This is a genomic window from Butyricicoccus sp. AM78-15b2TA, from assembly GCF_027665985.1.
Classification (GTDB): Bacteria; Bacillota; Clostridia; order Oscillospirales; family Butyricicoccaceae; genus Agathobaculum; species Agathobaculum butyriciproducens.
Genome location: NZ_JAQEHY010000002.1, coordinates 288,358 through 346,028, shown reverse-complemented (window position 1 = coordinate 346,028; position 57,671 = coordinate 288,358). Strand labels below are relative to the sequence as shown.

Sequence of the window (57,671 nt, the reverse complement as noted above, 5' to 3'; positions counted from 1 at the left end):
TTACCGTCTGGCGAACGACCGGATCGAGACCGTCGAACGTCTCATCGCAGAATAAGTAGTCCGTGCCGCTGCATACGCCGCAGATGACCGAAACCTGCTTTTTCATGCCCTTGGAGAACGTCCGCAGCTTGCGGTTTTCGTCCAGACCGAAGCCGTTCATCAGCTTGCGGTAGCGCGCTTCATCGAATTTGCTGTAAAAGCGCTTGTAGTAGTTTTTCATTTCCTTCGGCGTGCTGTTCGGGAAAAAGAACTGCTCATCCGAGATAAAGAAAAACCGTTCCTTCATCGCAATGTTCTCGAAAATATCCTTGCCGTCGATCTGCACCGTGCCCTCGTCCGGCTGCAGGATGCCTGCCAGCATGCGCAGGAACGTGGACTTGCCTGCGCCGTTCGAGCCGATCAGGCCGTAGACCGAACCGTCCTTCACTTCCGCGCAGATGTGATCGACCGCCGTGATGTCCTCAAACCGCTTGGTCGCGTTGGTTGCCGTAATCATGTTCCGCTCTCTCCTTTCCTCTCTACCCAGCCGCGCATCTGTTCCTCGGTCGCCCCGAGCGAACGCGCCTGACCGGCCAGTGCGGTAATCTGCTCACCCAGTTCGTTAAGCCTCTGGGAACGCAGCGCCGCTGTATTGTCCGATATAAAATTTCCCCGTCCTTTTGCGGCGTAGATCACACCGCGGCGTTCCAGCTCTCCGTAAGCGCGCTGTATTGTGTTCGGGTTGATCGACAGTTCCATCGCAAGCTGCCGTACACTGGGCAGCTGGGTGTCCGCCGGCAGTGCCCCACGCAGAGCCAGTCCCTCAATGCCGTCCACCACCTGTTCATAGATGGGTCGGGCATCCCGATAGTCGATTTTAATCACCTGACGCGCCTCCTTTCCTTTTGTTGATTTGAGAGTGTATCAACTGTACTGTGTGTTTTAGTACAGTTAGATAATAACACGAACCAGACGGTATGTCAAGCATAATTTGTAGTTAGGCGTTAACGTGATAGATGGCCTTACCGTAGAGTGTGCCGAGGTCGTGCCCCATAGCACCCTACAATTATATTCCTGCCATCCGAAAACTTTCCGAACATTTTTTGCATTCGTGCAAAAGAAAAAGGGCGCACAATGTGCGCCCTGCGGAGAACCATCCCTTCACGGTCATTCTCCATTTTCCATTTTCAATTCTCCATTATTTCCATTTCCACTCGCGGACTTCCGGCATATCCTCACCGTACTCGTTGATATACTGCTGATGCTGCACCAGCTTATCGCTCATCTTCTGGTAGAGGTACGCGCCGCGGTTGCCAAGCTGCGGCAGGCGCAGCAGAACGTCCTTGACGAGGTGGAAGCGGTCGATATCATTCTGCACGCGCATATCGAACGGCGTGGTGATGGTGCCCTCCTCCCTGTAGCCGCGAACGTGCAGGTTGCGGTTATGACGGCGGTAGGTCAGCTCATGAACGAGCGTCGGGTAGCCGTGGAAGGCGAAGATAATCGGCTTATCCTTGGTGAACAGCATGTCGTACTCGGCATCGGACAGGCCGTGCGGATGCTCCCGCTCGGGCTGCAGCTTCATCAGGTCAACCACGTTGACAACGCGAACCTTGAGTTCGGGCAGCTCTTCCCGCAGGATGGATACGGCAGCCAGCGTTTCGAGCGTCGGCGTCTCGCCGCAGCACGCCATAACAACGTCCGGCTCTGCGCCCTGATCGTTGGACGCCCACTCCCAGATACCGATGCCCTGGGTGCAGTGCTGCACAGCCTGCTCCATGGTCAGCCACTGCGGACGCGGATGCTTGGATGCCACGATGACGTTGACATAGTTGCGGCTCTTGATGCAGTGATCGAAGCAGCTGAGCAGGCAGTTTGCATCGGGCGGCAGGTACAGACGGACAACATCCGCCTTTTTGTTGGCGATGTGGTCAAGGAAACCCGGATCCTGATGGGTAAAGCCGTTGTGGTCCTGCTGCCATACGTTGGAAGCCAGAATCAGGTTGAGCGACGCGATCGGCTGACGCCACGGCAGGCCGTTGCAGACCTTGAGCCACTTGGCGTGCTGTGCCGCCATCGAGTCGATAATGCGGATGAACGCCTCATAGCTTGCGAAAAAGCCGTGACGGCCGGTCAGCAGATAGCCCTCAAGCCAACCCTCGCACATGTGCTCGGACAGCATGCCGTCCATCACGCGGCCGCTTGCGGACAGGAATTCGTCGGTGTCCAGACGCTCGGCGTTCCACTCGCGGTCGGTGACCTCGAAAATGTGGCTCAGGCGGTTGGACATGGTCTCGTCCGGGCCGAATACGCGGAAGTTGCGGCTGTCCATGTTCAGCTTGATGACATCGCGGACATAAGCGCCAAGCTCGATCATATCCTGACCCTCAACACTGCCCGGAGCCGGAACATTCAGTCCGTAATCACGGAAATCCGGCAGGCGCAGCTGGTGCATGAGCAGACCGCCGTTGGCGTGCGGGTTTGCGCCGATGCGGTGCTCGCCGGTCGGCGCCAGCGCCTTGAGTTCGGGAATCAGCTTGCCGTTTTCGTCGAACAGCTCCTCCGGATGGTAGCTGCGCAGCCACTGCTCGAGCATGGGCAGGTGCTCCGGGCTGTCCATCATCAGCGGCACCTGATGCGCGCGGAAGCTGCCCTCGATCTGCTTGCCGTCCACGTTCTTCGGGCCGGTCCAGCCCTTCGGGGTGCGCAGCACGATCATCGGGTAGATCGGACGGGTCGTGTCGCCGGTCTCGCGCGCATGCTTGCGGATGGCGAGGATTTCCTCGGTTACGGTATCGAGCGTGTCCGCCAGTGCGCGGTGTACCTTCATCGGCTCATCGCCCTCGACGAAATACGGCTTCCAGCCGCAGCCCTCGAGCATTTTGCGCAGTTCCTCCTCCGGAATGCGCGAAAGCAGGGTCGGGTTGGAGATTTTGTAGCCGTTCAAGTGCAGGATCGGCAGAACAACGCCGTCCGTCACCGGATTGAGGAACTTGTTGCCGTGCCACGAGGTTGCCAGCGGGCCGGTCTCCGCCTCGCCGTCACCGACAACTACGGTTGCGATCAGATCGGGGTTATCCAGCACCGCACCAAAGCCGTGCGCCAGAGAATAACCCAGTTCACCGCCCTCGTGGATGGAGCCGGGGGTCTCCGGTGCAACATGGCTGGCAATGCCGCCCGGGAACGAGAACTGCTTGAACAGGCGCTTCATGCCCTCGGTGTCCTCGCTGATGTTCGGGTAAACCTCGCTGTAGGTGCCCTCGAGATAGGTGTTCGCCACAAAGAAGTTGCCGCCGTGACCCGGACCGGACAGCAGGATCATATCCAGATTATACTGCTTGATGATACGGTTCAGGTGAACGTAAATCAGATTCTGACCGGGCACCGTGCCCCAGTGGCCGACGATCTTCTTCTTGATATGCTCAGGCTTCAGCGGCTCCTTGAGCAGCGGGTTATCGAGCAGGTAAAGCTGACCGGCTGCAAGATAATTTGCCGCCCGCCAGTATGCATCCATTTTGTTCAGCATTTCGTCGTTGATGTGTGCTGCCATAGCGTAATGCTTCCTTTCTGCGATTGACTGTATGCGTGGTTTTATTATTCTATCCGTTTTAAGGCAAATAATGCGATAAAACATCCACCTGTTTTTTCATTCCTTATCACGCTGAGATAATAGCACATCGTTATTTATTTGTCAATATTACATTTGTCATTGATTCAGGCAGGAGTGAGGAGGCAGGCGTAATTGAAAATGGAGAGCGGAAAACGAATGTGATGGTTTACGTTCACTTTCAATTCTCCATCCTCCATTATTCCGCAAAAAAGAACAGCGTCCCGCTCTATCCAAGCGGAACGCTGTAATTTCATTGCATTTTTATCAAATTTGAGAAGTAAACACCTTATAGCCATCATCGGTGAGGGTGTCGATGAGGCGCTTGGCGTGGTCAACGCCGCCGACCTCACAGACGACATGGATAATCGCCTCGCCGATCTCGAGGTCCGTCTGTACGCGGTCATGCTGGAACAGGATGATATTGGCATTCTGCTGTGCAACGATGTGCGAGAAATGCTCGAGTGCGCCCGGAGCATCCGGCATGAGCACAGAGAACTTCAGCTGACGGCAGCGGGTGATCAGGCCCTTTTCCACAATCTTGTGAATAAAGGATACGTCGATATTGCCGCCGGACAGCACGCATACGACCTTTTTGCCCTTTACATCCACCTTGTTGTTGAGCACAGCCGCGAGCGGAGCCGCACCCGAGGTCTCAACGACCTGCTTGCAGCGCTCGAGCAGCAGCAGAACAGCGGAAGCAATCTCGTCATCGGAAACCGTGACAATGCGGTCCACATACTTCTTGATATACTCAAAGGTCTTTTCGCCCGGGGTCTTTACGGCGATACCGTCAGCGATGGTGTGCACGGTATCGGACGGAGTGCGCTCGCCGGTGCGGAACGAATTTGCGATCGCCGGTGCGCCCTCAGCCTGTACGCCGATGATCTGGATGCGCGGGTTGATCTGCTTTGCGCAGGCAGCCACGCCGGAGATCAGTCCGCCGCCGCCGGCCGGAACGAAGATCATGTCAACGCCCGGCAGGTCGCGCAGGATTTCCAGCGCGATGGTGCCCTGACCCGCCATAACATCCTCATCGTCAAACGGGTGGATGAACTCTGCGCCGGTCTCCTCGCAGATCTCGCACGCCTTGGCATAGGCTTCATCGTAAATGTTGCCCGCCAGAACAACCTCGGCACCGTAGCCCTGGGTTGCGGAAACCTTGGCGATCGGCGCGGAACGCGGCATAACGATGGTGGATTTTACACCGGCAGCGGTTGCCGCAAAGGCAACGCCCTGTGCATGGTTGCCCGCAGAGGACGCAACAACAGCGTGCAGGTCGCCCTCAGCGAAGCGCTTCATAATCTTATTGTAAGCACCGCGCACCTTAAACGAGCCGGTCTTCTGCTGGTTTTCGTACTTCAGATAAACCTCTGCGCCGGTCATGGCGGAGAAGGTGCAGGACGTAGACAGCGGAATGTTGTGGATGACGTTTTTCAGTCGGTCCGCAGCTGCCTCGAAATCTTTTAATTCTAACATTGAGCATCTTCCTCGTTTTTGCAAGATAGATTTATAATATCACTTTCCGTTTTTGATTGCAAGATATCCGGGCACATTACCTTACATTATTATAGCATTCTGTTCAATATGTACAAAGAATCCGCATTCCCCGCGGTGTGTGTGCATTGTGAGAAAGCGGCCGCATCGTGTACTCATTTCGCACCGGTATCCTGCAGGGTGCGGCAAGGTGAATTGCGGCAAAGCCGCAAGAGAAGGTGCCCTGGGGTACGACTCGGCCACCGTTTCTATCCGTTCTGTACAATCTACCCCGTAGGGGCGCACACTGTGCGCCCGCACAACGCCATATCGAACGGTTCCCAGCCGTTCCTTGCGCAGACTCCGGTCGCGCTGCGGGCGAACACTGTTCGCCCCTACGGTTACGCATCTGCAGATGGTTTACGGACGGTGCGCCGAGTCGTCCCCCCAGGGCACCTTCATCGTAATATTGAAACGGAGAAACAAGGTAAACCAATATCCGCTCCTGCCTCCACGCACTCTTCACTCTTTTTATTGCCTTTATCGTCAGGATTTGCTATACTAATATAAGATTATTGTGGGAGGAACTGCAATGGACGAGCAAACCCGTGGATTCCGCAGTGCCATCTTCGGCGGCTTTAACCGCGAGGACGTACTGCATTACATAGAAGAAACCGACACGAAATACTACACCGAGACCGCCGAGCTGCGCTCTCAGCTGACCGAGGCTCAGTCCGCGATGAACGAACTGCGCACGCAGAACGAGGCGCTTACCGCGAAGAACGCCGAGCTGCTCGAGCGGCTCGGCGAAATGACGCTGGATACCGATAAGATCCGCGCACAGCTTGACCAGATCGAAAGCGGTTTTTCCCTGCAGGCGACCGAGATCGAGGCGCAGAACGCCCGTGCGGCGCAGCTTGCGGCGGAAAACGACCGGCTGACCTCGGAGAACGCCAAGCTGTCGGCCAAATGCGGTGAATACGATGCGACCAGAGAGAAGATCGCCGAGATGGAGCTTTCCGCGTACCGGCGCGCCAAGCAGATCGAGGAGGACGCCAAGGTAGAGCTGCAGAAGCTGCGCCGCAAGTCGATGGAGACCATCGAGCAGGTGCGCCGCCAGCTGGATGCCACCAAGGAGAACTACCGCACCGTGCTGGCACGCAACCAGCAGGAATCCGCCGAGATGGCCCGCAAGGCCGGTGAAGTGCTCGGCGAAATCGACAAGATCAGCGCATCGCTCGGCAAAAAGGACGGCGAGGCGCCCCATCCCGAGCCGGACAAGGCAAAAAACGGACTGCGTGAGGTTCTGAACAATCTGCGCCCGAAAACGGAGGAATAAGCATGGCACACTATGATTTGAAAACCGAACAGCTCAAGGAAATGGCGCCGAAGCTGCGTGCGGGCGACACCGTAACGCTGACCGGCACGGTCTACACCGCGCGCGACGCCGCACACAAAAAGATCGTTGCCGCGATGGACGCAGGCGACAAGCTGCCGTTCGACCTCGACGGCGCAGCGATCTACTACGCCGGACCGACCCCCGCAAAGCCGGGTCAGGTCATCGGCTCGGTCGGCCCGACCACCTCCGGCCGTATGGACCCGTTCGCACCGCGTCTGCTCGATGCAGGTCTTGCCTGCATGATCGGCAAGGGCGTGCGCAATCAGGGCGTGCAGGACGCAATGGCGCGCAACGGCGCGGTTTATATGGTAGCCATCGGCGGCGCAGGCGCGGCGAAGGCGGCATCCATTAAGAATGTCGAGGTCATCGCGTATGACGAGCTGGGCTGTGAGTCGGTCAAGCGTCTCACCGTGGAGAATTTCTCCGCCATCGTCTCGCAGGATTCGGTCGGCGGCAACCTCTACACCGAGGGCGTTGCGAAGTATAAGAAGGATTGAGCCAAAAGGCGGACGGTTGTCCGCCTTTTTTCTTTACCGTTTGCAAGATAGGAGTTAGGAGTTGTTCTTGTGATTTACCTATACCGTAGGGCGGGGTGCCCTACGGAAAACGTTCATCGTCACCCACTCCTACCTCCTAACTCCTACCTCCTAACTATTTGGGTCTGTATCTCACCAGAATATAGTCTTCCCCAAGGGTTTCAATGCACCCCCACGGAATAACGCAGTCATTTTTGGAGAACAGCCCGGCAATGCCGCTTTGCGCGGGCACAACGAGTGCGGTAATCTGTCCACAGACCGGATCGAACAGCAGATCGCTCACCTCGCCCATCCGTGCTCCGTCGCACAGATTGATCACCTCACGGCAGTGCAGCTCGGAAAATCGCATGGTATTCTGCATTTAATCCTCTCCTAACGCGCGGTGCAGGAAACTTTCCGTGCTCTGCCCTGCCGGACGGTTGAACCGCCCCAGTTCAAACAGGCAGTCCGGATTGCGTGTAACGGTATTAACGCGCTCTTCACACCCGAGCGTACACCGGAAGCCCATGCTTTTGAGCAGCGTTTCGCTCTCTTTGGAGCACGCACCGAACGGATAGGTGTAGCAGGTCGGCGCGGGCAGTCCGGCGTCCGTGATGAGCGTCTGCGTCTGCTCGGTGTCCTCGCGGAGCAGGGCCTCATAGCGCGTTTCGTCCTCGCCTCTCCGGCGCAGACAGCCGCGGCGTTCGCCGTACTCGTGCAGGTTCCACGAATGATTCTGCACCTCAAACACATCCTGCATTTCGCGCAGGCGGTCAAGCCGCAAATGCGACCAGTAGGCGTTTTCCTCTCCGTTGTCGGTGAAAAGCGCGGTCTGGCTGCCGATGATGGACACAACCGCCTTCATTCCGCGCTGTTTGAGCAGCGGATAGGCATAAATGTAGTTGTTGTAGTAGCCGTCATCGAAGGTGATCATCACCGGCTTCTCCGGCAGGTCTGCGCCGTCCTGTACATACGCCAGCAGATCGCTTACCGTTATGGCGGTATACCCCTTCACCTGCAAGGTGTCCAAATCGGCCGCCAAAACCGCCGGCGAGATAACATATTTGCCCTGCCGTGCGCTGTCCTTGAGAATGCTGTGATACATTAGAATCGGTACGCGCACGCTGTCCTCCCCGAATACCGGCTGCACCGTGTCGGCACGCTGAAGCAGTCCAAGCGCAAAGCATAAAACCAAAACCGTGCATACCGCCTGAAACGCGGTGTGACGAAAACCCAATCGCAAAGAAATCCCCTCCTGTCATAATTTATGCAGCGAAAAAAGATTTCAGCACCCTGCGGTATGCATTTCATGCACTGCCAACCCCGGAGAAACGCCGTAAACCGTATCGTTCATTCTGCATTCTCCATTTTCCATCCTCAATTTTCAACTTTCCTCTTGACATCCCTCCTCCTTTGGTGTAAACTATCATAGCATGAATTCACACATCCCGTGATGAAAGCGGTCGGTGACGGGACGCTCGTTCTGTTGCCGCTGTCAGATGATCAGGGATGGAGGAAAAACCAAGGAGGAAAAACAAAATGGCAGTAATTTCTATGAAGCAGCTGCTGGAGGCCGGCGTACACTTCGGCCATCAGACCCGTCGTTGGAACCCGAAAATGGCTACCTACATCTTCACCGAGCGCAATGGTATCTACATCATTGACCTCCAGAAGACTGTAAAGAAGCTCGAGGAAGCATACTTCTTCGTACGCGATATGGCAGCTTCCGGCAAGTCCATCCTGTTTGTCGGCACCAAGAAGCAGGCACAGGACGCAATCAAGGAAGAGGCTGAGCGCTGCGGTCAGTTCTACGTTAACGCACGTTGGCTGGGCGGCATGCTGACCAACTTCAAGACCATGCGTACCCGTATCGCTCGTCTGAACCAGCTGCAGAAGATGCAGGCTGACGGCACCTTCGATCTGCTCCCGAAGAAGGAAGTTATCAAGCTCCAGCTCGAGATCGCTAAGCTCGAGAAGTACCTCGGCGGCGTTAAGGAAATGAAGGAGCTTCCGGGCGCTCTGTTCGTAGTTGACTCCCGCAAGGAGAAGAACGCGATCGCAGAAGCACGCAAGCTGGGCATTCCGATCGTTGCAATCGTTGATACCAACTGCGATCCGGACGAGATCGACTACGTTATCCCGGGCAACGACGACGCTATCCGCGCTATCAAGCTGATCTCCCAGACCATGGCTAACGCTGTTCTGGAAGGCAAGCAGGGCGAGCAGCTCGAGGTTGAGGCTAAGGCTGACGCAAAGGCTGAGTAATTCATAACTCAATATAACATTCAGTGAGTTGTTCGTAGGGCGCGACGACCCGGCGCGCCGGTGTTCGTTGTGCCCTACGTTTTTTTCATCGTAAAATCATAAATTGGAGGAATAATAAAATGGCTTTTACCGCTGCTGACGTAAAGAAGCTCCGCGAAATGACCAGCGTAGGCATGATGGACTGCAAGAAGGCACTAACCGAGGCCGACGGCGACTTCGACAAGGCTATCGAGCTGCTCCGTGAGAAGGGCCTGGCTAAGGCTGCCAAGAAGGCAGACCGCATCGCTGCTGAGGGTCTGGTCAAGGCTACCGTATGTGATGAGTGCGGCGTAGGCGCAATCATCGAGGTAAACTCCGAGACCGACTTCGTTGCTAAGAACGCTGACTTCCAGCAGTTCGTTTCCGACGTTGCTAACGTTGTTATCAAGGACGCTCCGGCTGACGTTGAGGCTCTCAAGGCTTGCAAGATGGGCGAAGGCACCGTTCAGGACGCTCTGCAGGAGAAGGTTCTGACCATCGGCGAGAACCTGCAGATCCGTCGTTTCGAGCGTTTCGACGACTCCACCGTTAACGTTGCTTACAACCACATGGGCGGCGTAATCGGCGTTCTGGTTGGTCTGGAAGTTTCCGAGGGTCTGAAGGACAACGCTGCTGTTAAGGAGCTGGGCAAGGACATCGGCATGCAGGCTGCTGCTATGAACCCGTCCTTCCTGGACAAGTCCGACGTTGACGAGGCTACCCTCGCAAAGGAGAAGGAGATCCTCCTGATCCAGGCTCTCGAGGAGAACAAGACCGCTGCTAAGCCGAAGCCGGAGCAGATCATCCACAAGATGGTAGACGGCCGTATCGGCAAGTACTACGAGGAGAACTGCCTCCTGCAGCAGGCTTTCGTTAAGGAGAACAAGGTTTCCGTTGAGGCTCACATCAAGGCTGTTGCCAAGGAGCTGGGCGGCGAGATCAAGCTCGTAAAGTGCGTTCGTTTCGAGAAGGGCGAGGGCATCGAGAAGAAGGTTGACGACTTCGCAGCAGAAGTTGCTTCCATGGCTAAGTAATCTCGTTACCAAAACGATAGATCAAGGACTTCCGGTTTTACCGGAGGTCCTTTTTATTTTCAGAAAGCAATTTAGAAAATCTCTTTTCGTCAGTCAGGGGCAGGTCAGTCAGAATCATTCTCCATTCTCCATTCTCCATTCTCAATTTTGTTTCTGCTCTGCTGTTCTCTGCTATGCTCTTCTCTGCTCTTCTGTTCTGTCCTCTGCTCTTCTCTGCTCTGTGTACTTTCTGGACGAGAAATACCGTTTTCCGGACGAGAAATCGCGTTTTCCGGGCGAGAAAAAACGATGGGCATGGGAATAAGCCCTGTTGATGCGGAATGACAGGGCTGTGGCTCGGTTTGCGTTCTCATCCATCCTGAGGATTGTGATAAAAATTGACCACGAATGGTCAACTCCGGGAATATTTTTCGGTGTGCACAATCTTTTCCGTAGGGTGTGCCACGGTGAATTGCGGCAAATCCGCAAGAGAAGGTGCCCTGAGGTACGACCTCGGCACACCATTTGTAAATTCATCTGCACCGGCTGAACCGTAGGGGCGAACATTGTTCGCCCACATCCCGTATGATTTTGCGCTGCCTTGGCGCATACTGTGCGCCCCTACGAGGTAACATCGCAAACGACAATAAATCGTTCCAAATAGCCTGTGCAGGTTGATTTCGCTATCGGATAACCTGTTCTTCCCTTCTGATCGGGCGCGTGCCTGCCGTGATTGGCTGATGCAGTCCCATAACCGCACTGCTACACGCGTGCCGACCCGTCCGGTGGTGGATTCGCTTCCGTTGCGACGGAAGCCACGGTGGTTGAAACGTGCCACAGGCACGTTTCTAAGAGCCGGCGCTCCGTTTAAGGCGCGTGCCTAACTTGAGCGTCTGGTGCAGTCCCCTAACCGCACTGCTACACGCGTGCCGACCCGTCCGGTGGTGGATTCGCTTTCACTGCGGTGAAAGCCACGGTGGTTGAAACGTGCCACAGGCACGTTTCTAAGAGCCACCTTTCGAATCCACAACCACCTTCCGCCAAAACAGAAAAAGGACATTCCTTTTGGAATGTCCTTCTGTTTTGGTGGAAGGTGGTGGATTCGAACCACCGAAGTCATAGACGACAGATTTACAGTCTGTTCCCTTTGGCCACTCGGGAAACCTTCCATATTCAATTACCAGCTTGATTGGAGCTGGTGGACGGACTTGAACCCCCGACCTGCTGATTACAAATCAGCTGCTCTACCAACTGAGCTACACCAGCATTTCATCAAGTCGTCTTGTCTCAGCGACTTGTTTAGTATACCTCACGCCGGTGTATTTGTCAATAGGTTTATCCGAAATTATTGCATTTTATTTTTCCGGTCGATCGAATCCGACACCTGCTGCAGAACAGTCAGCAGTGCGCTCGACAAATCCGGATAACGCCGTGCAATCTCGCTCGGGGCGAGCGGCATCCGTCGGATATTCTCCTGCGTCAAACCGCAGCCTTCCTCGCCGTTGGCCGCCAGACGGATTTTCAGCTCATGCTCCTTCATGCGGGCATCGCACAGGTACTCGAAGCGATCCTGCGGCGCGCGGAACACCGCATCCACCCCGGCCGGGTCAGCCATGTAGAGATAGCGGTATACCTTGTAGATTGCAACCGCGAAATACGACTCGATCTCGTGCGAAAGCTGCTTGCTCTCGAGTGATTCAGCAACCTGCAGCAGCAGGGCTGCCGCCTGCACGATCCGGCTATGCTCCGTCTCGGTGTCCGTGCCCTCCATGCGCTCGGCAGGCACAGCAGAGCCGTCACGCGCCATCGAACGGCCGAGCAGGTAGTCACAGGACACACCGTAATAATCCGCCGCACGCACGACAAAAGACAGACCGGGTTCACGCAGTCCGTTCTCGTAGTGGCTGAGAAGCGCCTGCGAAACGCCGAGGTCGCCCGCTGCCGCTCTTTGACTTATTTTCTTTTCCCGTCGCAGAAGCGCAAGCGTGCGCGAAAAATCACTCATTCCAACATTCTCCGTCTGCGTTGTGCCGCAGAAGGCACAACTATAAAATATATATTTATATTATACTCGCTGTATTACCGTTTGTAAAGTACAGAAAACAGTCATATTCGACGCATTTCGACAGGCTCACTTTGTATTTTTGGCACTTTTCCCTGCATTTTGTTGTCCTGTTTCCGATCGGTAACTACATATTGGGGATTGTGTAATCCGACGGCTGTTAGAAAAATTCGTCAGGCTTCGCCGGGCGGTTGCGCTTGACGCAGGAGCGGGTGCATTTTATAATAAAATAGAGTAGTATCGCAGATTTCACCTGTTATCCTGCACCGATTGACCGGGGCACGCGAACTGCGTTAGCGTGTTCGCCCCTGACGGGCGGGAGTTTTTTCAGCACCGGCTGAGCGGGGTACTCGAACTGCGTCAGCGTGTTCGCCCCTAACGGGCGGAAGTTTTTCGCTGAACCTCAGCGAGGGGATTCGCCGTCTGCGGACGGCGGGAGCGGCGCGGCGCCCGCCGCGGGGGGGCAAAAAGGAAGGGACACCTACGGTTTCCCTTCCTCTTTGAACTCCTACCTTTCCCTTGCTTCCTAATCTGGCGCAGATTTCCTATATGTGACCGCTTCGAAAATGGGGTACGGCAGAGGATTTTTTCTTCCGTATCTTTCACAGCCTGTTCGCAGTGTCAGATAGCGTACTGCTACACAGGCGGTTTAGTCAACGCAGGCGCAACATACCCGTGTTGCGCAACTCTTTAACACGTTATACCGCACGGCACCTGCGAATTAAGCGTTTGGTGCAAGTTATCCTGCGTAGGCCCTGTCTATCATAACGCGCTCACGAATTGCGCGACACGGGTATGTCGCGCCCTGCGTAGAGTAGCTGTTCTGTGTAGCAGAACGGTATCCGACACTGCGAATACGCGGATACATGAGCGCACGCAGTGCGTCTCTGCGGAAGAAAAACTCCTCTGCCGTTCCCCCTATTCACAGCGGTCACATGTCGGCAATCTGCGCCGTGCCCTCTAAGGAAATGGGTGATTCTCAAGAGGGTAGAAACCTTGGTGTCTACCCTCTTGTGCGCCTGCCGCGTAGGCAAGAACCGTTCGCCTCGAAGGCGAAAAACCATCGTTTATCAAAAGATTATATCATGATAAAGGAGTCCTAACCTTGACCATCGAAGAAATCCTCAAGCTGCGGCAGGAAGCCGGCGGCTTAAACAAACTGATGCACATGCACGTTGTGACGCTCGACAAGGACGGCGGCGCAACCGTAGAACTCGACCTGACCCCCGAGCTGCTCAATCCGCTCGGCATGGCGCACGGCGGCACGATCTTCACGCTGTGCGATATTGCGGCAGGCTCTGCGGCAGCGTCTCAGGGCACGGTGGCCGTCACGCTCGACAGCACCATCCACTACTACCGTCCGGGTCGCTGCGGCAAAAAGCTGACCGCTGTGGCGTACGAGCGCAAGCGCGGCCGCAAGGTGTCGGTCTACATGGTCGAGGTGCACGACGACGAGGGCAAGCACATTGCCGACGCAACCTTCACCATGTTCTACACCGGCGCTACGCTGGATGACATGAAATATTGAGCGGGGTAAGCAAGGCCATCGTGCAGCCGCTGCTGAGCTGGTATGACGCCGGGCACCGCGACCTGCCGTGGCGGTCTGAGCCTGCTCCCTATCGCGTCTGGGTGAGCGAGATCATGCTGCAGCAGACGCGCGTGGAGGCCGTGCGCGGCTATTTTTCCCGCTGGATGAACGCGCTGCCCGATATTCCCGCTCTCGCGGCGGCGGACGAGGCTGTTTACACCAAGCTCTGGGAGGGGCTCGGCTACTACAGCCGCGTGCGCAACCTGCACCGAGCAGCGGTCCTGCTGTGCGAAGAATACGGCGGCGAACTGCCTGCTGATTACGACAGGCTGCTTGCTCTGCCCGGCGTTGGCGAGTACACGGCAGGCGCGGTGGCGTCTATCGCGTTCGGACTGCCCGTTCCGGCGGTGGACGGCAATGTTCTGCGTGTGGCGGTGCGGCTGGATAACGATTTCACGCCGATCACGGACGCAAAATTCAAAAAGCAGACGCGCGAACGGTTCGCCGCACTCATGCCGTCCGACCGTCCCGGCGACCTCAACCAGTCGCTGATGGAGCTCGGTGCAACCGTCTGTCTGCCGAACGGCGCACCGCGCTGTGACGACTGCCCGATTCAGCATCTCTGCGAGGGCTTTCACCGCGGGAACGCGGCTGTGCTGCCGCTCCGAGCCGCAAAAAAGGCGCGGAGAGTGGAAAACCGCACCGTGCTTGTTGTGCGCTGCGGCGAACTGGTCGGTCTGCGGCAGCGACCGAAAAAGGGTCTGCTTGCCGGTCTGTGGGAGCTGCCCTCGCTGGACGGTCATCTCTCGCCGGACGAGCTGCGCGCGGCGCTCACCGAAATGGGATGGAGCGTGCGAAAGCTGCTCTCTCTGCGGCCTGCCAAGCATATTTTCACCCATGTGGAGTGGCACATGAACGGCGTGTATGTCGAACTGGACGCACCTGCACCCGCTCTCACCTTTGTCACACCTGCCGAGCTGCGCGACGCTTATGCGCTGCCGAGCGCGTTCCGCAGCTTTGTTTCCGTACTGGAGGACTGATCCATGCAACTGCAAACCATCGTTCACACCATTCCGCCGCTGTACGACAGCGAGTCGCGCGTGCTGCTGCTCGGCTCGATTCCAAGCCCGAAATCCCGCGAGGTCGGGTTCTTTTACGGCCACCCGCAGAACCGGTTCTGGCGCGTGCTGGCGGCTGTGCTTGGCGAGGAGGTGCCGGTCTCCATCGAGGACAAGCGCGCGATGTGCCTGCGGCATCATGTGGCGCTGTGGGACACCATCGCCAAATGCGATATTGCGGGCGCGTCCGACACGTCTATCCGCAACGCCGAGCCGAACGACATAGGCCGCCTGCTCCGCGAGAGCAAAATTACGCGCATTTTTGCCACCGGCGGCAAGTCGGCGCAGCTGTACCGCAGGCTGATCGAGCCGAAAACCGGCGTTCCCATCACGCAGCTGCCCTCCACCAGTCCGGCGAACGCCGCATGGTCGCTCGAACGGCTGATAGAAGCGTACCGCGTTATTCTTTGATTCGAGGTGTATTTTTTACGAGTAAAGAGTTATTTCCCAATGCCGCACTCAAAAAGCTGATTCTGCCGCTCGTTATCGAGCAGGTGCTCGCCATCACGGTCGGTCTGGCCGACACGATGATGGTCTCCTCGGTCGGTGAAGCGGCGGTTTCCGGCGTATCGCTGGTCGATATGCTCAACGTACTCATCATCAACATCTTTTCCGCACTGGCGACCGGCGGCGCTGTCGTGGTTGCGCAGCTGCTCGGTGCGAGAAAGAACGACCGTGCGTGCGATGCCTCCAAGCAGCTGTACTTAGTCGTCACGGTCATTGCGCTGATCATCTCGACGCTCGTCATGCTGTTCCGCGCACCGCTGCTGCGCCTGCTGTTTGGCACGATCGAGAATGACGTCATGCAGAGCGCGCTCACCTACCTGACGGTCAGCGTGTTCTCCTACCCTGTTCTCGCGATCTACAACGCCGGTGCGGCGCTGTTCCGCGCACAAGGCAACTCGCGTATCTCCATGCTGATTGCGGGACTGATCAACATCGTCAACCTCATCGGCAACTCGCTGTTCATTTTCGTGTTCAAGTGGGGCGTTGGAGGCGCAGCGCTTTCGTCCGTGCTGTCGCGCGGCACGGCGGCTGTCGCTATCACGATTCTGCTGCTGAACCCCGAGCACACGGTCTCTCTGCGGCGCGGACAGCGGTTTCGACCGGATAAGGAGCTGATCCGCCGCATTCTGCAGATTGGTGTGCCGAACGGTCTGGAAAACAGCCTGTTTCAGCTTGGCCGCGTGCTCGTCGTGAGCATGATTTCGCTGTTCGGCACGACGCAGATTACCGCGAATGCGCTTGCGAACAATCTGGACGCCGTAGCCGTCATTCCGGGTCAGGCGATGAGCCTGGCGATGATAACCGTTATCGGGCAGTGCATCGGCTCGGGCGATGAGCCGCAGACACGCCGCATGGCGAAAAAGCTGATGATGATCACCTACGCCGTTACCGCGAGCACCTGCCTTGTCACGATTGCGTGCACGCCGCTCATTCTCAAGATTTACAGCGTGTCCGCAGAGGCGCTTGCGCTTGGCATGACGCTGATTATGATTCACAACGGCTGCGCGATCTTCCTGTGGCCGACCTCGTTTGCCATGCCGAATATCCTGCGTGCGGCAAATGACGTAAGGTATCCGATGGTATGCTCGATTATCTCCATGCTGGGATTGCGGCTTGTCGCGGGATATATTCTCGCGGTGCACTTCGGCATGGGCGCAATCGGCATCTGGATTGCCATGATCGGTGACTGGCTGTGCCGGTCGATCTGCTTCTTCCTGCGGCTCAAAAGCGGGAAATGGCTGAGGTATGCACCGGGATTACGGGTTGCCGCCGGACAAAAATAATGCACCGGCTTCTGTGCAAAATCCCTTTGCAAACCGTGAATATCTGTTAATATATAGATATAAGCCGTAAACTCCCCGAGGTAAAAAATACCGTTATGACTGAGGAGGGAAATCATATGACACCTAAACAGAGATGGTATTGTTTCTGGGTGATAATCGTAGTAACTGTCCTTTTAACGGCGGGCTTTGTATGGATTGCCATTCATAACCCGCAGGCGTCATTTGAGGACTTGCTTTACGCTCTTTGGAAAGGTATTGTAAACTTTGTCAGCGGATAACTGAATAACAGTGCCCCGGCTCTGTCGCTTGACAAAACCGGGGCACTGCGTTATAATTGTATCAACAACGATGGCTCTCTGGCAAGAGCGGTCGTTCCTAAAAAACTTGGTTAATTGAGGAAACGCCGCTCCTTTTCAGGGGCGGTTATCTTCTATGTTTCAGACATAGACTGATGATAGCAACGATCAGAAGACCGAACTGGAACAGATCGGAATAAGTGACCATGTCATCACCTCCCTTATGTTGGGAGGAACAACCTGTTTCACATCGTTGTTGACATTCTGAGTATAGCATATATTGCAATACCTTGTCAATCAACCGCCTTTTGCGGCGGTTTTTGTTTTATCTGCATACAAAAAGGCGAACCCTACGGTTCGCCTTTTGTCTTACGTTTTTTCGGTAATTAAGAGAAAATCCACTCCTGCTCCTGCTCCTCGCCGCAGTACTTCTGCAGCGTCTCGCGGACAGCGTGCGGGCCGCGGTTCATCTCGCCAAACATGCGGACAACGGTCTCGCCTACGCCGATCTCAAACAGGTTGACACCGAAGTAGTAGCGGTTTGCCAGCAGCGGATACAGCTGGGCCTCGCTTACGTCGTCGCCCAGTTTCGGGTTGCCCATCAGCGCGCGGACATGCTCGATATTCGGGTCGGGGCTGAGGGTGAACTCGCTGCCGTTATCGTCTACGCCTTCCAGATAGCGCAGCCAGCCGGCCAGTACCAGCGGAATGTAAATCAGCTTGGTGGCACGGTGTGCGGGCAGCATGGAGTTATAGTAAGCGTACAGCGTAGTACCGAAGCGCGGCGCAATCTTACGCGAGGTATCGGTTGCGGTACGCTGCGGGGAATCCTGCAGGAACGGGTTCGGATAACGTTCGCCGAGAACCTCGTGCAGGAATGCCTCCGGGTCGATAACGCCCGGGTCGGCTACCATCGGCATTGCCTCCTGCTCGCTCAGGCGCGTGATGAGGTTGACCAGCTCGGTGTCCTTCATCTCGTCGCTGATGCGGGTGTAGCCGAGCATGCAGCCGAATACGCCGAGGGCGGTATCCATCGGGTTCATGCAGGTGCTTACCTTCATCATCGCAGACTTCTCAACGATATCGCGGCGGGTGAAGATAACGCCGCACTGCTCGAGAGCCGGATGACCGTTCGGGAATGCGTTCTCGATGAGCAGGTAGTGCGGGCTTTCGGAGTTGACGTAAACAGCCGCGCGCGTACCCTTTTCGGTTACGAACGGCTTTGCGTTCTCCAGACCGTCAGCCGCCAGCTTGTCAGCGATGCGGTTATCCGGATGCGGGGTAATCTTATCAATCATGGACAGCGGGAAGGTATTCTTCTTGAGCAGGAAGTAATACTCATTCTCGGTGATGAAGCCGTTACGCTGCCATGCGCGGGCCATGTGACGGACAGCACGCTCCAGACGGGTGCCGTTGTCCGAGCAGTTATCCAGCGAAACGAGTGCCAGCGGAGACAGACCGGCGCGGCAGCGCTCGAGGCACAGCGCGGTCAGCTTGCCGAAGAAGGACTGGCAGCCTTCCGGACCGTTCTCGCGGTCGTGCTTGTAGTCCGGCAGGAACTCACGGGTGTCGTCCTGGATGATATAGCCCTTCTCGGTCAGCGTAAAGCTGATCATCTGCAGGCTCGGCGCCAGGAAAATGTCATTCAGGCGCAGCATATCCTCACTCAGCTTGAGGCTTTCGGTAACGGACGCAACCACTTCCTTGTTGATCGTGCCGTTGGAATACAGGGTGACAACCAGCGACAGATGATCGCAGGCGCGGTAGCAGCGGTCGATCAGCTCCTCATCGTAGCCGTCACAGCAGATAATGCCGGTGTCGGACAGACCGGCGGTCAGCAGGCGCTGCGCCAGTACAGCCGGGAAGGCGCGGAACAGGTTGCCGGCGCCGAAATGCAGCCAAGTCGGTGCCTTGTGGGTGTTTTCGCGCACAGCGTCAATGTCGTACTGCGGCAGACGATAACCCTTCCATGCCACGTTATGTTTAATACTCTCTTTTGTAAGTTTCATAAAGAGGTCACTCCCTTTCAGCGAACGGACTGTACCGTTCTTCTCCAATCATATATAGTATAACAAAAAATCAGCCGTTTGCATAGGGAAAAACAGAATTATTCACAAAAAGCTGAAAGCATGCTGCCAATGTTTTCAAATAAAACAAAAACCGCCCGAAAAGGCGGCTGATTGACTTTATTCGGTGTTATATGCTATAATCATTGCGGACACTGTTACATAAGGCGGTCAGACCCTCTTTTCCTTTCCCGCAGTCCGCGGCAGGAAGGCGGTGGCGCAAGTGCAGAAGAAAGCATTTCAGCTTTTTGTATGTGCGGTCATTGTACTGTACATTTTCTGTATAAAAGCGCGATGACCGTCCGGCTGGTACCCGAAACGGTCATCAAAATTTAACTGATGAAAGTACAAGGGCCTGACTGCTGTAACAGTGTCCCTTTGACTTTATTATAGCATATCCCCCGGCTTTGTCAAGCGACAGGCCGAGGGACTGTTTTTATCTTACGGATCATTCTCCATTTTCAATTCTCGATTTCCGTCGCCACTTTTCCATTCGGCAGCGCGCCATAGATACGGTTGACCAGCTTCATGCCGAAGTAGACCAGCACGATCTCGATAGGCAGCAGAATAAGGTTTTTCGGCACGCGCGTAACGAGCAGCACGCTCATCGCCTTGCCGCCGGTGACGGTCAGCCACAGGGTGTTCAGGCAGATATTGCAGAACAGGTTGATGCAGGTCTTTGCGCCGATGGCACGCCATACGGTGATCTTGCGCGGATACAGCCACAGACCCCAGATCAGACCGCCGACAACGGCTGTCAGCGTATAGCCCGGGAAATACGCGCCCATGGACAGGTTGCCCGCAAAGTAGCCGAGCACGTCGGTGCACACGCCGGCCATCATGCCGACGACCGGGCCGAACAGCATGCCGATCGACGCATTGCACAGGAAGCCGAAACCGATACGCAGGTTCGGCGGCAGCTTGATCGACAGACCGAGCAGATCCAGCGTGACGTTGATCGCAATGAGCAGCGCCGTGACCGCCAGACAGCGGGTGGATTTCAGCTCACGCAGCGAGCGGACAAAGATATTCGGAGTTTTAGACATAGAAAAAGACACCTCCTAATCAAATTCATCTGTTGCCACAGCGATTTAGGAAAGTGCCTAAACAGTTGCAGCAGCGGGATGCGACCACAATACCGCAAGGAAAAGGCTCCCTTTCGTCCGCCGAACAACTCCCCGTTTCAGCGGCACTTAACGCATTGTGCTCTACTCTGCTTTTTCTGTTATAATTGTACCACGGTTTGAGCAGGTGTCAATACAGAAAATCCGTGTTCTGTCGGCTTCGTTTTGGTGCATTCTGTGGAATTGGATGCTGTGGCAGACAATCTGTTAGACAAGGGTATTGGACAGCCTCCTCCCTGCTCCGATGAGCTTTCCGGAAAGTACAGAAAAAGAGCTTCAAACATAAGTTTGAAGCTCTTTAACTTGGTGCGGATGGGGGGACTTGAACCCCCACGTCCTTGCGAACACTAGCACCTGAAGCTAGCGCGTCTGCCATTCCGCCACATCCGCATATTCTGTTGTTGAAAGAAGGTGGTGCGAGTGACGGGACTTGAACCCGTACGTCGATCGACACACGCCCCTCAAACGTGCCTGTCTACCAGTTCCAGCACACTCGCATTGATCTCTCGCGGCGAACCGCTTGTCTCTCAGCGACAAGATATATTATAGCAGGGGTATCCCCCTTTGTCAACAAAAATTGCGAAAAAATTTGAGAAATTTTCAAACACCGTGAATTGTCGGTAAAATCGGTGAAATATCGAACTTTTTCGCGGCTTTTGCGGTGATTTACATGATAGAAAATTTGCCGCGCGGAGAAAAAATTTTGTTGATTGAGGAAAATTTTTCAGGTGAGTTTGAATCCCGCCTGCCCTGCCGGCAGAGAAGGTGGGATTCCTTTCGCTGCGGCGAGCAACCATTAAATATTTTAGAGGTTGTCGGCCTGCGGGCACCCACGGCGGTTGAAACATGCCACTGGCATGTTTCTAAGAGCCGCCTTTCGAATCCCACCCTCGGAGTAAAAATAAAGACCATCCGGATGGATGGTCTTTATTTTGGCGGAGAAGGTGGGATTCGAACCCACGTGGCGTGTTACCGCCAACTCGATTTCGAGTCGAGCTCGTTATGACCACTTCGATACTTCTCCGTATCGCGCCTGTCTCACAGGCGCTTATTTATTTTATCATGCAATGGCGGAAAATACAAGTGTTTTTTCCGAAATCGTGATAATTTTTATTTCACCAGGAATGCATCCGGCAGATAACGGCCTTCCTCATTCTGGGAAAGCGTAGTCGGACTGGTGATCTCGCGGCCGCGATAGACCATAACGGAGGACGAGCCGCCGTCCAGCATGGACGCCTGATACGCGCCATACTGCTCCATGATCTCGCCGCAGCGCTCGATCGAAATGCCGAACGAGTGCATCTGACGGCCGTCAATGACCATCATGATAACCGTGCCGTCCTTCGCCTGACCGATGGCTGTGCGCGGCTGCTGCTCGTTCAGGCCGGTGCCTGCGACCAGATTCTCGCCATTGATGATGAGCGCCGGGTGGAACTCCACCGCGTCGCGCAGACTGGAGGTATCGTTGAACGCACCGACCTGCAGATGATCCTCGTTGTCAAAGCCGATGATCTTCCAGCCGTCGCCTACTGCGTCCTGATACTTCTCTCCCCGGCTTTTCAGGAAGCCGTACACGGTGCCGCCCGTGCCGTTGCCGTCAAAATCGGCAAAGCCGGAGGCGTTGATGCCCAGAATGGCGTCATAATCTCTCACCATATCGGATACGAACGAGCCGTAATCGCCAAGGCCCTCGCTCGTGCCGACAAAGATATTCTCAGGCTTTTTGCAGAGCGCGATCTTGCCCGCGTACTCCATGCCGAGCGTGTCCTCGCCGGTCTGCTCGACGATCAGAATGCCGTGCTCGGCGTTGACCGCCAACACCGTGTCGCCCTGCCTGGTCTTGAGGCCGGTGTCGTAATGCGTCTGGCTCGGCTCACCGATCAGATCGATGTTGATCTGGTCATAGCCGTTTTCCAGATACTCCGGATTATCCGCCAGAAAGCTCTCAAATTCGCTCTCGTTCAGCTCACTGAACATGGCATAGAATTTTTCCTTCGGTGTTTCGGCGGTGTCCTCCTCATTCTCCTCCCATGCGCCGTCCCAGTTGCTGACGATGCCCTCCTGCTTCTGGTTCATCAGGTAGCGCTTGGTCATCACCTCGTTGATGATGTTCTCCGGGATAAACCAGGTGGCCAGCCACTGGTGCGTCATGGTGCCCATTGCGGTTTCGATGTACCACTCACGCCAGCGAGTGACGAACGCGTTCGGTGTGTACAGCAGAAACGGATACACAACCGTGATGCCGATCAGAAAAAAGCAGGTCAGTCCCAGTGCGAAGCGGTGTTTTGCGCCGTTCATTCGTGTTGCTCCTTCTCTCTCAATCCGGGAACCGCGGGATACGGTTCAGGTTTGTCTCTATCGCTGAAGTTGCTTTCATAGCCAGAGGCGGTGTGCAATGGTTATGACAGCAACTTCTTAACCTTTGCGGTTGTTGTTCGGGGTGCGGCGGCGGCGATGACGGTGATTGGTCGTCTTGCTCTGTGCCGTCTTGCTCTGTGCCGTCTTGTTCTGCTGCGGTGCGGGCTTCTGTGCAGACCTGCTGCCGTGTCCCCTGCCCTTCTTCTCCTGCTGCGGAGCGGCCTTGCCGTCCGCCTTTGCGGCACGAGCGGCCAGTGCGGCCTCGACCTTTCTGCGGATGCGTGCGGCAGCCTCATCGCTGAGCGCATACGCGCGGCTCGGCGTGTGGGCATCTACGCGCGGCTCGTTCTTCTCGAAGCGGGCGTACGGGTCGTTCCGGCGGCCTCTGCGACTCGAATCATTTCTGTCGTTTCGGTCGTTTCTGCCCTTGCGGGAGCGCGGCGCGGCTGCCTTCGCCTGCTGCTCGGTCTGCTTCTCGGCGGCCTTCTCGCGGCGGGACGGACGTTTGGCATTCGCTCTCGCCTGACGCGCCTTCTTCTTGGCTTCCTTCTCACGGGCAACGTCTGCGGCGACCTCCTCGGCGGTGGCGTTCTCGGAGACCGGCTTGCGGCGGCTGCGCTTGTTCGCGGTCTTGCGCTGACCGGACTCGCGCTTCTCCTCCTCCTTTTCCTCGTGCGGAATCTCACCGGCAACCGGAATACGCTTGCCGATCAGTTTTTCGATATCCTTGAGGTACGGACGCTCGGAGCGGTCGCAGAAGGAAATCGCGGTGCCCTCCTGACCGGCACGGCCGGTGCGGCCGATACGGTGCACATAGGTTTCCGGAATGTTCGGCAGGTCGAAGTTGATAACGAGCGGCAGGTCGTTGATGTCGATGCCGCGCGCGGCAATGTCGGTCGCAACCAGAACCGCGATCTTGCACTCCTTAAAGTCCGCGAGCGCACGCTGGCGCTGATTCTGCGACTTATCGCCGTGGATGGACTTGGTCTTGATGCCCGCACGGTTGAGGTCGCGCGCGACCCTGTCTGCGCCGTGCTTGGTGCGGGTGAACACCAGAACCTGGTGTACATTGCTTTGACGGATGATATCCGGCAGAAGTTCCCGCTTTTCCTGCTTTTCTACAAAATAAAGCTGCTGCTCGATCTTGTCCGCCGGTTTTGCGCTCGGCGTTACCGAGATATGCTCCGGCTCATGCAGCATTTTCTCTGCCAGATCGGCGATCTCCGCCGGAATGGTAGCCGAGAACAGCAGGGTCTGGCGCTTTTTCGGCAGGAACTTCACGATGCGCTTGACATCCGGGAAGAAGCCCATATCGAGCATGCGGTCGGCCTCATCGAGCACGAAAGACTCTACCTTGTCCAGCTTTACGATCTTCTGTCCCATCAGATCCCACAGACGGCCCGGCGTGGCAATGAGAATATCCACACCGCGTTCGATTGCCTCGACCTGCGGCACCTGCGATACGCCGCCGAAGATGACCGCCGCACTGCACGGCATGTAGCGCGCGTACTGGCACACGTTTTCGTAAATCTGCAGAGCAAGCTCGCGCGTCGGCGTGAGGATGAGCGCACGGATGGTGCCCTTTCCGCCCTCGCTCTTTGCCAGGCGCTGGATGATCGGCACCGAGAACGCACAGGTCTTGCCCGTGCCGGTCTGGGCGCAGCCCATCAGGTCGCGGCCCTCGAGCACCGGCGGGATCGCCTGCTGCTGAATGGGCGTCGGCTCGGAATAGCCCGCCTCCTTCAGTGCCTTGAGGATGTTTTTCTCCAACTTGAGTTCGTTAAATTTCATGGTAAATATTCGATTCCTTTTGCTATCTTTGGTATGCAGTCCGGCAAATCCCGCTTGCCTGCGGACTGGGTTCTATGCTATACTTATTGTAATTGTCTCTGAGACAACACGAATGTTATCAACCCACAGATCAACTATGAGGTGACCTATTTGTTAGAAATTATCCATCACGTTCTGCCGGAAGCATTTTTCGATGTACTCAAAACCGTACCGCTGCTGCTTATCGTGTACGCACTGCTGTACTACATCGAAAACCGGCTGACCAACACACCGGAGCTGCTCTCGCGTGCGGCGCAGTTCGGTCCGGTGGTCGGCGCACTCGCCGGCTCTATTCCCCAGTGCGGATTTTCCGCAGCAGCGTCCGCGCTGTTCTCGGCAGGCTTTCTTGCACCGGCAACGCTGGTTGCCGTGTTCCTTGCCACCTCGGATGAGGCGGTGCCCATCATGCTGGCAGGCGGCGCAAGCGTACAGCAGGTGGTGCTGCTGCTCGTGGTCAAGTTTGCGATCGCGGTCATCGGCGGCTATGTTCTGCGCTGCACCGTGTTCCGTAAGCACAAAGCCGGAACCGACGGCCCGCTCGAGATCGAGATGGGCGACTGCGGCTGTGAGACCTCGCCGGTGGCGAACATCCTGTCCCACACCATCAAGACCACCATCTTCCTGTTTGTCGTGCTGTTCGCGCTCAACATGGTCGTACACGGCATCGGTGAGGAGCGTGTCGCTTCCCTCATGCTGACCAACAGCATCTTCCAGCCGCTGCTGTGCGCAGTGCTCGGTCTGATCCCGAGCTGTGCGATGAGCGTGCTGCTCAGCGAGCTGTTTGTCGGCGGCACGATCAGCTTCGGCGCTCTGGTTGCCGGCCTTTCCACCGGCGCAGGCTTCGGCTACATCGTTCTGCTCGAGGAGAAGGAAGGCCGTCATCGCGCCCTGCCGGTCATCGCCGCAACGTTTGCCACCGCCGTGATCGGCGGTACGCTAGTGCAGCTGCTTATCGGCTGAGAATGAAAAAAAATCTAAGGCAATGCCGCATAATTGAACAAGAGCAATCTGTGAACAAATTGTGCGGTGTTACCCTAAGGATGTGTCAAAACGGCACATCCTTTTTTATGCCCTGCGGAGAAGGTAAACCGTCAGCCCATCTCATGCAGCAGCTCGAGTGCCTGATGCGCCCACGTCATATCAATGCGCGAGAACTCGCCGCCCGGCGTGTACAGATAGGTTTCCACATCCGCGTGCAGGCGCTGATACGCCGCGCCCGGCATGGCGGCATACTGCTCCGCGCCGTCGGAAAGCACGGCCACGAAGCGGAAATCGCCCGTGCGCTCGTCTAATTCATGGAAGAGCAGCTCGACAACATCGAGGTCGCGGTTTAACTGTGCGAACAGCAGCAGCTTCATGATCTCGATGGTACGGTCATCCAGACCACGCTCAAGAATGTTGATCTTCTCACGGAAGGTGTTGAGGCTGTCGGTCACGCGCAGGGTGTAGCCTGCCAGCGGATCGAACTCCGCCTTGGGAACCTGACCGTCCTCGGTCCACAGCCATACCATAAACTGGTTTGCCATGTCATGGTACAGGCACGGGTGTACGGCGAGCAGTGTCTCGCCGCAGTTTGGACATTTTACACGAAAGACAGACAGATCCTGTACCTTTGCCCGCAGCTCGGGATTTCGGTCGATATTGATATGGTCGATCACCTTGTGTTCGGTTTCCATATGACAGTGCGGACATTCGATCATCATAACAGTGGTTCCTCCCCTTGTGTGTGTCCAATTAAATTTTATTATAACACATTTATATAGCTGTAAGCAAGTTCGGATCATCAGTAATTCGGAATTAGCAGTTGGGAATTGTCGCTATCCTTGCGCGAGTTCCGTCTTCGCTGCGTCGAGTAATCGCCGGCTTTACCGCAGGGGCGAACAGTGTTCGCCCGCAAACCATTCAATCTCGGTATCGAAAGAAAGCACCTGCCGACCGCAGGTGCTCCTTGTCTATTCCGCCTTGTAAATGCTGCCTTGTGCGACCGCAATACTTGAACCATCCATCGAGCCGCTGTATGAATCGTACCAGCGCGGAATCTCCTTGCCGTTTTTATCGTAAAAACGGAACATATCCTCCGACGGGAGCAACTCATCCGGCATGTATCCGGTCAGCTCGGTGCAGAGCAGAAAATACGGCTTTGCACTCTCATTCGTCATCTCATAGGTCTGTCCATACCAGTTGAGCGTCACCTTTTCGACCTGCTGTTCCGGGTCCTTGCCGCTCAGCAGCAGAAAATTGTGTCCGCCGCAGCCGGTGATATCGTAGTTAATGCCGGAATCGCCGGAGCCCATACTGTAAAATTTCCATGTACCAAGCCAACTGCGTTTCGCAGTCATTTCGTCCAGAAAGCATTCCTGCTCGATGCCCTCCTGCGTCATTACATAATACGCCGTGTCACCGATCACGATACCATCGTATATCGTTACACCGGAAAACTTCGTCAGATTGTTCTCCTTGAGCATCTGCACCTGCTGTGCAAGCTCTGCTTCATCCAGCCGGATCGGCTTTACCGCGTAGCCGGATTTTCCGGCTGCCCACACACAGACCGCCGTCACAGCCGCCATCGCAAGGATTCGTTTTCCCAGTCCTTTCATAAAATACACCTCCCTATCCTGCCTCAAGTATAACAAATTTTTCCGACGCAGGATATGGAGAAAGCGACAAAATGCAACGGCAATTTTTATGGAAATACATGAAGAAGGTTACACGATAGCGTTAATTCTCCATTCTCCATTTCTGCAGAAGGTAAAAGAAAAGCACCGCAGAAAAATCTGCGGTGCTATGGCATGACTGGTGCGTAAGCCGGGTTCTGTCGTGGACGGTCATCTATCTCGAATGCACGTTGCCGTGCATCTCAAGCCGCCAGTCGGGACGATCGGGCAAATCATAGTCCCAGTCGGCGTTGCTGCGGATAGAGTTTACAGACCTCCCATGTTGCCATGGGACGTGGTGAGCTCTTACCTCGCCTTTCCACCCTTACCGTTCAAAAAACGGCGGTATATCTCTGTTGCACTATTCCTAAGGTCACCCTCGGCGGACGTTATCCGTTATCCTTGCCCTGTGCAGCCCGGACTTTCCTCATGCCCGAAGGCACGCGACCGTCTGCACCAGTCATAAATAGCATTATACCGTAAAAATCGCCTGCCGTCAAACCGGACTTGCAAAATCGTGAAAAATCATGTATACTGTTCCTCGTACAAAGGCGGTGTTACGCATTTATGACAGCATTAGAACAATACCTCGGCGGCCTGTCGGATAAGCGGGTCGGCGTAATCGGCGCGGGCGTGAGCAATATGCCGCTCATCCGTATGCTGCGCGCTGCAGGCGTGCGCGTTACCGTGCATGACAAAAAAGAACCCACCGAGCTTGGCGACGGCTATGCTACCCTCGCTACCCTCGGCGTAGACTTCGTTCTCGGCCCGCATTACCTTGATGCGCTCGATGAGGACGTTATCTTCCGTACTCCGGGTGTTCACCCGCGTTTTCTTGAGAAGGCGCGTGCAAACGGCTCGGAGATCACCAGCGAGATGGAGCTTTTCTTCGCGGTCTGCCCGTGTCCGATCATCGGCATCACCGGCTCGGACGGCAAGACCACGACCACCACGCTCGTCAGCGAGATTTTGAAGCACGCGGGCTATACCGTGCATCTCGGCGGCAATATCGGCACACCCCTGCTCCCCCGCGTGGACACGATGACCGAAAACGACCTTGCCGTTGTCGAGCTGTCCTCGTTCCAGCTGATGGGCATGAAGCACTCTCCGCACATTGCGGCGATCACCAATCTGACGCCCAATCATCTGGACTACCACAAGGATTTTGACGAGTATGTGCAGGCCAAGACTGCCATTTACCGCAATCAGGGCGAGAACGACAAGCTGATCCTCAATCTCGACGATGAGGTGACGCGCTCGCTCAAGGCGTCCGGTAACCTGTTCTGCACCAGCAAAACGCAGGAGTTGGCCAACGGCGTGTTCCTCAAGGACGGCATGATCTACATCGCGGACGGCGGCGTGCGCCGTGAGCTGATGCCCGCATCCGACATCCGCATTCCGGGCGCGCACAACGTGTACAACATGATGATGGCGGCCGCTGTTGTGCAGGGTTATGCCTCTGACGACGATATCCGCGCCGTGGCGACCACGTTCGGCGGCGTTGAGCATCGCATCGAGTTCGTGCGCGAGAAGGACGGCGTGAAGTATTACAACGACTCCATCGCCTCCAGTCCGACGAGAACCATCGCAGGACTCAATTCCTTCCAGCAGAAGGTCATTCTCATTGCAGGCGGCTACGACAAGCATATCCCCTACGATGTGCTCGGTCAGCCTATCTGCGACCATGTAAAGCTGCTGCTGCTCACCGGCGCGACTGCGCCCAAGATTCGGGAGTGCGTGGAGAATATCGAGGGGGAACACCCGCCGATCGTTGAGGTGGAGAACCTCGAAACAGCCGTGCAGGAGGCCGCTGCCCGCGCAGAAAGCGGCGATGTCGTTATCATGAGTCCGGCCAGCGCGTCGTTCGACCGCTTCAAGAATTTCATGGAACGCGGCAAGCTGTTTAAGGCGCTTGTGGAAGAGCTGTAAGGTTAAGCAGTATCATAAAAGGACTGATTCGAGAGAATCAGTCCTTTTTTCGTGCAATAATGAAGAATGATATTTGAGGGGGAGAACCAACGCAAATCACCATGCCGTTTCTCAATTCTCAACGATGTACTTCCGCGCCCAGACAAGTGCGGCGACCGCCGTAACCAACTCCACCATCGGGAACGTCAGCCAGACGCCATCGACGCCGAGTGCCCACGCGAGCGGAAACAGGATCGGCGGCACGGCGATCACGCCGCGCAGCAGCGAAAGGATAAAACCCTGCACAGTCTTATCCGATGCGCTGAAAAACGCTGCCGTGACCATGTTCACGCCCGCGAACAGGAAACCTGTGAAGTAGATCCGCAGGCCGCTCTCCGCGTAGGCGGCAAGCTGCGGGTCATGCTCACTGTTGAACACCGCCGTCAGCGGCTCCGCGCCGAGGAAAACCGACACGCACAGCACGGCTGCAATCCCGAGCGCAGTACAGATGCCCCAACGGAACAGCCGCCGCAGCTGTTCCCTGTCACCGAGACCCGAGCTGCGGCTGACCAGCGGCTGTATGCCGGTGCACAGTCCGGTAAAGACAGCGATTCCCACCAGAGCAAGATTGGCCACCACGCCGTAAGCCGCCACGCCGGTATTGCCGCTGAGGCGCAGCAGCACCAGATTGAACAGCAGCAGCACTACGCCGGAGGCGATCTCACCGATGAGCGAGGACAGACCGGGCGCGCACAGGCTCGGCACACGGCTGACGCGCAGCGGCGTTTTGACAAGATGAAAGCCGCGGGACGGCCTCCGCAGGTGCGTCAGCAGCACCAGAATGCTGACAAACGGCGAAAAGCCGGTCGCAAGCGCCGCACCGAACATGCCCAGTCCGCACGGAAAAATAAAAATGTAATCGAACACGATGTTGAACAGGCTGCCCGCAATCATGCCGCACATGGCAACGGTCGGCGCACCGTCATTGCGCGTGAATGCCAGCAGCACGTTGTTCATCACGAAGAACGGCCCGAAGCACCACAGCATGCGCAGGTAGGTTGTCGTCATGCCGAGTGTCTGCGCGTCCGCGCCGAGCAGCCGCGCGATCGGCTGCGCAAAGCACAGTCCGCCGAACAGGAACAGCACGCCGAGCAGCAGCCCGAGTGCCGCCGCGTGCGTGAATACGCTGTCCGCCTGTCTCTGATCGTTCTGCGCCCGCGCGATCGTGTACTGCGTTGCCGCGCCCACGCCGAGCATCAGGCCGATGCCGTTCATCAGGTTGTACGCCGGTATGGCGATGTTGAGCGCCGCCAGTCCGAGCGAGCCCGTGCCCTGTGCGACAAAAAATGTATCCGCGAGAATGTAGCACGAAATGCCGATCATCCCCAGAATGTTCATCGCGGCATAGTGCCCGAATTCGCGCAAAGCTCCCTGTTTGTGCAATTTCTTCTCCCCCTCAAATTTTTATATAAAAAGTGATCGACCCTTCCCGGAATACACCGAAAAGGGCCGATCTGCAATGCTATCGACGGAAAACATTGCTTATTTACGAAGCAGTTATAATATACCATCTTCCCATAGAAATGTCAAGTGGCTTATTCGGTCGGAAAAGCACTTTTGGGGTCGGATGCTGCAAAACAGTCCAGTCCGTGCCACATCAACCCCATCAAAAGCGATACGACCTGCTCGGTCGGCGTGTCCTGCGCTCTGGTCGCCCAGGTGGACAGCATGGATACCATGCCCGAAATGATATACGAAAACACAAGCAGCTTCCGCTGCTCGCTCATTTCCGGCATCATGTGCATATCCCAGCCGTCGAGGAAGGCTTCATACGTCATGGTCTGCAGCTTGCGTACAAAATACGGGTCTCCCTGCTCGCTGCACAGCACCTGAATCACCTTCATTATGCGAGGATTGTTCCGGATCTGCTCCAGAAAGTCGATAAAAAATCCCTTGATCTCCTGCAGCTCGCGGCACTCCCGTTCGTGCATCGGCGCATGCTCGCGCATGTGCTCGATGATCTCGTCCTCGGTCGTGCGAAGGATGTCGGTCACGTCCTTGAAATGCAGGTAGAAGGTCGAGCGGTTGATGTCCGCTCTCGCGCAGATATCCTTGACCGTGATAGAGACCAGCGGCTTCTCCAGAATCAGGTCAATCAGGGCTTCACGCAGCGCAGACCGCGTAAAGCGTACTCTGCGGTTGTTTTTTGCTTCGGGCATGCGCATTTTCCTCCTTGGTGCTCAGCAGGACGGTTTTCTGTGGATGGTACTTATTTTATCAGCGTTGTGTCCGCAAGTCAACACCGTGTCGAAAATCAAATGTTACCAAAGTGTTAAAAAACCAGCAGGGAAACCTGCTGGTTTTCTTATGCTGCAAGCGAAAGCACCTCATCCGTGCCGAAGATACGGTGCAGGTCGGAACGTCCCTGCTTCATTCGGTCATATACCGACCGGTTTACAACCGACGTATCCCCCTGCTCAAAATCCTGCATGGATTTCCGAATATCCAGCAGGCGGTAGCGTCCCTCGTTGGAGTCGCTTGCGTGCAGCATGAACATCGGCGCGTACTCCGCGCCGGAAACCGTCACCTGTCCAGTCTCCCCGCTTCTGGTGAGTGTCAGCGTGACAGCTGCCGTCAGGTTGGTGTACGGGTCAAACTGATTGGAGATCAGGTTGCCGAGACAGTAGCACAGATAGCCGGTGCGTCCGTCCGGCAGCGTCCGCAGCTCCATCGGCTGCGGCACATGCGCGTGCCCGCCGAGCACCAATGTCGCGCCGTGCGCAAACAGGTAGTCCGCCAACTGCTCCTGCTGCTCGGACGGCTCGGTGTGGTACTCGTTTCCCCAGTGTACATACACGGCAATCGCATCCGCACCGGACTGCCCCGCCTTGTCCAAATCCGACTGGATGAGGTCGTAATCCACCACACTGCAGTCGGTCATGTAGTCGGTCGTGTATACGCTGACACTGTACGGGTGCTCGCTGTCCACCGGCAGACCGTTTGTGCTGAACGTGTACGCCAGCATGGCCAGTTTGATGCCGCCCACGTCGATGATCTTCACCGCATCGCGCTCCTGCTGTGTGCGGTAAGTGCCGACGTGCTCCAGACCGGCGGCGTCCAGCACATCCAGTGTGCGAACAAGACCGCTGTACCAGGTATCCATGCTGTGGTTGCTCGCCGTGGAGAGCAGGTGAAACCCGACCGTTTTCAGGCCGGAGGCCAGCGCATCCGGTGCGCAGAACTGCGGGTAGCCCGAATACGGCGGACCGTTGAACGTGGTCTCCAGACAGGCCGTTGTGTAATCCGCAGCCTCGTAATACCGCCTTGCGTCCGCGAACAGGTGCGTAAAATCATACGCTTCGCCGTTCCACGCATCCGCGACAAGCGGCATGTGCGCCACAATATCGCCCGCCACGCACAGGGTCGCTGTGGTGTCCGGCTGCACCTCCGGCTCCTGCCGAACGGTCTCCTCCGGCTCCTGCAGGCGCGGTGCATCCTCCGGCAGATTGCGCCAGATCAGCACGCCCGCTCCCGCCAGCAGCACCACCAGCACGCCTGCCAGAATTTTGGTACCGATGTGCTTCATGCTCATCCCTTCGGCGCCTTGCGCGAGGCCTCAAACGACTCCGCGCGCACGCGCATCACCTCGGTGACGGACAGAGCCGCGTCCGTGTATGTCCAGCCGCCCTTGCCGGTCTGATGCTGCATGATAACGTCCAAGCCCTGCCGTTTCTCCTCATTGTCCTCCGCGAACTCGACCCTGCCGTAGCCCACGATGGACGAGAACGCATAGCTGTACCGGCAGGCCAAGTCGCCCTCGCCGGTCAGACCCTCCTCGCAGTCCATCTCGAAGCAGATACGTGGGTCGACTTTCAGCGAATCAATCTTCTTGCCCTTCACGCCGCCGTGAAAGTAGAGCGTCAGCCCGTTCTCATCCCAGATGTAGCCAAAATTCATCGGAATGACGTACGGCCAGCCGTCCGTGCCGGTCATGGCGACGCGGCAGACCTTGCAGGCCTGCAGGATCGGCTCGATGTTCTCTCGGCCGGTGATTTCTCTGTCTTTTCTACGCATATTGCTCACCTCAAGTTCATCATACCATATTCCTTCCGACAAAACAATAAGACCTGTGCATTTTTGGCACAGGTCCTATATTGTCTCGAAACTGCAGTCTTGCAGCAGTCTAAATCAGGTGTTGTGGTCGGAAACGTGGAATTTCTTCAGGTTGCCAATCTTCTGGGCGCGGATGTCCATTTCCTTGCAGACATCCTCCATGGTCACGCCGCACTCGTTCATCATTACCATCATGTGGTAGAATACGTCGTTGATCTCACCGACCAGCTCGGCCTTGTCGCCGTTCTTGGCTGCAATGATGGTCTCAGCGCACTCCTCACCGACCTTCTTGAGAATCTTGTCAATGCCCTTCTCGAACAGATAGCAGGTGTATGAGCCTTCCTGCGGCTCAGCGCGGCGCTGCGCGATAACGGCTTCCATTTGCTCAAACGAATTCATAATACTGCTCTCCTTTTACTTTTCTTCCGGCTTCTCCCACAGCGTGGTGAAAAAGCAGGTGCGGTGTCCGGTGTGGCAGACCGGACCCTTGGGCGTGCCGACATAGATGAGCGTGTCATCGTCGCAGTCGGACAGAATCCTGCTGACAAAGATAAAATTGCCCGAGGTCTCGCCCTTGTTCCACAGCTTCTGGCGCGAGCGCGAGAAAAACCATGCCGTGCCGGTGTCCATCGTTAGCTGCAGGGCCTCCTCGTTCGCGTAGCCGAGCATCAGGACTTCGCCGTTTCGCTCGTCCTGGCAAACCACAGGAACCAAAGGAGCCTTTACAAAAAATTTGCTTAAATCCAAAATATTCACTTCCCTATTAGGATAATGATTCATGTTTACCGTAGGGTGCGCCGAGGTCGGTGCACCCTACGGTATAGCCTGTGCTTTATTTTCTAACCGGAATCTCCTTCTCTTTCAGGTGCTCTTTAACCTCTCCGACTGTCAGTTCCCGATAATGGAACAGGCTGGCCGCCAGTGCGGCATCGCAGCCGGTTTTCTCGAACACCTCGGAGAAATGCTCGAGCGAGCCGCAGCCGCCGGACGCGATGACCGGAATGCCGACCACCTCCACGACCGCCTTGGTCAGCGGCAGGTCAAATCCGGACTTGGTGCCGTCCTTGTCCATCGAGGTCAGCAGGATCTCGCCTGCGCCGCGCTCGTAGACCTCTTTTGCCCACGCAACCGCGTCCTTGCCGGTCGGGGTGCGGCCGCCTGCAACGTAGACCTCAAAGCCGGACGGCATCTCGGCATTGGCGCGGGCATCGATGGCAACCACAACGCACTGGCTGCCGTACTTCTCCGCAGCGGCGTTCACCAGATCGGGATTCTTGACCGCCGAGGAGTTGATGGAAATTTTATCTGCACCGGCGCGTAAAATCTCGCGGAAATCGTCCACGGTGCGGATGCCGCCGCCGACCGTGACCGGCACGAATACCTCACGGCAGGTGCGGCGCACAACGTCGGCAATGGTGTCGCGGTTGTCGCTCGTGGCGGTGATGTCGAGAAACACGATCTCGTCCGCGCCCTCCTGCGAGTAGAACTTTGCCAGCTCGACCGGGTCGCCTGCGTCGCGCAGTCCGACAAAGTTCACGCCCTTTACCACGCGCCCGTCCTTTACGTCCAGACAGGGGATGATGCGTTTTGCTAACAAGTTTTTCACTCCGTTCAAATCGAAGGTTCAATCGTAACCGTAGGGCGGTTACTTGGCCTGTTCGATGGCCTTTGCCAAATCGAGGGTGCCGGTATACACCGCCTTACCTGCGATTGCACCATCAATGCCGAGCTTTTTCAGGCCGGCGATATCCTCGAGGGTGGACACGCCGCCGGACGCAATGATCTCGCAGGAGACCGAGGCGCGCAGCGCCGCCAGCTGGTCAAAGTTCGGACCTGCGAGCATGCCGTCCTTGTCAATGTCGGTGAAGATGATGTGGCGCACGCCGATGGACTCCATGCGCTCTGCGAACGCGATGTAGTTCTCGCCGCTGTCGCCCAGCCATCCGTCCGTGCGGACGGTCTCGCTCTTGGCGTCGATGCCGACAACGATCTTGTCGCCGTACTTTTTTACAGCCTCGGCTACAAATTCCGGGTCGCGGACAGCCGCCGAGCCGATGATAACGCGCGAAACGCCCAGTGCAAGCACGGTCTCCACATCCTGCATGGAGCGAATGCCGCCGCCAAGCTCCACGGTCGCGCCGGTCTCGCGGATGACCTGCTCCACCACGCCGTAGTTCGCGTGCGAGCCGTCCTTCGCGGCGTCAAGGTCCACCATGTGTACAAGGTCTGCACCGGCATCGAGGAACCGCTGTGCGGTCTCGACCGGGTTTTCTGCTACTTTATGTGCAGTGCCGTAGTCGCCTTTCTGCAGGCGCACGCACTGACCGTCTTTCAAATCAATCGCAGGGATAACTCTCATTTTCCCACCTCCGTCAGTTTTGCAAAGTTGCGAAGCATCACAAGTCCCACTTCACCGCTCTTTTCCGGGTGAAACTGGCAGCCGAACAGGTTCTCTCGCGCCACCATAGCAGGCACGCGCGTGCCGTAATCCGTCACGGCGGCAAGGTCGTTTTCGTCCGCCGGATGCGCCATGAAGCTGTGCACGAAATACACATAGCTGCCGTTTTCCAGACCCTCGGTCATGGCATTCGGACGCAGAATGTCCAGCGCATTCCAGCCGATCTGCGGCAGCTTGAGACTCGTCTCAATACGCTCAATGCGTCCCGGCAGCAGACCCAGACCCTTGCACGGACGCACCTCGTCCGATTCCTCGAACAGCATCTGCATGCCGAGGCAGATGCCGAGGAACGGCTTTTCCTTTGCAGCCTTCAGCACCGCCTCCGTCAAACCGGAGTGCTCCAAAGCCGCCATCGCATCCGGAAACGCGCCGACGCCGGGCAGGATAACGCCCGCCGCGTTCTCGATCACGTCCGCCGAAGCCGCGATTTTATTTTCATAACCCAGGTAATCAAGCGTGTTGTGTACGCTCATCAGATTGCCTGCGCCATAATCTACGATTGCAATATAACTCATGTTGTACCTCTCGGAATCTGTTCCGCAGGGCGGGATGACCTCATCCTGCCGTAACGGTTGGCACCATGTTTATGAAATTCAGAGAACACCCTTCGCGCTCAAAACGCCGCCGCCCGTCACGGTAACGGCCTGCTTGAGCGCGCGTGCAAGCGCCTTGAACAGCGCCTCTGTGATATGGTGTGCGTTCTCGCCGTACTCGCACTTGAGGTGCAGCGTCAGTCCGGCGTGTACCGCCAGCGCACGCATGAACTCGACCGTCAGGCAGGTGTCGTACTGACCGCACATCGGCTGCGGCATGGGGGCATCGAACACGAGATACGGGCGTCCGGAAATATCCAGCGCGCAGAAGCCGAGCGCCTCGTCCATCGGCACGAACGCCTGTCCGAAACGCGCGATACCGGCCTTATCACCGACACATTCTGCCAGTGCCTGACCGAGCGCAATGCCGCAGTCCTCGACCGAATGGTGACCATCCACCTCGAGGTCGCCCTTGCAGGTGAGCGTGAGGCCGAAGCCCGAATGCACGGCGAAGCTGTTCAGCATATGGTCAAAAAAGCCGATGCCGGTGTCGATCTTGCGTTCGCCGCCCTCGAGCGTCAGCTTGAGCGAAATGTCGGTTTCCTTGGTCTTTCGTTTGATTTCAGCGGTTCTCATCGTTGTTTTCCTCCGCAAAGCGCACCGCGATGGAGTTTGCGTGCGCGTCCAGATGCTCGCTCTGCGCGAGCGCGATAATATCCTGTGCATAGCTTTCGAGCGCGTCCCGCGTGTACTCGATAACGCTGGTTTTCTTCAAAAACGTGTCGGTAGACAGCGGCGAGAAGAATCTTGCCGTGCCCGAGGTCGGCAGAACGTGACACGGGCCTGCCATGTAGTCACCGAGCGGCTCGGGCGCGTACTGCCCGAGGAAGATCGCGCCTGCGTTGTGCAGGTACGGCAGCAGCTCACGCGGAGCGGCGGTTACAACCTCCAGATGCTCGGGAGCGACCACATCAGCCATCCTGCAGGCATCCTTCAAGTCGTCAAACACGATGGCGCAGCCGTAGTTCGCTACGCTCTCCTTGATGATGTCCCACCGCGGGAGCTGCTTTGCCTGCCGCTCCATCTCGCACGAAATCGCCTGCGCCTGCGCCATGGAATCGGTCAGCAGGACGGCGGAGGCCAGCTTGTCGTGCTCGGCCTGACTGAGCAGGTCGGCGGCAACATAGGTCGGGTTGGCGGTGTGGTCCGCGATGACCAGCACCTCGGACGGACCGGCGATCATGTCGATATCGACCGTGCCGAACGCCAGTTTCTTGGCTGCCGCAACAAAGGCGTTGCCCGGGCCGACGATCTTGTCCACCTGCGGGATAAAGCCCGCGCCGTAGGTCAGCGCAGCAATCGCCTGCGTGCCGCCGATGGCAATAACGGTATCCACACCGGCGATCTTTGCCGCCGCAAGCACTTCGTTGGACATGTTTTCGGTCGGCGGCGTAACCATAATCAGCTCACCGACACCGGCAACCTTGGCCGGAATGGCGTTCATCAGCACGCTTGACGGATACGCTGCCGTGCCGCCCGGCACATAAATACCGACGCGCGAAAGTCCGCGCACGGTCTGGCCGAGCGTTTCGCCTTTGGAGCGGTTCCACTCCCACGTTTTGACGAGCATCTGCTCGTGGTAGTCGCGGATGTTCGCCGCCGCCTTTTCCAGCGCCGCGATCAGCTTCGGGTCGCAGGCGTTGTACGCATCGTCCAGCACCTTCGGCTCGACAATGTACGGCGCCTTGCCGTCAAACCGCTCGGCGTACTCCACGACCGCATCCCAGCCGCGCTGCTGTACGTCCGCCATCACACCGCGGACAATCTGCTCAATATCGCCGCGCGCACCTGCCGCACGGGCCTTCATTTCGCGGATGACCTGCTGCTCTGCCTGTCCGTCCGCGAGGACTGTTTTCATAAACATTGTGGTATTCCCCTTTTGTGTCAACCGTTTTCGTCCACCGGCATTAGTATAAATATTCCGCAGGGCACCCCGCCCTATGGATATGATTTATGTTATATAGGTATTGGCTTACTTCTCCAAGCCACTTTCCAGTTCTGCAATAACCTTCTGGATCGCTGCCTTCTTCATCTTGGCGCTGGCGAGATTGACGATAACTCTTGCCGAGATGGGCGCTACATTCTCAACGACCTCGAGGCCGTTCTCCTTGAGCGTCGTGCCGGTCTCCACGATATCCACAATACCGTCCGCCAGCTCGAGCAGCGGCGCCAGCTCGACCGAGCCTTCGATCTTGATGGTCTCAACGTCCATATTCTTCTTATTGAAAAAGGCCTTGGTGACCGCCGGATACTTGGTGGCGATAACCGGGGTCTTATAGCCGCCGTACACGTCCTTGCCCTTCTTGGTGGCGAGGGCAAAGCGGCACTTGCCGAAGCCGAGGTCTACCATTTCGTAAAAGCTGCCGCCCTTTTCCATGATGGTATCCTTGCCGACCACGCCCATGTCGCACACGCCGTGCTCAACGTAGGTGATTACGTCCGCGGCCTTGGAAAGCACGATCTCCACGCCGCTGTCCGGCAGGGTGAAGATGAGCTTGCGCGTTCCGGCCTCCAGTTCGGAGATATCGTAGCCTGCGGCCTTGAGCAGCGCGAGTGTTTTCTTCTCCAGACGGCCCTTGGTCAGTGCAATACGCACAGTATCCCGGCGGGTTGCGACCTCGGGACGGCTTGCGCCTGCAAGGCTGTCGGCAACGCTCTCCACGTCAATGCCGAAGCCGCCCGCGGGCATATCCTTGCCGAACTTGGCGCACAGCGCGTTGTAACGGCCGCCTGCGAGAATCGCCGCGCCCGCACCGCCGATGTAGCCGCGGAACATGATGCCGGTGTAGTAATCCATCTCGTGGACAAGGCCGAGGTCGATCATGATGCGGTCGCCGTAGCCGGCCTCATCCAGTGCCTGATACAGTCGGCGCAGATAAGCGGTCGCGCCAAGCACGCGCACGTTGCCGGTGAGTGCTTCTACCTCGTCGAGCACCTCGATACCGCCGAACAGGTTCGGCATAGCGCCGAGCGCCTTTGCGGCGGGCTTGCCCTTAAACGGCTCAAGTGCGTCACCGAGCGCGGCAAACGACTTGTTTTCGATCAGGCGGCGGATGCCCTCGGCGGACTGTGCATCCGCGCCAAGCTCATCCATCAGCGCCTTGTAGATCTCAGCGTGACCAAGCTCTACGCGGAAGTTGTCCGCACCGGTCTTGCTGAGTGCGGCAAACGCAGCCGAGAGAATGTCCTTGTCGGCCTCCAGACCGTCCGCGCCGATAAATTCCGCGCCGACCTGCAGGAATTCGCCCTTGTGGCCGTGGTCGCCGGACACCGAACGGAACACCTTCTGGCTGTAATACAGGCGGACCGGCAGCGCCGCGTCATCCAGACGGGTGGCCGCGATACGCGCGATCGGCGTGGTGTTATCCGGACGCGCCACGCAAATGCGGCCGGACTTGTCGATGATCTTCAGCATCTGATCCTGATCCAGCTCGGGGTTTGCCTGCGCAAATACATCAAAATACTCAACCGCCGGGGTGATGATCTCGCTGTAGCCGCGCTCCTCCAGCGCGTCGCGCACAGCATTTTCCGTCTGCCGCAGCGCGCGGCACGAGGAAAATAACAGGTCTCGGGTACCCTCCGGGGTGGAAATACGAAAACGGTTCATGGCTCCGCCGCTCCTTTATCACTTTATCACGATGAAATGATACCATATCAAACCAAAGTCTGTCAAGTCCTTATTTCGCATCCGCTCAGCAGGTGCGCTTGACGCTGACGCCCCAATACGGTGCGCCGCCAGCCTCCTGCGGCTCGGTGCGCACGAGCGCGACCCGTCCTGCATCTGCCAGCGCGCGCAGACGGCGGTAGATCAGCAGGTCACCGACGCGGCTGCACATTTCAGCATCGATCTTTGCCATTGCGCTGCCGATGGCGACGGCCGCTGTTTCTTCTGTCTTTGTGACGCAGGAAAGGATGATCTCGTCGTAGAAATCCTCACCGACCGAGCGCACCTCCCCCTTCACGACCGCGCGGAGCAGCGCGTCCTCACGCACAAGCTGCGCCCACTGTTCGGCGGCGCGCTGGCGTTCCTCATCGGTGAGCCGCCGCCGCTTTTCCCAGAAATACGGCGCGGCGCGATACTCCATCTCGCCGACAAGGCCGTAGCGCACCGTGCCGCCCGCGCGGGTCTCCTGACGCGCCAGCTTTTTGCGTTTTCGCAGATACCACCACGTCAGCGGATGGCGGAACAGCCGCCAATACCACGGTATCTTATCATCCATCATGACGGCGATGGCAGTCGCGCCGCCGATCGTGCCCTCTGGCTCGCGCAGTTCGGTGAGCGGCATCTCGCTCACCTCGACCAGCCAGATCGGAACGTCCCTTCCCTGCAAGCGGTTGATCAGGGACAGCATCATGCACCGCTCTGCGGGGCAGTCCTGCGCCGTCCATAGCACGATTTCATCCGCGGTATCGAGCGCAGTCGCCGCCCGCTCGTTCTCGCGCACGAAGGCATCGGACGTGTCCGCATCAAAATCCGCATAGCGTACCCGAAGCATCTGCTCACGCGCCGCCGGATCGTTCCAGTTTTGCAGTGTGCCTTCGCTGAGATCGTCCTGCGGGCCGAAAACCTCGGCTTTTGGGAACACAGAGGGATAGCATATCTGCGCTTCCCGCAGAAGGGCGTGCGCGCTGTCTCCCCAGCAGAACCAGCACGAATGTTTACCGTCTTGCATAGTCCTCCACGACCCTGACCAGCTTTTCCAGAAAGCTCTCCTCGCCGAGGGTATTGAGCTTGAAGAACACGGCCTGACTGCCGCCCGAAGTGATGGCGGAGAGAAACAGGTCGCGGTCGTTGCCGACCAGAGTGACATTCATGCTGACGCGGTTGCCGCCCATGTAGCTGTAACGCTCGAACACGCGCACCGCGCAGCGGACCGTGCCGTTTGTCCAATCCGAGCCGTTCTCGTAGGACGCAGACATGCTGCCGTTCAGCACGCCGTCCGTTACAAGCTCCAGCAGCTCGTCAAAATTTCCCGTCAGATGCTTTTCGTACTTTGCCATAATCGTCACACCTTTCTAAAAGAGGGTCATCTGCGTTGTTTTCGGCATGGAGCCAAGCGCGCCGATCTGCTCAAGCAGCTCGACGACCGCCTTGGACGCCTTCGGGCACCGGACGATCAGCTCTTCCGCCGAGAGGAACTTACCGTTTTTTCTCTCCTCCACGATGCTGAGCGCGGCCTGCTCACCGATGCCCGGCATGGACGTAAACGGCGGAATCAGGCCGGTTTCCGTTACGAGAAAGCGCGTTGCGTCCGATTTATAAACATCCATCGGCTCAAACGTAAATCCGCGCCTGTAAAACTCGTGGCAGACCTCCAAAGTCGTCATCATGTCCTTTTCCGCCGCTGAAATCGTCTTGTCGCGCTCCTTTCCGCGCAGTTCGGACATTTTATCCAGACAGACCTTGTCGCCCTTGATCATACAGGACGCATCAAAACCTTTTGCCCGGATGGAAAAGTATGCCGAATAGAACGCAAGCGGACGATGCACCTTGAACCACGCGATACGGAACGCCATCATGACATACGCGACCGCGTGCGCCTTCGGGAACATATACTTGATCTTCTTGCACGAGTCGATGTACCACTCGGGCACATGCTGTTCGTTCATGGCGGCTTCCATTTCCTCGGTCAGTCCCTTGCCCTTTCGGACGGACTCCATCGTCTTGAACGACAGCTTGGGCTTGACGCCCTGCAGGATCAGGTAGTTCATAATATCGTCTCGGCAGCAGATACAGCCGGACAGCGGAATGCCCTTGCGGACCAGCTCTGCGGCATTGCCGAGCCAAACGTCCGTGCCGTGCGACAGGCCGGAAATCGAAACCAGCTCCGCGAACGTAGACGGGTGTGTCTCCTTGACCATGCCGCGCACGAACTTGGTTCCGAACTCGGGCACGGCCACACAGCCGAGGTCACCGAGGATCGGGTCGGTATCCGGGTTTTCGCCCGTGTACTTAAGCGCCTTGCACGAGTGAAAAAGGCTCATGGTCTCCGGGTCGTCGAGCGGAATCTCCTGCGCGTTCACGCCGGTGAGGTTCTCCAGATGCTTGATAATGGTCGGGTCATCGTGTCCCAGCTCGTCCAGCTTCAAGAGGTTCGCGTCAATGGAGTGATACTCGAAGTGGGTGGTAATGATGTCGGAATCCGGGTCATCAGCCGGATGCTGAATCGGACAGACGTCGTAAATCTCAATCTCCTTGGGCACAACGACAACGCCGCCCGGGTGCTGACCCGAGGTACGGCGCACGCCGGTGCAGCCTGCGGCAAGGCGGTTTTCCTCCGCGCGGGAGCACTCAACGCCGCGCTCCTCCATGTACTTTTTGACGTAGCCGAACGCGGTTTTTTCGGCAACCGTGCCGATGGTGCCCGCTCGGAACACATGGTCGTGTCCGAAGATCTCGCCGGTGTACCAGTGGATGCGCGACTGATACTCGCCCGCAAAGTTCAGGTCGATATCCGGCACCTTGTCGCCCTCAAAACCGAGGAAGGTCTCGAACGGAATGTTGAAGCCCTGTTTGGTGAGCGGCTTGCCGCATTTCGGGCAAATCTTATCGGGCAGATCGACACCGCAGGAGTAATCCTCGTGCCACTCGAGATATTTGTCGTCCGGGCACAGATAGTGCGGGGCGAGCGAATTAACCTCGGTGATATCCGACATGAACGCCGCGAGCGACGAGCCGACCGAACCACGCGAGCCAACCAGATAACCGTCCGCGAGGGACTTGGTAACCAGCTTCTGCGCGATGATGTACATAACCGCATAGCCATTGCCGATGATGGAGCCAAGCTCACGGTCAAGCCGCGCCTGCACCGGCTCGGGCAGCGGATCGCCGTAGATACGCTTGGCCTTTTCGTAGCACATGTTGCGCAGATCGTCCTCACAGCCGTCGATGTGCGGCGGGTAGTTTTCCCTCGGCACCGGACGAATCACGTCACACATGTCGGCGATCATGTTGGTGTTCTTCACGACCACCTCATACGCCCGGTCCTCCCCGAGATAGGAAAATTCCTTCAGCATTTCATCCGTGCTCTTAAAGTACAGCGGCGCCTGATTGTCCGCATCAGAGAAACCCTGACCCGCCATCAGAATACGGCGGAACGCCTCGTCCTCGGGCTCAAGGAAGTGTACGTCACCGGTGGCGCAGCACGGTTTCCCCAATTCATCCGCCAGACGGAGAATATCGCGGTTCCAGTCGCGCAGCTGCTCCTCGTCCTTCGCCATACCCTTTGCGATCATGAAGTTGTTATTGCCGATCGGCTGAATCTCCAGATAGTCGTAAAACGACGCCAGCCGCTTGATCTCCTCCCACGGCTCGCCCTTGGTCAGCGCGCGGAACACCTCGCCCGCCTCACACGCCGAGCCGAAAATCAGTCCCTCACGGTGACGAATGAGTTCGCTGCGCGGCATAATGGGGCGCTTGTTGTAATATTCCAGAAAGCTCTTGGAAATCAGCTGATACAGGTTGCGCAGTCCCGCCTGGTTCTTCACCAGAATGATAAAGTGATAGCGCGGCAGGTTTTTCAGCTTGTTCTTGCGGTCGGTTGTTGCCGCCAGCACCGGATTGATATCCGCAGTCGTAACCGCGTGCATCTCCTCCCTGAGCCTTTTCAGCAGCTTGACGTAAATGCGGCCGAGCACGGCGGCATCCTCGCTCGCGCGGTGGTGCTCAAACGGGCCGACCTGCAGCTCCTTCGCCAGAATGTTCAGCTTGAATTTGTGCATGTGCGGCAGCATCAGGCGGCTCATCTCGAGGGTATCAATGCTCGTAAACTCCCGCTCGATGCCCAGTCTCTGGCAGGCCGTCCGCAGGAAGCCCATATCGAAGCCTGCGTTGTGCGCCACGAGCGGGTACTGTCCCTCGCCTGCCCATGCGAGGAATTCCGGCACGGCTTTGTCGAGGTTGGGCGCGTCCGCTACCGTCTCGTCCGAAATACCGGTCAGCTCGGTGATTTCCGGCGGAATCGGCTTGTGCGGGTTGACATAGGTCTGGAAGGAATCGCGAATCTCGCCCTCCACAACGCGCACAGCGGCAATCTCGGTAATTTCCTCGCTCGCCGGATTGAGTCCGGTGGTCTCAAGGTCGAACACGATGAATGTGCCGTCGAGCGGCTCGGTGCTCCTGCCGCGCACGACCGAAATGCTGTTCTCGTCATTGATGTAGTACGCCTCGATGCCATAAATAATCTTCATGTCACCGATGGTGTCCTTCTGCTTGCCCTCCTGCGCGTGCAGCGCTTCGGGGAACGCCTGCGCCACACCGTGGTCGGTAATCGCCATCGCGCGGTGTCCCCACTTGGCGGCGCGGCACAGCAGAGACGCGGTGCTGCTCATGCCGTCCATCGCGCTCATGTTGGTGTGCAGGTGCAGCTCGACGCGCTTCATGCCCTCGTAGGTGTCCTTACGCTCGGGCTTTTTCGCCTTGACGATGCCGGTCGGCTCGAGCACCATTTCCTTGGCAAAGGTGTCATACACCATCTTGCCCTGCACGGTACAGTACAGACCCTTCTTGATTTTAGATGCCGTATCGCCCGCCTTATCCGCCGCAAGGAACTTGGAAACGCGCACGGAATTGGTGCGGTCGGTCATGTCAAACGCAATCTTGACGTAATCCTTGCCGGTTTTCTTGCTGTGGATGTCCTTGCTGTCGGTGAAGAACACCTCGCCCTGAATGGTGACCATGTCATAGGCGGCAATCGCCTCGTTGACCGAAATAATGGGGTCCTGAATCAGCTTGCCGAAAATGAGGTCATCCTCGCGCACCTTCTCGGCGCGCGGGCGCTGATAGCCGGTATGCTGCTGCGGCGCCGGACGCGGCTTTTTCGGCTTGGGCGTTTCCGCCGCGGCTGCCGCCGCTTGCTCCACAGCCTTGTGCAGAATTTCCTCGCGGCTCTCCTCCTGCTCGGGTGCGGGTGCAAAATCCTGTGCATCCGCGCGGACCGCGTGCACCGGACAGCTGCGGCCCAACTCCCGCTGAATACGCGCCTCCAGATGCCGCAGTGCGTTTGCGAAATGCTTTTCGCTCACCTCGTCCATCGGTATCTGGAGCGCACCGTCCGCAAATTCCCACTTGGTATGGTCGAGCAGACCCTTGGCTGACGGCATGCGGTACGCCATGTCGTCATACAGCGACTTGATGTACGCGTTCGACAGCTCACCCGGCATGTTGTAGCGCGGCTCGATCATCACGCGGTCAAGACCGTAGGTGTCCGCGATCTGCTTTTCCGCCCTGGCAATCACCTTGCGGCTGACAACCTCGTGCAGACCGAGTTCCACGACCATCACCGTGTTATTATCCCCAAATGCCAGAGAACGCACCTCGCCTGCGGCAAGGTGCTTCTCCTCATTTACACATTTGCAGTTTTGAAAAATATCAATCAGCTTTCCAGCCACGATTATTCTCCTTCATAATGTGCGATTTCGTCCATCAGTGCATCCACAAGCTGCTCCTGCGGCACCTTTTTGATGATCTCGCCGCGGCGGAAGATCAGGCCGACGCCGTCGCCGCCCGCAATGCCGAGATCGGCTTCACGCGCTTCGCCCGGACCGTTTACCACGCAGCCCATAACAGCTACCTTCATCTTCTTGCCGCGAATGCTCTGGCAACGCTGCTCGACCTCTTTGGCAATGGCGATGAGGTTGATGCGCGTGCGGCCGCAGGTCGGGCAGGAAACCACGTTGATGCCCTCTTCCGCTCTGCCGACAGCCTTGAGAATCGCCTTTGCCGCGTAGACCTCCTTGACCGGATCATCGGTCAGGCTCACACGAATGGTGTCGCCCACGCCGAGCGCCAGCAGACCGCCGATGCCGGCAGCCGACTTGATCGTGCCCATGTACTCGGTGCCCGCCTCGGTCACGCCGAGGTGCAGCGGATAATCGGTCTTTTCGCCCGCCAGCAGGTAGGCCTGCATGGTGTTCGGCACCGAGGATGACTTGATTGAAATGCAGATGTCGTCAAAATCGCAGTCGTTCAGCAGACCGACGTGATAGAGCGCGCTCTCGACCATCGCCTCGGGCGTCGGCCCGCCGAATTTCTCGAGAATGTGCTTCTCCACCGAGCCGGAGTTTACGCCGATGCGGATTGGCAGATGGCGTTCCTTTGCCGCCTTCACGACTGCCTGTACGCGGTCCGCGCCGCCGATGTTGCCCGGATTCAGGCGAATCTTGTCCACGCCGGACTCGATCGCCGCCAGCGCGAGACGGTAGTCAAAATGAATGTCCGCGACCACCGGCAGCGGCGAGCCGGCGCAGATTTCGCGCAGCGCCTCTGCCGCCTGCATATCCGGCACGGCACAGCGAACAATGTCGCAGCCCGCGTCCGCCAGTGCGCGAATCTGCGCCAGAGTAGCCTTCGCGTCGCGCGTATCCGTGTTGGTCATGGACTGCACCGCAATGGGCGCGCCGCCGCCAACCAATACGTCCCTTATCTTGATTTGCTTTGTTATTTTCATAGCTCTAACCTCTCACAAATGGAAAATGGAGAATGGAGAATTGTGGTATCGCGCTATGCGCCGCACATTCATTTTCCATTTTCCATTCTCAATTCTCAATTACTGCGCATAAAAATGCGCAGTACGTCCTGCCCGGTCACATACACCATCAGCATAAGCAGCAGCATGAGTCCTGCCGCGTGCACATAGCCCTCGTACTTGGGCGGCACAGGCTTGCGGCGAATGCCCTCGATGATGAGGAACACGAGCCGACCGCCATCCAGTGCAGGCAGCGGCAGCAGGTTCATCACGCCGAGGTTGATCGAGATAAATGCCACAAGCTGGAAGAACGAGATCATGCTGTACTTGGCGGTATCCGCCATGACCTCGGCCACGCCGACCGGACCGGAAAGCTGATCCACGCCGACCTGTCCGCTGACGAGCATGCCCACGCTCGACCAGACGAGCCGCGCGTAGTTGACGGCGGTGCGCACGCTCATGCTGAGGTGCATGCCAAGGCTGTCGGGCAGCTCCGCAAAGGTGATGCCAATGCGCTTGTTGCCGTTTGCATCGGTGACTGTCGCCTCCAGCTTGACGGACGGCAGCGTCACCGTTTCGCCGTTGCGGCGCACGGTAATTTCATGCGTGGTCGAACCGGTGCGCGCAAGCGCGGTATCGAAATCCGTCCGCACGAGGATGTGGTAGCCGTCGATTTTGAGAATTTCGTCGCCTGCCTCCAGACCGCCGTCTGCGGCGGCGGTGCTCGCCGGATTGACCTCGCTGATGGTGGAGACGATATAGCCGCCGTTCGGTCCGTTCGGACGCATGACCGCCAGCACGATAAGGAATCCCACGAGGAAATTCATCAGCGCGCCCGCACACACGATGAGCATGCGGCGCGGCAGCTTCGCCTTACCGAAGGCGTGCTCATTTTCACTTTCATCGTCCTCGCCCTCCATAACGCACGCACCGCCGAACGGCAGCAGCTTGAGACAGTACAGCGTGCCGTGGTACTCGTGCTTGAGGAGGGTCGGACCCATGCCGATCCAGAATTCGTTGACCTGCACACCGCCGCGTTTTGCGGTGATGAAATGTCCGAACTCATGCACGATGACCAGCACGCCGAAGGCGAGGATTGCCAGAATGATTTGCAGCAAAGCGTAGCTCCTTTCGGTCAGCCGAGCACGATCTCGCGCGCGGCTTTGTCCGCCGCCAGAACGTCGTCCAGCGTGATGTCCTTCTTATACGGAATGGTATCGAGTGCGTATGCAACGCGCTCTGCGATGTCGGTAAAACCGATCTTACCGTTCAAAAACAGACCGACTGCGGCCTCATTTGCACCGTTGAGCACAGCGCCGCGGTCGCCCTTGAGGGAGGCGGCGTGCTTTGCCAGATTCAGCGCCGGAAACGCCTCATAGTCGGGTGCATAGAACGTCAGCTTTGCGACCTCCGCGAGCGACATGCGCGGTACCTTGCACGGCACACGCTGCGGCCATGTCAGCGCCAGCTGGATCGGCAGGCGCATATCCGGCAGGCCAAGCTGCGCGATTACCGCTCCGTCCGCAAACTCCACCGCCGAGTGCACGATGCTCTCGCGGTGGACGACAATTTCGATGTCCTCGGGCGGCAGGTCATACAGCCACATGGCTTCGATCAGCTCCAGACCCTTGTTCATCATGGTCGCAGAGTCGATCGTGATCTTTGCCCCCATGCTCCAGTTCGGGTGTGCAAGCGCCTGCTCGCGCGTCATGCCGCGCATTTCCTCGAACTTTTTGCCGAAGAACGGACCGCCGGACGCGGTCAGCAGGATTTTATCAATCGGGTTGCCGTTTGCCGCCTGCACGCACTGGAAGATCGCCGAATGCTCGGAATCCACCGGCAGGATGCGCACGCCGTACTGCTTTGCAGCGCTCATCACCAGACCGCCCGCACACACGAGCGTCTCCTTGTTCGCCAGCGCGATATCCTTGCCCGCCTTGATGGCCGCCATCGTCGGCAGCAGGCCGACCATGCCGACAACCGCCGTTACCACGATGTCCGCGCCGCTCTCGGCGGCACAGGCGATCAGACCGTCCATACCGGTCAGAACCTCAATATCCGTGTCCGCCAGCTTGATTTTCAACTCCTTGGCTGCGTTTTCGTCCATCGCGCAGACCATTTTCGGATGCAGGGCACGCGCCTGCTCCTCCAATAAGTTTATGCGCCGGTTGGTCGTCAATGCGACGACTTCGACGTCGATCGAAGGCAGAATATCGACCGTTTGCGTGCCGATCGAACCCGTTGAACCTAAAATCGCAATCTTCTTCATTATTTTTCTCCTGTTAAACGATTGGGGATAATGGAGAATTGAAAATGGAAAATTGAAAATTATGGTGCCGCCCAAAGGGCGGAATTTAATCATCGCGCAAAGCACGATACCACAATTTCCCATTCTCCATTCTCAATTTTCAATTACCAAATGACTCTAAAGAGCAGCTCCGCGAAAGGCGCTACGAACAGCACGCTGTCGAAGCGGTCAAGCACTCCGCCATGTCCCGGAAAAATATGTCCGTAATCCTTAATGCCGGTCTGGCGCTTGATGACCGAGAACGACAGGTCGCCGATCTCTCCGAGCACCGCGCCGACTGCGCCGAGCACGACCGCCGACCAGAGCGGCATTTCAAGGCCGAGCGTCCGGTTCATAATCAAAGCCGCGATCAGCACGAGGACGGCACCGCCGACCACGCCGCCGACGGCGCCCTCTACCGTCTTTTTCGGGCTGACGACCGGCGCCAGCTTATGCTTGCCGAACAGCATGCCCGAGAACAAGGCGCAGGTGTCCGCGCCCCAGGCAGCGAGCAGCGGCAGCAGCACGATGAACGCACCGTGGTGGTAATTCATCTGGAAAATACGCAGCAGGCTGAGCAGCAGGTACGGCACGAGCAGCGCACCGAAAAACGCCCACGAGACCTGCGAAGCCTTCATGACGTCGTGATATTTCAGCTCAATCGCAAACGAGCCGAACAGGAGCACCAACACCAGTCCCTGCAGCACGCTCTCGAGCCGCAGCGGCAGGATGCTGAAATGACCGACAGCCAGTCCCAGCGAGACGGCCATTGCGAGCAGCAGTTCCAAGTGGTTGCGCACCAGTTTTGTCGAGCCGAGCACCTCATAGGTGGCGAACACGCACAGCGCCGCCACGACAAGCTCCAGCACGATCGGCGGGAACACATACAGCGCCAGCAGCACAAAAACAAAGCCGAATACGCCAAACAATACTCTTGCTTTCATACGTTTATCACCCTAATTGGATATTATACGCCGCCGAAACGACGGTTTCTGTTGTTAAAATTGTCGATTGCCGCATCCAGATCGGTGGTTTTGAAGTCCGGCCACAGCACATCGGTGAAGTAATACTCCGAGTAGGCGGACTGCCACAGCAGGAAGTTGGACGTGCGGATCTCGCCCGAAGGACGGATGATGAGATCGGGATCGGGCATGTGCGCGGTGTACAGGTGCGCGGAAATGGTGTCCTCGGTGATATCCTCGGGTGCCAGTTCGCCGGCTTTCACCTGCTCCGCGATAGCACGGACGGCGTTTTTGATCTCGTCACGGCCGCCGTAGTTGATGCACAGCGAGGCTGTTGCCGCGTCCGGACCAAGCCGATCGGCAATCGCGTCCACCTCCGCGATCTGCGCGCGAATATCCTCCGGTAGAACGGTCAGATCGCCCAACACGCGCACGGCAACGCCGCGCTCGAACATGGTTTCTGCCGCTTCCTTCAGATAGGAGCGGAACAGGTTCATCAGCGCATCGACTTCATCCTGCGGACGCTTCCAGTTTTCGGTAGAGAATGCATAGACCGTGAAATACTGCACGCCAATGTCCTTGCAGTAGGTGGCAATGGTGCGGAACGTCTCCGCGCCGACCTTGTGACCGGCCTTGCGCGGCAGACCGCGTTTCTTGGCCCAGCGGCCGTTGCCGTCCATAATGACCGCAATATGACGCGGCACCGGACGGTTTTCGGGCGCGTTATCCTTCTTTTTTCGTGTGAACAGACCCAACCTGTTTCCTCCCTGTTTATCCCTCTTGCGGCAGATTTTCCTGCCAATTTCATGCAAAAGGGCGACGAATCCGCCGCCCCCAATGTCGCTTCGCTCCTCGACCGAAAACACGTTTTCGGTCGATCGGAACGTACCGAGCATACGCTCGGATACGTCCTGCGAGCACATCTGCGCGCCGCTTTGCGGCACACAGCTATGCTCCCTTGTGTAAAAAGCGAGATACATGCTCCCGCTTTTTACGGATTTTCTGCGAAAATCCGATTTCATGCCGCTGCAGGCAGCGGACTTCCCCCTGAATTAAACCTCTGCGAGTTCCTTAGACTTCTTGGAAACCATAGCGTCGATTTCCTTGACGTACTTATCGGTCAGCTTCTGCATCTTGTCCTCACCGTCGTGCAGCTCGTCCTCGGTGATCTCGCTCTTCTTCTGCGCTGCCTTGAACTTGTCCAGTGCATCACGGCGGATGTTGCGGAGCGCAACCTTTGCCTCCTCACCGGTCTTGGAAACGCCCTTGATAAGCTCCTTGCGGCGCTCCTCGGTCAGCGGCGGGAAGTTCAGACGGATCTGCTTGCCGTCGTTCTGCGGGTTGATGCCGAGGTCGGAGACCTGGATTGCCTTCTCGATGGCCTTGAGCACCGAGCCGTCCCACGGCTGGATTGCCAGCGTGCGCGGGTCGGGAGTAGAAATTGCCGCAACCTGATTCAGCGGGGTCGGTGCACCGTAATACTCAACAGTGATCTTATCGAGAACCGCCGGGTTTGCGCGGCCTGCGCGGACTGCTGCCAGCTCCTTGGAGAGCACGTCCAGCGTTTTCTGCATTTTTGCCTCGTGGGACTTGATCTGTTCCTTCATTATTTTACCTCCTCAACGATCGTGCCGATCTTTTCGCCGTTAACAGCGCGGTGAATATTTTCGGGGTCGGAAAGCGCGAATACCAGAATCGGGATATGGTTATCCATGGACAGCGAGGTTGCCGTGGAATCCATAACGCCGAGACCCTGATTGAGCACGTCCATGTAACTCAGGTGGTCGTACTTCTTGGCATCCGGGTTGACAGCCGGATCGGAATCGTACACGCCGTCTACGTTCTTTGCCAGCAGGATAACATCTGCGCCGATCTCTGCCGCACGCAGAACCGCTGCGGTGTCGGTCGAGAAGAACGGGCAGCCGGTGCCGCAGCCGAAGATAACGACACGGCCCTTTTCGAGGTGACGGGTCGCGCGGGAACGGATGTACGGCTCCGCGATCTTGTTCATCTCGATAGCGGTCTGTACACGAACGTCCACGCCGCGCTGCTCCAGCGCATCCTGCAGAGCCAGTGCATTGATGGTGGTTGCCAGCATGCCCATGTGGTCCGCGCGGGTGCGCTCCATCTTGCCGCCGCCGTCCTTTACGCCGCGCCAGAAGTTGCCGCCGCCGACAACAATGCCGATCTCGCAGCCCTCTTCGTTGCATTTTTTGATCACATCGCATACCGGACCGATGACATCAAAGTTCAGGCCAAAATGCTTATCGCCCGCAAGGGCTTCGCCGCTGATCTTGATCAGTACGCGCTTATATTTCTGTGCTTCCATGCTCCACACTCCTTATTCTATTCCTGTTTACTATTCTACCCTATTTTCGGAGAATTTGCAACGATTTATATAGCGGCAAATGAATAAAAGGCGAAGCGGTTTGCGCCCTCCGGACGGTTGCAGGCTCCCCTGAAAGGGGAGCTGGCGCAGCTTGCTGCGACTGAGGGGTTTCGGCACCGGTTTTTCGGGGCATCCGAACCGCGCAGGCGGTTCACCGCTTCCGGGCGAAGCGTTTTGCCGTAGACTGCGGCGGGGATTGCCGCTACGCGCGGCATAACAGTGCCGCGCAACTCGTTTTCCGGCACAAACCGGCTGCAATCGCAGGATTTGGATAATCTGCACAGGTAAAAATGTTGCGCGGCACGGGTATGCCGCGCCTGCGTAGACTAAACCGTATGTGTAGCAGAAAGGTATCTGACATTGCGTATAGGTAAAGAAATGGGCAGACACATTGGTCTGCCCTACGGAACGGTAACCCGACTGCCGTTCCCCTTTTTCATGCTTACGCAGTCTACCACCTGCACCCAAGCCCTTGCGGGAAAAGGGGTGATTCACAAGAGGGTGGAAAACCGCAGGTTGTCTACCCTCTTGTGCGTCCGCCGCGCGCAGCGGCAACATTCCCGCACGCCGCAGCGTGCGAAATCCTCTGCCGTGGGTACGGCAAACCCCTCCACCGCCGTTCGGCGGTCCCCCCCTCCTTTCAGGGGAGGCTTCCGGTCGGTGCAAACGGTTCTTAACGACATATATCCTTTGGGGAACGCAAAAAACCGAGGGCAAATGCCCTCGGTTTCGTGTTTTATTGCGCGATATGCGAAGAATTACTTCTTCAGAACAACCTCGCCGCCCAGACCGGTGTGTGCAGTGATGTACTCACGGCCCATCTTAGCGTACTCGAACGGATTAGCCTTAGCCGGATCCTGCTCTGCCTCTACCATGATCCAGCCGGTGTAGCCAGCCTTGTCAAGCAGATCGAATACAGCGTCGAACTCTACGCAGCCGTCCGGATCGCCCGGTACGGTGAAAGCGCCTGCGCGAACTGCATCCAGGAAGGACCAGTGCTCAGCGCGAGCCTTCTCAACCAGCGGCATACGCATGTTCTTCAGATGAACGTGGCCAACACGGTCAGCAAACTTCTCGAGCATCTTTACCGGATCCTCGCCAGCGAAAGTGAAGTGGCCGGTATCGAAGCACAGGAATACATACTTCGGATCGGTGTTCTCCATCAGGCGGGTAGTCTCCTCAACGGTCTGGCATACGGTGCCCATGTGATGATGGAAGCAGGTGCGGATGCCGTACTTCTCCATGGACAGCTTGCCCAGCTTGTTCAGGCCGGTGATGAAGCGATCCCACTCCTCATCGGTCAGAACGCGCTTCTTGTCGTCCAGAATCGGGGTGTCCAGCTGGCCCTGGATAGAACCGGACTGCTCGGATACGTTGATAGCGGTAGCACCAACGTAGGACAGGTAATCCAGCTCCTTGATGAACTCAGCCTCTACCTCTTCGTACGGCTTGTCAACCAGGAAAGAGGAGAACCACTTGGAAGCGATGGTCAGGTTGCGGGCGTCCAGCATGTGCTTGAGGACGGTCTTGTCCTCCGGATACTTATGGCCTACTTCGCAGCCGTCGAAACCAGCGAGCTTCATCTCAGAGATGCACTGCTGGAAGGTGTTCTCGTCGCCGAGATCCCACATATCATCATTGGACCAGCCGATCGGGCAGATACCCAGTCTTACTTTCTTCGGATCTAACATAGTTATTCCCTCCATAATCTTCTCTCTGCGTCTGCGCAGAACAAACGCATTTTTGTTATTCTTATTGTACCCTTATGCACTGTAAATGTCAAACGCATTTTTTCACAAAGCCGAGTTGTGCAATCCGCTGTTTTTGTCATTCCGCGAACTTGTGCGTGTGCGTGCACGCACTTTTGCGCAAAAACCGCGCGAGATTGTTCCCGCGCGGTTGATTTTGTCTTATCTGTAACTTTTCGTCTGCTGCGCTCAGATACGGGCCACACCGGAATCGCGGGCAGCCTGTGCAACGGCATCTGCTACCGAACGGATGACCTTCTTGTCGAACGCCATCGGCATGATATACTCCGCGTTCAGCTCCTCATCGGAAACGCAGGCCGCGATCGCCTTAGCCGCTGCCAGCTTCATCTCCTCGTTGATGTCGCTTGCGCGAACATCGAGTGCGCCGCGGAAAATGCCCGGGAACGCAAGCACGTTGTTGATCTGGTTCGGGTAGTCCGAACGACCGGTGCCGACAACGGCAGCGCCGCCCTTCTTTGCGTCCTCCGGCCAGATTTCGGGCACCGGATTTGCCATAGCGAATACCATTGGGTCCTTTGCCATGGTGGAAACCATCTCGGCAGTGAGCACCTGCGGCGCGGACATGCCGAAGAATACATCCGCACCCTTGACAGCATCGGCCAGCGTGCCGGTCATATGCTCGCGGTTGGTGACCTTGGCCATCTCCTGCTGTGCCGGATTCAGGCGCTCGTCCCCCTCGCAGACGATGCCGAAGCGCTCGACCATCGTGATGTGCTTGACGCCGAGGAACATCAGGAACTTGGTAACGGCGATAGCAGCCGCGCCGCAGCCGTTGACAACCATCTTGATCTCATCCACCTTGCGGCCGGTCAGACGGCAGGCGTTGAGCAGCGCCGCACCGCAGCAGACAGCGGTGCCGTGCTGGTCGTCGTGGAATACCGGAATGTCGCAGACCTCCTTGAGTCGGCGCTCAATCTCAAAGCAGCGCGGAGCCGCGATATCCTCGAGGTTAATGCCGCCGAACGAGCCGGAGATCAGCTGAATGGTGCGTACAATCTCGTCCACATCCTTGGAAGCCACACAGAGCGGGAACGCGTCCACGTCAGCGAACGCCTTGAACAGCGCGCACTTGCCCTCCATGACCGGCATGCCGGCAATCGGACCGATATCGCCCAGACCGAGCACCGCGGTGCCGTCCGTGATGACCGCAACCAGATTGTGGCGGCGCGTATAGGTGTAGCTGAGAGACGGATCGTCCTTGATCTTGAGGCACGGCTCGGCAACACCCGGCGTGTACGCGATCGACAGATCGTCCTTGCTGTTTACCTCACAGCGGGCTACGACCTCAATCTTGCCGCCCCATTTTTCATGTGCCTGCAGTGCGCGTTCCTTAACGTCCATGTTCTGTTCCTCCGTTATCGTTCTTGTTCCGTTCGACGGAAAGAGTTTTCTATCTTACCTTATTATACAGAGTAGAAATGCGTTCGTAAAGGGGTAGTTTGTACAAAGAGCGGGAAGTAATTGAGAATGGAGAATGGAAGATGGAGAATGAACGTAATGATTCATCGTGTTTCTCCGTTTTTCATATTATCATAAAGGTACACCTTGTCGCACCCTACGATTTAGATTTTATGTGTAATGTAACAACATGAAGAAGGTTAAACTTCTCATACTCTTCACTCTCAACTCTCCACTCTTCACTCTACTTGCAGCATTGTTTCGCCACCAGCTTCGGCAAGAGGAACATGGCCGCGCAGCCGGAGAACACCGCCGACACGACATCGGACAGCGGCTCGGAAAACATAACGGCTGTTGCCCCGAAAATCGGCGGCAGGACGAACACACTGACGAGGAAAATACCCTTGCGGAGCATGGAAAACGTCAGTCCCCATTTGACAAGACCCATGCCGGTCATGCCGTCCACAAACGGGTACTGGATGGTCAGTCCGAGCACGCCGAGCGAGTAGGTGCGGATCATATACGCCGCCATATCAATATACGCCGGGTCTTTGGTGAAGATTTTGACAAAAGCGCCCGAGACCGTCTGCGCGAGCAGGAACATGATGCCGCAGAACACGAGGCACAGCAGCACAATGCACCGAAACGCCTTCATGACGCGTTTTTCGTCGCACGCGCCGTAGTTATAGCCGAGAATGGACTGCGTGCCCGCCGTAATTCCGCCGAGCGGCATGGTGATGACGAGCATGAAGCTCTGCATGATGGCGGCACACGCGATGAGCATATCGCTGTCTGCGCCGCCGTATTTTCGCAGCATAACGTTGATGGAGATGAGCAGCACGTTATCAAGCGCGATGATGAGCGCAGGCGACAGACCGACCTGCACGATACGGCGCATCCAGCCGAAATTGACCGGCTGACGGGTAATGCGGACGGCGGCTCTGTCACTCATCAGAAAACGCAGGATGTACGCCGTCGAGCACGCCTGCGACAGCACGGTCGCAAGAGCAGCTCCGCGCACGCCCATGTGCAGCGCAAAAATGAACACCGGGTCAAGTGCGATATTTACGGCCGCTCCGAGCATAACCGACCGCATTGCGGTACCCGAAAATCCCTGACTCATTGTAATTTGATTGAGTCCGTAGCTCAGTAATGCGAACACCGTGCCGAAAACATAGGTCGTAAAGTACGCCTGCGCGTAGTCCCACAGGAGCTCGCTGCAGCCGAAGGTGAACAGGATCTGCCGCTTGAAAATAAGCAGCGGCACGGTCGCCAGCACGCTCAGCGCCAGCAAAAGGTAGAAGCTGTTCGTGATGATCTGACGGGCGCCGTCCATGTCGCGCCGCCCCATGCGGATGCTCATCAGCGGTCCGCCGCCGAAGCCGATGAGCGCACCGATGGCGGTAATCATGGTCACCACAGGCGCGCACACACCGACACCCGCCAGTGCCGCATCGCCCGCGCCTGCAATGTGGCCGACGTACATGCGATCGACCACGCTGTATAGAATATTGACAAACTGTGCCAGCATGGCCGGTATCGCAAGCTGCAGAACCAGCTTGCCGACCGGTGCTGTGCCCAGTGGGCTGTCTGTTTGGGACATGGTTCTCTCCCCTTTCCGCTCCCTCTATTATAGTGAAATTCGCCGCAGGCGTAAAGAGAAAAATGCCCTGACGGGAGGTCAGGGCATTGCATGTTTTATTTAGGAATGCTGTCGTCATATACGAATGTTGCCGTAATGGCATCCGCATAGATGCAGTTTTTCAATTCTTCGCTGCTATCTGGTTCGATAAACGCATTGATATCTACCGTGTGCGTTGCTCCATCCGTGTTGAACACACGCACAACAAGCGGTATCTCTATATCGACTGCTAAATCATCGATTGGCTTCTCCTGTCCCGCGACAGCCACTGTCAGGTTGTCCGTTGGCAGTTTGCTCAGCTCGGACGAATCTCCATACTGGGTCGAAGCGCCGCCACTCGGGAACGTCATCTCAATATCATACGCCGCATTGATTGTATCGGCATCATGCCGGAAAATGATTTTGCCGGTGCCGTTATTCAGACCCATGCCATACGCACCGATAGGTTTGTCCATGTTCTGCCACGCATTGCCATCCCATGTGTAGCTGTTGAATGTTATTCCGTTGGCTTCTGTGTTGTTGCCTGAAAAATGATACTCTACAACCGCACCCGATTGTTTCTCTGTCGCAGCCTGCTCCACCGGCGTG

The 57,671-nt window shown here is 57.1% G+C and carries 51 protein-coding genes, 5 tRNA genes, 1 other RNA gene and 1 riboswitch (2 of these 58 only partly in view); of the genes, 11 read left to right on the top strand and 46 right to left on the bottom strand.

Translation table 11 applies throughout. The features are described from left to right. The 4 genes from PGS25_RS03670 to ilvA all read right to left on the bottom strand — a co-directional run. On the bottom strand, nt 1-496 hold the 5' portion of the coding sequence (locus PGS25_RS03670) for an ABC transporter ATP-binding protein (protein ID WP_442865227.1). 335 nt of this gene lie to the left of the window's left edge; the window shows 496 of its 831 coding nt (coding positions 1-496); its start codon is at nt 494-496; its stop codon lies beyond the left edge, outside the window. Further along, nucleotides 493-864 (bottom strand): GntR family transcriptional regulator, encoded by a 372-nt coding sequence (locus tag PGS25_RS03665; RefSeq protein WP_270417741.1) that lies wholly within the window; start codon nt 862-864, stop codon nt 493-495. The genes PGS25_RS03670 and PGS25_RS03665 overlap by 4 nt, the downstream gene beginning before the upstream one ends. A gap of 313 nt (nt 865-1,177) precedes the next feature. Further along, nucleotides 1,178-3,529 carry a phosphoketolase family protein gene (locus PGS25_RS03660; RefSeq protein WP_118480472.1) on the bottom strand — a complete coding sequence of 784 codons (2,352 nt, stop codon included), beginning with the start codon at nt 3,527-3,529 and terminating at the stop codon, nt 1,178-1,180. A gap of 324 nt (nt 3,530-3,853) precedes the next feature. Continuing rightward, nucleotides 3,854-5,065, bottom strand: coding sequence for a threonine ammonia-lyase (gene ilvA, locus PGS25_RS03655; RefSeq protein WP_270417740.1), 1,212 nt, complete (start codon nt 5,063-5,065; stop codon nt 3,854-3,856). A 589-nt stretch (nt 5,066-5,654) separates the two neighbouring features. Between ilvA and PGS25_RS03650 the strand changes: the two genes are divergently transcribed. Together PGS25_RS03650 and PGS25_RS03645 are read left to right on the top strand one after the other, a co-directional pair. After that, the gene (locus PGS25_RS03650; protein WP_117492274.1) at nt 5,655-6,401 is read left to right on the top strand and encodes a hypothetical protein; all 747 of its coding nucleotides are present in this window, start codon (nt 5,655-5,657) and stop codon (nt 6,399-6,401) included. A gap of 2 nt (nt 6,402-6,403) precedes the next feature. Next, nucleotides 6,404-6,958, top strand: coding sequence for a FumA C-terminus/TtdB family hydratase beta subunit (locus tag PGS25_RS03645; RefSeq protein WP_118480468.1), 555 nt, complete (start codon nt 6,404-6,406; stop codon nt 6,956-6,958). A gap of 154 nt (nt 6,959-7,112) precedes the next feature. Here PGS25_RS03645 and PGS25_RS03640 read toward each other — a convergent pair whose 3' ends face one another. Beyond that, nucleotides 7,113-7,358 carry a YlmC/YmxH family sporulation protein gene (locus PGS25_RS03640; RefSeq protein WP_117492272.1) on the bottom strand — a complete coding sequence of 82 codons (246 nt, stop codon included), beginning with the start codon at nt 7,356-7,358 and terminating at the stop codon, nt 7,113-7,115. Further along, nucleotides 7,359-8,219 (bottom strand): polysaccharide deacetylase family protein, encoded by an 861-nt coding sequence (locus PGS25_RS03635; RefSeq protein WP_270417739.1) that lies wholly within the window; start codon nt 8,217-8,219, stop codon nt 7,359-7,361. Between the two features lie 296 nt (nt 8,220-8,515). Between PGS25_RS03635 and rpsB the strand changes: the two genes are divergently transcribed. Together rpsB and tsf are read left to right on the top strand one after the other, a co-directional pair. After that, nucleotides 8,516-9,241, top strand: coding sequence for a 30S ribosomal protein S2 (gene rpsB, locus PGS25_RS03630; protein WP_110436512.1), 726 nt, complete (start codon nt 8,516-8,518; stop codon nt 9,239-9,241). Nucleotides 9,242-9,360: 119 nt separating this feature from the next. Beyond that, nucleotides 9,361-10,293, top strand: coding sequence for a translation elongation factor Ts (tsf, locus tag PGS25_RS03625; RefSeq protein WP_118480462.1), 933 nt, complete (start codon nt 9,361-9,363; stop codon nt 10,291-10,293). Between the two features lie 1,063 nt (nt 10,294-11,356). Here tsf and PGS25_RS03620 read toward each other — a convergent pair. The 3 genes from PGS25_RS03620 to PGS25_RS03610 all read right to left on the bottom strand — a co-directional run bounded on the left by PGS25_RS03620 (nt 11,357) and on the right by PGS25_RS03610 (nt 12,277). After that, nucleotides 11,357-11,441, bottom strand: a tRNA-Tyr gene (locus tag PGS25_RS03620). A 21-nt stretch (nt 11,442-11,462) separates the two neighbouring features. Further along, nucleotides 11,463-11,538 (bottom strand) — tRNA-Thr (locus tag PGS25_RS03615). A gap of 79 nt (nt 11,539-11,617) precedes the next feature. Beyond that, a complete protein-coding gene (locus tag PGS25_RS03610) occupies nt 11,618-12,277 on the bottom strand; it encodes a helix-turn-helix domain-containing protein (protein ID WP_118285335.1) in 660 nt (219 codons plus the stop codon). Nucleotides 12,278-13,439: 1,162 nt separating this feature from the next. Here PGS25_RS03610 and PGS25_RS03605 point away from each other — a divergent pair. The 5 genes from PGS25_RS03605 to PGS25_RS03585 all read left to right on the top strand — a co-directional run bounded on the left by PGS25_RS03605 (nt 13,440) and on the right by PGS25_RS03585 (nt 17,048). Continuing rightward, nucleotides 13,440-13,862 (top strand): PaaI family thioesterase, encoded by a 423-nt coding sequence (locus PGS25_RS03605; protein WP_110436509.1) that lies wholly within the window; start codon nt 13,440-13,442, stop codon nt 13,860-13,862. Further along, a complete protein-coding gene (locus PGS25_RS03600) occupies nt 13,859-14,902 on the top strand; it encodes an A/G-specific adenine glycosylase (RefSeq protein WP_119214966.1) in 1,044 nt (347 codons plus the stop codon). Before PGS25_RS03605 ends, PGS25_RS03600 begins: the two co-directional genes overlap by 4 nt. A gap of 3 nt (nt 14,903-14,905) precedes the next feature. Further along, the gene (locus PGS25_RS03595; protein ID WP_119214967.1) at nt 14,906-15,391 is read left to right on the top strand and encodes a DNA-deoxyinosine glycosylase; all 486 of its coding nucleotides are present in this window, start codon (nt 14,906-14,908) and stop codon (nt 15,389-15,391) included. Continuing rightward, nucleotides 15,388-16,770 (top strand): MATE family efflux transporter, encoded by a 1,383-nt coding sequence (locus tag PGS25_RS03590; protein WP_270417738.1) that lies wholly within the window; start codon nt 15,388-15,390, stop codon nt 16,768-16,770. The genes PGS25_RS03595 and PGS25_RS03590 overlap by 4 nt, the downstream gene beginning before the upstream one ends. Before the next feature lie 116 nt (nt 16,771-16,886). Beyond that, nucleotides 16,887-17,048 (top strand): hypothetical protein, encoded by a 162-nt coding sequence (locus tag PGS25_RS03585; protein ID WP_270417737.1) that lies wholly within the window; start codon nt 16,887-16,889, stop codon nt 17,046-17,048. A gap of 145 nt (nt 17,049-17,193) precedes the next feature. On the opposite strand, the gene PGS25_RS15715 is transcribed toward PGS25_RS03585, so the two are convergent. The 8 genes from PGS25_RS15715 to PGS25_RS03550 all read right to left on the bottom strand — a co-directional run bounded on the left by PGS25_RS15715 (nt 17,194) and on the right by PGS25_RS03550 (nt 24,405). Then, nucleotides 17,194-17,274 (bottom strand): putative holin-like toxin, encoded by an 81-nt coding sequence (locus tag PGS25_RS15715; protein ID WP_407926634.1) that lies wholly within the window; start codon nt 17,272-17,274, stop codon nt 17,194-17,196. A gap of 178 nt (nt 17,275-17,452) precedes the next feature. Then, nucleotides 17,453-19,075: a mannitol dehydrogenase family protein gene (locus PGS25_RS03580; RefSeq protein ID WP_270417736.1), complete on the bottom strand. Its 1,623-nt coding sequence runs from the start codon at nt 19,073-19,075 to the stop codon at nt 17,453-17,455. 518 nt (nt 19,076-19,593) lie between these two features. After that, nucleotides 19,594-20,178: a folate family ECF transporter S component gene (locus tag PGS25_RS03575; RefSeq protein WP_270417735.1), complete on the bottom strand. Its 585-nt coding sequence runs from the start codon at nt 20,176-20,178 to the stop codon at nt 19,594-19,596. Between the two features lie 69 nt (nt 20,179-20,247). Continuing rightward, nucleotides 20,248-20,350: riboswitch (THF riboswitch) on the bottom strand. 210 nt (nt 20,351-20,560) lie between these two features. Beyond that, a tRNA-Leu gene (locus tag PGS25_RS03570) sits at nt 20,561-20,646 on the bottom strand. 22 nt (nt 20,647-20,668) lie between these two features. Continuing rightward, nucleotides 20,669-20,753: transfer RNA gene (locus tag PGS25_RS03565), tRNA-Leu, on the bottom strand. A gap of 436 nt (nt 20,754-21,189) precedes the next feature. Continuing rightward, nucleotides 21,190-21,280, bottom strand: a tRNA-Ser gene (locus PGS25_RS03560). 86 nt (nt 21,281-21,366) lie between these two features. After that, nucleotides 21,367-22,554 (bottom strand): phosphodiester glycosidase family protein, encoded by a 1,188-nt coding sequence (locus PGS25_RS03555; protein ID WP_270417734.1) that lies wholly within the window; start codon nt 22,552-22,554, stop codon nt 21,367-21,369. 117 nt (nt 22,555-22,671) lie between these two features. Then, nucleotides 22,672-24,405: a DEAD/DEAH box helicase gene (locus PGS25_RS03550; protein WP_270417733.1), complete on the bottom strand. Its 1,734-nt coding sequence runs from the start codon at nt 24,403-24,405 to the stop codon at nt 22,672-22,674. A gap of 150 nt (nt 24,406-24,555) precedes the next feature. Here PGS25_RS03550 and PGS25_RS03545 point away from each other — a divergent pair, with 150 nt between their 5' ends. Continuing rightward, nucleotides 24,556-25,404 carry a putative manganese transporter gene (locus PGS25_RS03545; RefSeq protein WP_147323825.1) on the top strand — a complete coding sequence of 283 codons (849 nt, stop codon included), beginning with the start codon at nt 24,556-24,558 and terminating at the stop codon, nt 25,402-25,404. Nucleotides 25,405-25,535: 131 nt separating this feature from the next. Here PGS25_RS03545 and PGS25_RS03540 read toward each other — a convergent pair whose 3' ends face one another. The 3 genes from PGS25_RS03540 to rnpB form a co-directional block, all read right to left on the bottom strand. After that, nucleotides 25,536-26,147, bottom strand: coding sequence for a CpXC domain-containing protein (locus PGS25_RS03540; protein WP_117751668.1), 612 nt, complete (start codon nt 26,145-26,147; stop codon nt 25,536-25,538). 249 nt (nt 26,148-26,396) lie between these two features. Next, nucleotides 26,397-27,041, bottom strand: coding sequence for a hypothetical protein (locus PGS25_RS03535; RefSeq protein WP_270417732.1), 645 nt, complete (start codon nt 27,039-27,041; stop codon nt 26,397-26,399). Between the two features lie 189 nt (nt 27,042-27,230). Next, nucleotides 27,231-27,561: RNase P RNA component class A (gene rnpB, locus PGS25_RS03530), an RNA gene on the bottom strand. A gap of 104 nt (nt 27,562-27,665) precedes the next feature. Here rnpB and murD point away from each other — a divergent pair. Next, a complete protein-coding gene (gene murD / locus PGS25_RS03525; protein WP_118646257.1) occupies nt 27,666-29,027 on the top strand; it encodes a UDP-N-acetylmuramoyl-L-alanine--D-glutamate ligase in 1,362 nt (453 codons plus the stop codon). Between the two features lie 111 nt (nt 29,028-29,138). Here the strand turns inward: murD and PGS25_RS03520 are convergent, their stop codons facing one another. The 26 genes from PGS25_RS03520 to PGS25_RS03390 all read right to left on the bottom strand — a co-directional run. Then, nucleotides 29,139-30,449 carry an MATE family efflux transporter gene (locus PGS25_RS03520; protein ID WP_270417731.1) on the bottom strand — a complete coding sequence of 437 codons (1,311 nt, stop codon included), beginning with the start codon at nt 30,447-30,449 and terminating at the stop codon, nt 29,139-29,141. 152 nt (nt 30,450-30,601) lie between these two features. Then, the gene (locus PGS25_RS03515; protein WP_270417730.1) at nt 30,602-31,225 is read right to left on the bottom strand and encodes a TetR/AcrR family transcriptional regulator; all 624 of its coding nucleotides are present in this window, start codon (nt 31,223-31,225) and stop codon (nt 30,602-30,604) included. Between the two features lie 146 nt (nt 31,226-31,371). Further along, nucleotides 31,372-32,592, bottom strand: a complete 1,221-nt coding sequence (locus PGS25_RS03510; RefSeq protein ID WP_270417729.1) for a CapA family protein — start codon at nt 32,590-32,592, stop codon at nt 31,372-31,374. Nucleotides 32,593-32,594: 2 nt separating this feature from the next. Next, on the bottom strand, nt 32,595-33,080 hold the full coding sequence (locus PGS25_RS03505) for a pyridoxamine 5'-phosphate oxidase family protein (RefSeq protein ID WP_270417728.1): 486 nt from the start codon (nt 33,078-33,080) through the stop codon (nt 32,595-32,597). Nucleotides 33,081-33,194: 114 nt separating this feature from the next. Next, on the bottom strand, nt 33,195-33,518 hold the full coding sequence (gene hisE / locus PGS25_RS03500; protein ID WP_110436493.1) for a phosphoribosyl-ATP diphosphatase: 324 nt from the start codon (nt 33,516-33,518) through the stop codon (nt 33,195-33,197). A 15-nt stretch (nt 33,519-33,533) separates the two neighbouring features. After that, entirely contained in the window at nt 33,534-33,866 is a 333-nt protein-coding gene (hisI, locus tag PGS25_RS03495; RefSeq protein WP_118646253.1) for a phosphoribosyl-AMP cyclohydrolase, read from the bottom strand. 85 nt (nt 33,867-33,951) lie between these two features. Next, nucleotides 33,952-34,716, bottom strand: coding sequence for an imidazole glycerol phosphate synthase subunit HisF (gene hisF, locus PGS25_RS03490; protein WP_270417727.1), 765 nt, complete (start codon nt 34,714-34,716; stop codon nt 33,952-33,954). A gap of 48 nt (nt 34,717-34,764) precedes the next feature. After that, nucleotides 34,765-35,478, bottom strand: a complete 714-nt coding sequence (gene hisA / locus PGS25_RS03485; protein ID WP_117491097.1) for a 1-(5-phosphoribosyl)-5-[(5-phosphoribosylamino)methylideneamino]imidazole-4-carboxamide isomerase — start codon at nt 35,476-35,478, stop codon at nt 34,765-34,767. Continuing rightward, nucleotides 35,475-36,092 (bottom strand): imidazole glycerol phosphate synthase subunit HisH, encoded by a 618-nt coding sequence (gene hisH, locus PGS25_RS03480; protein WP_270417726.1) that lies wholly within the window; start codon nt 36,090-36,092, stop codon nt 35,475-35,477. The genes hisA and hisH overlap by 4 nt, the downstream gene beginning before the upstream one ends. A gap of 78 nt (nt 36,093-36,170) precedes the next feature. Then, a complete protein-coding gene (hisB, locus tag PGS25_RS03475; protein ID WP_270417725.1) occupies nt 36,171-36,746 on the bottom strand; it encodes an imidazoleglycerol-phosphate dehydratase HisB in 576 nt (191 codons plus the stop codon). Further along, a complete protein-coding gene (gene hisD, locus PGS25_RS03470; RefSeq protein ID WP_270417724.1) occupies nt 36,733-38,034 on the bottom strand; it encodes a histidinol dehydrogenase in 1,302 nt (433 codons plus the stop codon). The genes hisB and hisD overlap by 14 nt, the downstream gene beginning before the upstream one ends. A gap of 108 nt (nt 38,035-38,142) precedes the next feature. Next, nucleotides 38,143-39,777 (bottom strand): ATP phosphoribosyltransferase regulatory subunit, encoded by a 1,635-nt coding sequence (gene hisZ / locus PGS25_RS15710; RefSeq protein ID WP_442865225.1) that lies wholly within the window; start codon nt 39,775-39,777, stop codon nt 38,143-38,145. 85 nt (nt 39,778-39,862) lie between these two features. Beyond that, nucleotides 39,863-40,843 carry a DUF3658 domain-containing protein gene (locus tag PGS25_RS03455; RefSeq protein ID WP_270417723.1) on the bottom strand — a complete coding sequence of 327 codons (981 nt, stop codon included), beginning with the start codon at nt 40,841-40,843 and terminating at the stop codon, nt 39,863-39,865. After that, entirely contained in the window at nt 40,830-41,171 is a 342-nt protein-coding gene (locus PGS25_RS03450; RefSeq protein ID WP_270417722.1) for a DUF6054 family protein, read from the bottom strand. The genes PGS25_RS03455 and PGS25_RS03450 overlap by 14 nt, the downstream gene beginning before the upstream one ends. Before the next feature lie 15 nt (nt 41,172-41,186). Beyond that, nucleotides 41,187-45,560 (bottom strand): PolC-type DNA polymerase III, encoded by a 4,374-nt coding sequence (locus PGS25_RS03445; protein ID WP_270417721.1) that lies wholly within the window; start codon nt 45,558-45,560, stop codon nt 41,187-41,189. A 2-nt stretch (nt 45,561-45,562) separates the two neighbouring features. Continuing rightward, the gene (ispG, locus tag PGS25_RS03440) at nt 45,563-46,618 is read right to left on the bottom strand and encodes a flavodoxin-dependent (E)-4-hydroxy-3-methylbut-2-enyl-diphosphate synthase (protein WP_270417720.1); all 1,056 of its coding nucleotides are present in this window, start codon (nt 46,616-46,618) and stop codon (nt 45,563-45,565) included. Between the two features lie 95 nt (nt 46,619-46,713). Next, nucleotides 46,714-47,754 carry an RIP metalloprotease RseP gene (gene rseP, locus PGS25_RS03435; protein ID WP_270417719.1) on the bottom strand — a complete coding sequence of 347 codons (1,041 nt, stop codon included), beginning with the start codon at nt 47,752-47,754 and terminating at the stop codon, nt 46,714-46,716. Between the two features lie 17 nt (nt 47,755-47,771). Beyond that, nucleotides 47,772-48,908, bottom strand: a complete 1,137-nt coding sequence (locus PGS25_RS03430; protein ID WP_442865229.1) for a 1-deoxy-D-xylulose-5-phosphate reductoisomerase — start codon at nt 48,906-48,908, stop codon at nt 47,772-47,774. Nucleotides 48,909-49,048: 140 nt separating this feature from the next. Further along, nucleotides 49,049-49,867, bottom strand: coding sequence for a phosphatidate cytidylyltransferase (locus PGS25_RS03425; RefSeq protein ID WP_270417717.1), 819 nt, complete (start codon nt 49,865-49,867; stop codon nt 49,049-49,051). 23 nt (nt 49,868-49,890) lie between these two features. Continuing rightward, nucleotides 49,891-50,829 (bottom strand): isoprenyl transferase, encoded by a 939-nt coding sequence (locus tag PGS25_RS03420; protein ID WP_330671844.1) that lies wholly within the window; start codon nt 50,827-50,829, stop codon nt 49,891-49,893. A 108-nt stretch (nt 50,830-50,937) separates the two neighbouring features. Then, complete coding sequence (frr, locus tag PGS25_RS03415) at nt 50,938-51,492, bottom strand: ribosome recycling factor (RefSeq protein WP_118760419.1); 555 nt, start codon at nt 51,490-51,492, stop codon at nt 50,938-50,940. Further along, nucleotides 51,492-52,214 carry a UMP kinase gene (gene pyrH, locus PGS25_RS03410; RefSeq protein ID WP_110436479.1) on the bottom strand — a complete coding sequence of 241 codons (723 nt, stop codon included), beginning with the start codon at nt 52,212-52,214 and terminating at the stop codon, nt 51,492-51,494. Before pyrH ends, frr begins: the two co-directional genes overlap by 1 nt. 818 nt (nt 52,215-53,032) lie before the next feature. Next, nucleotides 53,033-53,965: a myo-inosose-2 dehydratase gene (iolE, locus tag PGS25_RS03405; RefSeq protein WP_270417716.1), complete on the bottom strand. Its 933-nt coding sequence runs from the start codon at nt 53,963-53,965 to the stop codon at nt 53,033-53,035. 246 nt (nt 53,966-54,211) lie between these two features. Then, nucleotides 54,212-55,384: an NAD(P)-dependent malic enzyme gene (locus PGS25_RS03400; protein WP_116704966.1), complete on the bottom strand. Its 1,173-nt coding sequence runs from the start codon at nt 55,382-55,384 to the stop codon at nt 54,212-54,214. Between the two features lie 301 nt (nt 55,385-55,685). Further along, nucleotides 55,686-57,044 (bottom strand): MATE family efflux transporter, encoded by a 1,359-nt coding sequence (locus tag PGS25_RS03395; protein WP_270417715.1) that lies wholly within the window; start codon nt 57,042-57,044, stop codon nt 55,686-55,688. Nucleotides 57,045-57,139: 95 nt separating this feature from the next. Beyond that, nucleotides 57,140-57,671, bottom strand: partial view of a hypothetical protein gene (locus PGS25_RS03390; protein WP_270417714.1) — the 3' portion only. The gene runs 101 nt beyond the window's last position; only the last 532 of its 633 coding nucleotides appear in the window; its start codon lies beyond the right edge, outside the window; the stop codon is at nt 57,140-57,142.

Bases quoted from the DNA above. Each gene is read 5' to 3' on its own strand.
- PGS25_RS03450 (WP_270417722.1), bottom strand. From the start codon at position 41,171: ATGGCAAAGTACGAAAAGCATCTGACGGGAAATTTTGACGAGCTGCTG.
- rpsB (WP_110436512.1), top strand. From the start codon at position 8,516: ATGGCAGTAATTTCTATGAAGCAGCTGCTGGAGGCCGGCGTACACTTC.
- ilvA (WP_270417740.1), bottom strand. From the start codon at position 5,065: ATGTTAGAATTAAAAGATTTCGAGGCAGCTGCGGACCGACTGAAAAAC.
- PGS25_RS03510 (WP_270417729.1), bottom strand. From the start codon at position 32,592: ATGAAGCACATCGGTACCAAAATTCTGGCAGGCGTGCTGGTGGTGCTG.
- PGS25_RS03610 (WP_118285335.1), bottom strand. From the start codon at position 12,277: ATGAGTGATTTTTCGCGCACGCTTGCGCTTCTGCGACGGGAAAAGAAA.
- frr (WP_118760419.1), bottom strand. From the start codon at position 51,492: ATGAAGGAACAGATCAAGTCCCACGAGGCAAAAATGCAGAAAACGCTG.
- PGS25_RS03640 (WP_117492272.1), bottom strand. From the start codon at position 7,358: ATGCAGAATACCATGCGATTTTCCGAGCTGCACTGCCGTGAGGTGATC.
- tsf (WP_118480462.1), top strand. From the start codon at position 9,361: ATGGCTTTTACCGCTGCTGACGTAAAGAAGCTCCGCGAAATGACCAGC.
- ispG (WP_270417720.1), bottom strand. From the start codon at position 46,618: ATGAAAATAACAAAGCAAATCAAGATAAGGGACGTATTGGTTGGCGGC.
- PGS25_RS03585 (WP_270417737.1), top strand. From the start codon at position 16,887: ATGACACCTAAACAGAGATGGTATTGTTTCTGGGTGATAATCGTAGTA.
- PGS25_RS03455 (WP_270417723.1), bottom strand. From the start codon at position 40,843: ATGCAAGACGGTAAACATTCGTGCTGGTTCTGCTGGGGAGACAGCGCG.
- murD (WP_118646257.1), top strand. From the start codon at position 27,666: ATGACAGCATTAGAACAATACCTCGGCGGCCTGTCGGATAAGCGGGTC.
- PGS25_RS03550 (WP_270417733.1), bottom strand. From the start codon at position 24,405: ATGAAATTTAACGAACTCAAGTTGGAGAAAAACATCCTCAAGGCACTG.
- hisH (WP_270417726.1), bottom strand. From the start codon at position 36,092: ATGAGTTATATTGCAATCGTAGATTATGGCGCAGGCAATCTGATGAGC.
- PGS25_RS03650 (WP_117492274.1), top strand. From the start codon at position 5,655: ATGGACGAGCAAACCCGTGGATTCCGCAGTGCCATCTTCGGCGGCTTT.
- hisB (WP_270417725.1), bottom strand. From the start codon at position 36,746: ATGAGAACCGCTGAAATCAAACGAAAGACCAAGGAAACCGACATTTCG.
- PGS25_RS15715 (WP_407926634.1), bottom strand. From the start codon at position 17,274: ATGGTCACTTATTCCGATCTGTTCCAGTTCGGTCTTCTGATCGTTGCT.
- PGS25_RS03425 (WP_270417717.1), bottom strand. From the start codon at position 49,867: ATGAAAGCAAGAGTATTGTTTGGCGTATTCGGCTTTGTTTTTGTGCTG.
- PGS25_RS03395 (WP_270417715.1), bottom strand. From the start codon at position 57,044: ATGTCCCAAACAGACAGCCCACTGGGCACAGCACCGGTCGGCAAGCTG.
- PGS25_RS03505 (WP_270417728.1), bottom strand. From the start codon at position 33,080: ATGCGTAGAAAAGACAGAGAAATCACCGGCCGAGAGAACATCGAGCCG.
- PGS25_RS03595 (WP_119214967.1), top strand. From the start codon at position 14,906: ATGCAACTGCAAACCATCGTTCACACCATTCCGCCGCTGTACGACAGC.
- PGS25_RS03660 (WP_118480472.1), bottom strand. From the start codon at position 3,529: ATGGCAGCACACATCAACGACGAAATGCTGAACAAAATGGATGCATAC.
- pyrH (WP_110436479.1), bottom strand. From the start codon at position 52,214: ATGGAAGCACAGAAATATAAGCGCGTACTGATCAAGATCAGCGGCGAA.
- PGS25_RS03535 (WP_270417732.1), bottom strand. From the start codon at position 27,041: ATGAAAGGACTGGGAAAACGAATCCTTGCGATGGCGGCTGTGACGGCG.
- hisZ (WP_442865225.1), bottom strand. From the start codon at position 39,777: ATGAACCGTTTTCGTATTTCCACCCCGGAGGGTACCCGAGACCTGTTA.
- hisA (WP_117491097.1), bottom strand. From the start codon at position 35,478: ATGAGAGTTATCCCTGCGATTGATTTGAAAGACGGTCAGTGCGTGCGC.
- iolE (WP_270417716.1), bottom strand. From the start codon at position 53,965: ATGTTAGATCCGAAGAAAGTAAGACTGGGTATCTGCCCGATCGGCTGG.
- PGS25_RS03580 (WP_270417736.1), bottom strand. From the start codon at position 19,075: ATGAAACTTACAAAAGAGAGTATTAAACATAACGTGGCATGGAAGGGT.
- PGS25_RS03555 (WP_270417734.1), bottom strand. From the start codon at position 22,554: ATGAACGGCGCAAAACACCGCTTCGCACTGGGACTGACCTGCTTTTTT.
- hisE (WP_110436493.1), bottom strand. From the start codon at position 33,518: ATGAATTCGTTTGAGCAAATGGAAGCCGTTATCGCGCAGCGCCGCGCT.
- PGS25_RS03515 (WP_270417730.1), bottom strand. From the start codon at position 31,225: ATGCCCGAAGCAAAAAACAACCGCAGAGTACGCTTTACGCGGTCTGCG.
- PGS25_RS03645 (WP_118480468.1), top strand. From the start codon at position 6,404: ATGGCACACTATGATTTGAAAACCGAACAGCTCAAGGAAATGGCGCCG.
- PGS25_RS03540 (WP_117751668.1), bottom strand. From the start codon at position 26,147: ATGATGATCGAATGTCCGCACTGTCATATGGAAACCGAACACAAGGTG.
- hisD (WP_270417724.1), bottom strand. From the start codon at position 38,034: ATGTTTATGAAAACAGTCCTCGCGGACGGACAGGCAGAGCAGCAGGTC.
- PGS25_RS03575 (WP_270417735.1), bottom strand. From the start codon at position 20,178: ATGTCTAAAACTCCGAATATCTTTGTCCGCTCGCTGCGTGAGCTGAAA.
- PGS25_RS03400 (WP_116704966.1), bottom strand. From the start codon at position 55,384: ATGGACGTTAAGGAACGCGCACTGCAGGCACATGAAAAATGGGGCGGC.